Below are 56,518 nucleotides of genomic sequence, written 5' to 3'. Positions count from 1 at the left end.
CTTGCCGACCGTCTCGGTGGAGGCGGCGATGAAGGCGAGGATCTGCTCCCGGGAGGGAAGGCCGGCGGCGCCGGGATTGGGATGGATGCGTTTTGCCAAGGGATCCGGCTCGCTGCGTGGGCGCGAAGCCATACGCGAAGAGGACGTGTCTCGCCGGGGGGCGGGAGCGCACCCCGACGTCTGCTCCGTAACATGGGCGCTGGACCCCGCCCCGGCAACGGCGCGGGCCCGGCCCTCAACATGGTTCAGCCGGTGGCAGCCGACTTGCGCAGGCGCTCGACCGCCGCATCGACGTCGAAGCCGGGCGCAACGAGTTCGGCCAGGGTGAACGGGCACAGGGCCGGGAAGCCGAATTCCACCTGTCCCTCGGCCTCGCGATATTCCGGGGCCTCGGCCTCGCGCACGCCCTGGGTCCAGAAGCCCTCGATGGTCAGGCCCTCGGTTCGGGCGGGGGCCGCGGCCAGCTTCGCCTGACCCTGCCGGGCGGCCTCGCGCCAGAGGGCGCTGGCCCGGTCGTCCGACATGAGGGCGGCCCGCACGAGGTTGGCGAGGAGCGTGCGAAGTTCCGTGGTGGTCTCGGACATGAAGGGCGCTCGGCGCGAGGGATCGGTCCCAACCCGAGGGCAAGCCTCGCGCCAGCCCGGATCACGATGCCTCTCAGTAGGGCGTTCCCTTCGCCCGCTGCGCCCGCAAGGCCTCGGCGTACCAGACCAACTCGTCGAGGAAGCGCTTGGCGGCCTTCGGCAGCCACTCGTCCTGGGCTGCCCCGGCTTCGTCCAGGGCCTTGCCGATGCGGGGGATCGGTAGGAGCGAGGGGATGCTCGAGGCGCCGAGCTCGGCCATCATCGCTCGGAGCTGCATCGCCGCCCGCACGCCGCCGTACTGTCCGGCCGAGTAGCAGACGATGCCGGAGGGCCGCCAGGAATACTCCTCCAGGAAGTGGTCGAGGGTGTTCGAGAGGGCGGGCGGGATCGCATGGTTGTACTCGGCCGAGACGACCAGGAAGGCGTCCGCGCGCCGGTAGAGCGTCGCCAGGTCTTCGAGGACGGCCGGGGCCTCTCCCTTCGGGTATTCCTTGTACATCCGGTCGAGGAGGGGGAGCTTCAGCTCGGCCGGGTCCACCAGGGGCGCCTCGATGCCGCGGCGCTCCAGTTCACCGATGGCGAAGCGGGCAGCGCGCAGGCCCTGCCGGTCGGAGCGGACGGAGCCGAGAATGACGGGGACGACGAGGGACATGGGAGGACCTCCGGGGATGCCGTTCCTGGATACGCCGGGGTGCCGGCGCGCTCCAAGCCCACCGCCCGGCGGGCTCCGCCGTCAGAACCGCGTCGTCAGCCGCGTGAGCCAGTCGGGCGAGGCGTCGACGAGGCGCGTTTCCAGCGCCTTGTCGACGCCGAGCACGATCGCGAGTCCCGTCACCACGAGGATGAGGCCGAGGGCGATCTTGAGGCCCTTGCCGAGGCCCATCATCCGCTCGCGCCAGCCCACCAGGGTGGCGCGGGACAGGGTGCCGAGGATGCAGAGGGGCAGGGCGGCGCCAAGGCCGAACAGAACCATGGTGAGGGCGACGGCGCCGAGGTCGCGCCCCTGGGAGGCGAGGAGCGAGGCCGCCCCGAGGGTCGGTCCGACGCAGGGGCTCCAGACCGCGCCGAGGAGGAGGCCGACACCGAACTGCCCCGAGAGGCCGGCGGTGGCGAGCCCGCCGAAGCGTGCCTCGGTCCAGTTGCTCAGCGGACCGGCGGCGACGGCGAGGCGGGTCTGCGCCGCCGGCAGCATCAGCACGAGGCCGAGCAGGATCATCAGGATGGCGGCGCCCGTCCGGAAGATCCCGGTGTCGAGCCCCAGGCCGAAGCCGATCGTGGCCACGAACAGGCCGATCGCCACGAAGGAGAGGGCAAGACCCCCGGCGAGCGCCAGGGGCCCGAACCGGTGCTCGGAGGCGGCGGCGCCGAGGACCAGCGGCAGCAGCGGCAGCACGCAGGGTGAGAGCACCGACAGCAGGCCGGCGAGGAAGGCCAGTCCCAGGCTCGCGCCCATCGGAGCGTCCTAAAGCGTCTTCTCGACGAGGCCCTCGATCCACTCGGGCTGGGTCTCGCCCACCGAGCGGCCGGTCTCGGTCTCGCCCTTGAAGGCGATCAGGGTGCTTTGCATGCGGGCGTTGAACTGTCGCAGCACGTCCTTGCGGGTGTCGAAGTCGACGTCGAAGATGACGAGGTCCTTGAACCGGGGCTGCTCGGCGAGCTTGGCCAGGATCGGCTTCTGGGTCTTGCAGATCGGGCACCAGGGCGCGCTGACCTCGATGAGGATTGGCTTGCCCGCCTTCTGCGCGGCCGCGAAGGCCTCGGGCGTGAAGGGCACCGTTTCGGCGGCGGCCGGCCCAGACAGGGCGAGGGGCGCGAGCGCCAGGACGGCGAGGAGCGAGCGGCGGTACAGCATGGAAGGGCTTGCCTCGGCTTGGATGTGAATCGGGCCTCAGGGCCCGGCGCCGTCCTGGGCGCGTCGCGTCCAGGTTTCGTCGGGGTGGATCGCCGCCGTGTCGTGGCGCTCCTGCCAGCCCTCGATTCCCTCGGGATACCAGTGGACGTTCCGGTAGCCGAGCCCGATCAGGCGCTTGCCGAGGTTCCAGCTGCCCCAGCAATCCGGGTGGCAGTAGGTGACGATCGCCCGGCCGCGGTCCCCCTGCGTCAGGGCCGCAATCCGGTCGGCGAGCGCGGTCTGTTCCGGAGGGGTGAGGGTCCCGGACCCGGCCCCCGGCAGCCAGGTACTGTCCGGGATGGCCCGGTGGATCGGCCGCCACAGGCGTCCGGCCGGCTGGTTCGGCGGCGTCGGGCCGGCCTCGGACACGTCGATCAGCACGACCGACCCGCCCGCGATCAGGGCGTCGAGTTGAGGCCCGTCCAAGACCGTGGCGCCCGCCAGGGTCTTGGGGGTGTAACCCTGGAGCGCGCCCTCCCACAGGCCGGCGGGCTCGGGCACGTCGACCGGCGAGTCCGCCGGGGACGCGGCGGTCAGAACCGTGGCGGCCAGGCAAGCCACCAGGAAGGCGGCCGCGGCGCGGCGGAGGCGCTCAGTTGCTGGCGACCGGTGCATCGAAGCTGTGCTCCCAGCGTCCGCCCTGGTTGTCCTGCGTCACCACCGTGACCGGGCCCTTGCCCTCGGGCAGCATGGCGAAGTTGATGACCGGGTTGGCCGAGATCGAGATGTCGCCCTCCATGACGAAGACGTTCTTGCCGCCGTAGGTGACGCTGATCCGGTTGATGTAGCGCGCGGGCGTGTACTCGCGGCTGACCTGATTCATCTGCAGGCCGGTGAAGTTCGGATGGCGGATCATCAGGGTCGCGGCGATGGGCTTGCCCGGGGCTGAATCGGCGAATTTCAGGCGCATGTCGCCCATGCCCTTCATCGCCTCCTCGTCGGTCATCCCCATGGGCGCCGAGCAGCCGCCGGAGGCCTTCACGAACTGGGTGGTCTGCACGAGCGCGCCGTCCTTGGTCTCCGCGACCGCGTGGACGTTGGTGTAGGTGTTGACCCGGACGCGCAGCTTCAGCTCCTCCGGATCGGCGGCGGGGCCGAAGGTGAAGTGCGCGGCCAGCGGCGCCGGATTGTCGTCGATGACGAGGTAGAGGCCCTTGATCCGGTCCTTGTCGGCGATCGTCAGGGTCAGGGGCACCAGGGAGGCGTCGTTGGCACGGTCCGGCAGGTCCATCCGCACCAGCGGCTTGGCGGTCTCCACCGGGCGGTTTCCGAAGATCGATTGCTGCAGATCCTTCCAGCGCGCGTCGCGCTCGGCCGCATCGTCGCCCGCGGCGGCCCAGGCGGTCACGGGCGCGGCCAGGGCCGCGAGGAACAGGCCGGCGCTCAGGGCGGCGGCGCGGTGGGACATCCGCATGGCGTTTCACTCCTCGCACGATCGTGCAGGCCGTCTCGCGATTGCGGAGGCCTTTGCAGCCTGCTTACGCCAAGGCGCGGGGAAAGTCCGATTTCGGGTGGTGGTGCGCGGAAATATCGTGCGCAAGATTGCGTGACGAGGCGTCGGGCACGTCAGGGCGTTCGATTCGTCGAGGCATCCGTCTTCGTCGCTGAATCGATGTCGCCGTGTCGCGTGCCCTTACCAGAGCGAGAATTCCGTGCCGAAATCCGTGGTCTTGAGCCGATCGCAGGTCCGCGGGTCCGCCCGGCAATCCGCGTCGGGTTTCAACGCAAGGGTCCCGTTCGGGGCGGTCTCGAAGGTCAGGAGCACCGGGGGCTCGTCGCCCTTGGTGTAGGCGAGGCTGACCTCGAAGCGGACGAAGTCGAAGCGGTCGCGGTCGGCATAGACGATGAGGTCGCGCGAGACCGACTCGCCGGGATTCAGATCGGAGGGCTCGCCCCCTGCCGCGGTGGCGCCGGCGAACAGCCGGCCCTCGCGCAGGATCGCCTCGCCGGAACCCGCGAAGTCGTAGGCGCGCGCCGTCCGTGTGCGATCCGCCGACGCCTGCCCGTCCTCGGGCTTGCCGCTGGAGGACGCATCGAAGCGCACCCGTACCCCCGTGACGTTGTAGACGAGGCCGAGTACGCGCACGCCGGTCTGGCCGACGTTCTTGCGCGTCACCGTGGAGCGGATGGCGACGTGCCGGTCGCGCTCGCCGGCCCGCACGAGGCTCGTGGTCACCGAGACGGCGGGCGGCTCCAGGGCCGGCTTGATCCGGGCCTCGTAGATGAAGGTGTAGACCGCCCATGCGCCGGCCGCGAGGATCGCGAGGGTCTGCACCAGGGCGTTGGTACGCTCCAAGCGGTCGCCCCGCCGGGATCGCTGAAGCTGGTCGTCCGTTTGCATCCCGGTCCCGGCCCTCACGTCGGGGCGGCAAGCCCGCTGGCGGGGTCATGGTTCCGCCTTCGGGGCCTGCCGCGACCCACAGTCGGGATTCCGCAGGTCGTCGGAAACGCACAACGCCGGAGCCCCGCGCGAGGCCCCGGCGTTGCGCCGTCATCCGGTGAGCCGGGCGCGCGGCCCGGCTCGGTCGCTCTCAGAGCGAGTAGTACATCGTGAACTCGACCGGGTGCGGGGTCATCTCGTAGCGCATGACCTCCGTCATCTTCAGCTCGATGAAGGAGTCGATCTGGTCGTCGGTGAAGACGTTGCCGGCCTTGAGGAAGGCGCGGTCGCGGTCGAGGTTCTGCAGGGCCTCACGGAGCGAGCCGCAGACGGTGGGGATCTTCTTCAGCTCGCGCGGAGGCAGGTCGTAGAGATCCTTGTCCATGGCCGCGCCCGGATCGATCTTGTTGATGATGCCGTCGAGGCCGGCCATCAGCAGGGCCGAGAAGGCGAGGTAGGGGTTCGCCATCGGGTCGGGGAAGCGGACCTCGACGCGCTTGGCCTTCGGGTTCGTCGTCCACGGAATGCGGCAGGAGGCCGAGCGGTTGCGCGCCGAGTAGGCGAGCAGCACGGGGGCCTCGTAGCCGGGCACCAGGCGCTTGTAGGAATTGGTCGACGGGTTGGTGAAGGCGTTCAGCGCCTTGGCGTGCTTGATGATGCCGCCGATGTACCAGAGGCACTCCTGCGAGAGGTCGGCGTACTTGTCGCCGGCGAAGAGCGGCTTGCCGTCCTTCCAGATCGACTGGTGCACGTGCATGCCCGAGCCGTTGTCGCCGTAGACGGGCTTCGGCATGAACGTCGCGGTCTTGCCGTAGCTCTGGGCGACCTGGTGGATGCAGTACTTGTAGATCTGCATGTGGTCGGCGAGGAGCGTCAGGGTGTCGAACTTCATGCCCAGTTCGTGCTGGGCGGACGCCACCTCGTGGTGGTGCTTCTCGACCTTCACGCCCATGGACTGCATGGCGGCCAGCATCTCGCCGCGCATGTCCTGCGCCGAATCCTGCGGCGGCACCGGGAAGTAGCCGCCCTTGGTGGCGACGCGGTGGCCGAGGTTGCCGCCCTCGTAGTCGGTGAAGCCGTTGGTCGGCAGCTCGGTCGAATCGAGCTGGAAGCCGGTGTGGTACGGGTCGGAGCCGAACTTCACGTCGTCGAACACGAAGAACTCGGCCTCGGGACCGACATAGATGGTGTCGCCGATGCCGGTGGACTTCAGGAAGGCCTCAGCCAGCTTGGCGGTGCCGCGCGGGTCGCGGCTGTAGGGCGCGCCGGTGGAGGGCTCGAGCACGTCGCAGACGATCGACATGGTCGAGGCCGAGAAGAACGGATCCATGCAGGCGGTGGCCGGGTCCGGCATCAGCAGCATGTCGGATTCGTTGATGGCCTTCCAGCCGGCGATCGACGAGCCGTCGAACATCGTGCCTTCGGAGAACATCTCGTCGTCGATCAGCGAGACGTCGAACGTGACGTGCTGCCACTTACCGCGCGGATCGGTGAACCGAAGGTCGACGTACTTGACGTCGTTGTCCTTGATTTCCTTCAGGACGTCGGCTGCTGTCTTGGCCATCCTTGGGGGTCTCCTTCATGTCTCGGCCCGTTGCGGCCGTGGTTTTGCCGCAGCGTGCGCCGGCGCGCCGCAGAGCGGAAGGGTCTTAGCCGTCGAGCGTCGCGGGCGTGTAGCGTCTTGGGCGTCGAGCGTTTAGCGCAGGTGGAGCGTCCGGGCCAGCGCAATTTCTCGGCGCTCGGCACCGGGCCGCCGCGAGAACAGACGCAAAAACAGAAACTTAGATCCGCCTTTCGGCCGTCTTGGCAGGTCGGAGAGCCCTGATGGGATCGGATGTCCGTGACGCCGCGCGCGTCTGTCCGCATGGCGGGGGAGAATCGGAGCGCGCCGAGCGGTGCGGCGGGACCTCCGGGGCGCCTCTCCGGGAACGAGGCCGGATCCAGGCCGAGGGGGTGTCCGCGCGAGGCCTTCCCGTCGATCGTCCACGGGGCGGAGTCTTTCGCCGGGCGTCCGGGTCGGGGACCCGAGGCCTCAGATCGCGTCGGTTCCGGTCTCGCCGGTGCGGATGCGGATGGCTTCCTCGATGGTCGAAACGAAGATCTTGCCGTCGCCGATGCGCCCGGTCTGGGCCGACTTGCGGATCGCCTCGACGGCGCCCTCCACGAGGGCATCCGACAGGACGATCTCGAGCTTCACCTTGGGCAGGAAGTCGACCACGTACTCGGCCCCGCGATAGAGTTCGGTGTGGCCCTTCTGGCGTCCGAAACCCTTCGCCTCGATCACGGTGATGCCCTGGAGGCCGACCTCCTGCAGAGCTTCCTTCACCTCGTCCAGTTTGAAAGGCTTGATGATCGCTTCGATCTTCTTCATGCCGGGCGGGCCTGACCTCGATGCTTCTTGATCCATCGTTGGTATCATCGCCGTCCCGCCTTCGCCACGCCGATTTGTTCGGTGAGGGCGGAAAACTGCACAACAAACATGCAGGTGCCGCAAATCGTTTGAGCGGATGGCGGGCCTTAGGCCGTTTCATGAGCCCCAGACGAGCAGCCGGCAGACATCCCGGCACGCATTCCAGAAGGAATCCCCCATGACCACCCTGCATCTGCTCAACGTCGAGGCGATGCGCCGGGTCGATGCAGCCGCGATAACGGCCGGAACCCCCGGCCTCGACCTGATGGAGCGGGCCGGGGCCGCCGTGGCGGAGCGGGCCCGCGTGCTGGCCGGGGCGGGTGCGCGCATCCTCGTCCTGTGCGGACCGGGCAACAACGGCGGCGACGGCTACGTGGCGGCCCGCCGCCTCGTCGAGGCCGGCCATCCGGTCGACCTTGCCGGGCTGGTGCCGCCCGCAGCGTTGCCCGGCGATGCGGCCGAGGCGGCGAAGGCCTGGATTGGACCCGTGCTCGCGCTTTCGGCGGTCGGCGATCTCTCGGCCTACGGCCTCGTCGTCGACGCCCTGTTCGGCGCAGGTCTCGCACGCGATCTCGAGGGGGACGTCGCCGCCCTGGTGAACCGGCTCGGGCAGGCCGTTTGCCCCGTCCTCGCCGTCGACGTGCCCAGCGGGATCGACGGCGACACCGGCGCCGTGCGCGGCGTCGCGGTGCTGGCGACCGAGACCGTCACCTTCGTGGCCCTGAAGCCCGGACACCTGCTCCAGCCCGGACGGAGCCATTGCGGCACCCTGCGGGTGGCCGAGATCGGGACCGGCGCGGACGCGCTGGAGGCGGGCCTGGCCGGAGACGCGCCGTCCTGGCGCAACGGCCCGGGCCTCTGGGAGGCGGCCTTCCCGCGGCTGAGTGCCGCGAGCCACAAGTACACGCGCGGGCACGCCCTCGTCCTCTCCGGCCCCGCCTATCGCACGGGGGCGGCCCGGATGGCGGCCCGCGCCGCGCTGCGCGTGGGCGCCGGCCTCGTCACCCTGGTCTCGCCGAGCGCGGCCCTGGCGGAGAACGCCGCCCACTGCACCGCCATCATGCTGCGCGCCTGCGACAGCGCCGACGACCTCGACGACCTCCTCGTGGACGAGCGCCTCAACGTGGTCCTGGCCGGCCCGGGCCTCGGAATCGGCGCGGCCACCCGCGATCTCGTGGCGGTGGCGGCCGCGGCGGGGCGCACCCTCGTCCTCGACGCCGACGCCCTGACGAGCTTCACGGGGCAGGCCGCCCTCCTGGGGGCCCACCTCTCCGATGGCGGGTCCGCCGCGGTGCTGACGCCGCACGAGGGCGAGTTCGCCCGCTTGTTCGAGGGTACGGACGCGGTCGATCCGGAGGCGGACAAGCTGACGCGCGCCCGCCGCGCCGCTGCCCTGGCCGGCGCCGTCGTGGTCCTCAAGGGCGCCGACACGGTCGTCGCCGCCCCCGATGGACGGGCCGCCATCAACGATCACGGCACGCCCTATCTCGGCACCGCCGGCGCCGGCGACGTCCTGGCCGGCCTCGTCGCCGGGCTCCTGGCCCAGGGGATGGACCCGTTCGAGGCGGCGGCCGCGGCGGTCTGGCTCCACGGCGATGCGGGTCTGCGCCAAGGGCCGGGCCTGATCGCCGAGGACCTGCCGGAGAGGATGCCCGAGGTTCTCCGCGCGCTGCTCGGGGCCTAGCTGACCTCGAACAGGGTCCACAGCCCGGTGTCGAACCGCTCCAGCACCGTGGCGCTGATGAGCCAGCGCCCCGGATTGTCCGCCTTGAAGGCGATCCGCGCCGTGCGGCCTTCGAGAAGCTGGAAGGTGTCGAGCCAGTAGGGCTCCCAGCCGTCGTCGAGGGGGTGGAGCAGCCGGAAGACGTGGCCGTGCAGGTGCAGCGACTGCGGGAAGGCGGTCTCGTTCCGGATCGCCAGCACCACCACCTGGCCGCGCTTGACCGAGAAGAGCGGCGCCATCCCGGCCGTGCCGGGGGCGCCGTTCACCGACCAGACCCGGGACGGGTCGCCGGTATAGACCGGCTCGGCGGCGGGCTTGTCCTTGTCGAGGCGGGCGCCCCCCGTGAGGGTGATGTCGCGCCGGACCGCGTTCTGCAGCTTCACCTCGGCCGGCAGCAGGGGATTGTCGCCGATCTTGGCGATCGGCGGTCGCGGCGGTGCGGCGGCTTCCGCCGTGGTCGAGAGGGTCGCGAGCGCGATGCCGTTGCCGATCAGCGCCGTGATCGCGCCCTTGGCGCCGGCCTCGGTGGGCATGTCGAGCATGAGGTCGTAACGGGTGCCGGGCGGGAAGGGCAGGGTGGCGCGCAGGGGCTCGAAGGTGTCGGTGGGCTGGCCGTCGACCGCCAGCACGTAGACCTTCACGCCGTCGAAGCGGATGCGGGTGCCGCGGGCGTTGCAGACGTTGCCGAGGCGCAGGCGCAGGCGGCTGCCCGGGCGGGCCGTGATCGGGGCCGGCACCGGCACGCCGTTCAGCGTGACGAGGCTGCCGAGGCGCCCCGAGCTCGCCGCGACGAGCGGCTGGCCGAAGGGCAGCAGGGTCGTCGCGTCGTCGAGCCGCCAGTCCTGCATCAGCAGGGTCAGGTCCTGGTCCACGGCCAGGGGCGTGGCCTCCTCGACCACCAGGGCGCCGGCGAGGCCCCGGCCCGAGGGCTCGCTCGAGCCGCCGACCACCAGCGGACGAATCAGGAAGGTGCCGGCATCCGGCGGCACGAACGCGTAGGTGAAGTCGGCGCCCGGGGCGATCGGCGCCTGGGTGACGCCGCCGACGCCGTCCATGGGATTCTGGTTGCGCACCCCGTGCCAGTGCAGGCTGAGCGGCTTGTCCGTCCTGTTCTCGACCTTCAGCCGCGCCGTCTCGCCGAGCCGGATCCGCACCACGGGCGGCGCGGCCTGGCCGTCGAACGACCAGACCGGCGTCGCGGCGGCCGGCTCGGGTTTCAGGCGCAGGGTGCCGGGGGCCGCCGTCAGGGTGCGGGCGGGGCCCGCAGCGGCCGGGGCGGGCACGGAAGCAGCCGGGGCGGACGGCGCCTTCGTCCCCTGCGCACGGGCGCCGCGGGGCAGCAGGGCCAGGGCCGCGACGCCGCCCAGCAGGGCGCGGCGCGAGGCCGAGACGGGATCGTTCGGCACGAGCGATCGGGTGTTCGGCATGAAACCTCGGCATCGGGGGAGGGCAGGGCGCGGCGCGCGTCCAGGCGGTGATCGCGGTCCGGGCAGCGCTTGTAGAATGGGGATTCGGCGGACGCCAAATCGCCCCCCGGCGGCGGTCGCCGATGCCGGGAGCGATCGGCGGCAGGCCCCGATTTTTTTGCTGCGGCCCGTGGCGCGCGTGCTATAGGACCCCGCTCTGGCGGCGGAAAGCGCGCCGGGCGTTGGCGCTTGCGGGCGTGGCGGAACTGGTAGACGCGCTGGATTTAGGTTCCAGTGTCGCAAGACGTGGGGGTTCGAGCCCCTCCGCCCGCACCAGTCCATCGCCATCGGGAACGGATTGGCTCAGTGCGATGGCCGGCCGGCCCGCTGCACGAAGCCGGCCCCCGGCGGCGCATCGTTCCGGCGCCGACCTCGTGGGGCCCGCAGGAGCGGGCCGCGAGGGACCAACCGAATTTGCGCGATCACACGGACGACAGCGGAAAGACGACCATGCAGGTGACCGAGACACTCTCCCAGGGACTGAAGCGCGAGTTTCAGGTCCTGCTCGCTGCGAACGAGCTCGAGGAGCGCCTGACCAGCGAGCTGTCGACCCTCAAGGACAAGGCCCAGATCAAGGGCTTCCGTCCCGGCAAGGTGCCGGTCGCGCATCTGCGCAAGCTCTACGGCCGCTCGGTCATGGCCGACGTGCTGCAGAACGCCGTCAACGAGGCGAACCAGAAGATCGTCACGGAGAACAACCTCAAGCTTGCCCTCGAGCCCAAGATTGAGTTCCCCGGCGAGCAGTCGATCGTCGAGCGCGCCCTCGACGCCAAGGACGACGTCTCGTTCAACGTCGCCCTCGAGGTGCTGCCCACCTTCGAGCTCGTCGACCTGTCCGACGTCAGCCTGACGAAGCAGGTGGCCAAGCCCTCCGACGCGGAGGTCGACGAGGCCATCACCCGCATGGCCTCCTCCAACCGCGCCTTCGCCCCCCGCGAGGAGGGGGCCGCCGCCGAGACCGGCGACCGCGTCACCATCGACTTCGTCGGCCGCATCGACGGCACCGAGTTCGAGGGCGGCACGGGCGGGGGCATCGACCTGGAGCTCGGCTCCGGCTCGTTCATCCCCGGCTTCGAGGAGCAGCTCGTCGGCGCCAAGGTCGGTGACAAGCGCGTCGTGAAGTCGACCTTCCCGGAGGCCTACGGCGCCGCCCACCTCGCCGGCAAGGATGCCGAGTTCGACGTGACCGTCACGGCGATCCAGGCCCCGGGCGAGACCAAGATCGACGACGAGCTCGCCAAGACCTTCGGCATGGAGTCCCTCGAGAAGCTCAAGGAGGCGGTCTCCACCGCCATCGGCAGCGACTTCGAGGCGCAGTCCCGCCGCAAGCTCAAGAAGGACCTGCTCGACGCCCTCGACACGAAGTACGCCTTCGAGCTGCCCCCGAGCCTCGTCCACCAGGAATTCGCCGCCGTCTGGGCCCAGGTCGAGCAGGACCTGAAGTCCCGCGAGAAGACCTTCGAGGACGAGGGCACCACCGAGGAGAAGGCGACCGCCGAGTACCGCAAAATCGCCGAGCGTCGCGTCCGCCTCGGCTTGGTGCTTGCACAGGTCGGTGAGACGGCCGATATCAAGGTCTCGGACGACGAGGTGAACCAGGCGCTGATCGCCCGGGTGCGGCAGTATCCCGGACAGGAGCAGCAGGTCTGGGACTTCTACCGCAAGAACGCCCAGGCGCTCGCCGAGCTCCGTGCGCCGATCTTCGAGGAGAAGGTCGTCGACCACGTGCTCGCGCAGGTGACGCTCACCGAGGAGCCGGTCTCGAAAGAGGCGCTGTTCGCCGACGAGGACGACGCCGAGGCGGGTGCCGAGGGCCAGTCCGAGACGAAGAGCGCGACCGACGCGTCCGCCTCGACCGGAACCGACGAGGGCCTGCCCGCCGTCGCCAAGGCCGATTGAGCCCGGCTGCTCCCACGAGGGCGGCGGGCTCGAGAGTAAGGCGATGTTCACCATCGCCGTAGTTCGCTGAAACGTCCGGTGCGCGCCCGATTCGCGGCGCGGCCGGACCCCTTGTAGCTGGGGCACGTGATGATGAGAGATCCGGTCGACTATTATAACAGCGCGCTCGTGCCCATGGTGGTCGAGCAGTCGAGCCGCGGTGAGCGTGCCTTCGACATCTACTCGCGCCTGCTTCGCGAGCGCATCATCTTCCTGACCGGCCCGGTCGAGGATTACGGCGCATCGCTGATCGTCGCGCAGCTGCTGTTCCTCGAGGCCGAGAACCCCAAGAAGGAAATCTCCTTCTACATCAACTCGCCGGGCGGCGTCGTGACCTCCGGCCTGTCGATCTACGACACCATGCAGTTCATCCGCTGCCCCGTGACCACGCTCTGCGTCGGCCAGGCCGCGTCGATGGGCTCGCTGCTGCTCACCGCCGGCGAGCCCGGCCACCGCTTTGCCCTGCCGAATGCCCGGATCATGGTCCACCAGCCCTCCGGTGGCTTCCAGGGCCAGGCCACCGACATCCTGATCCATGCCCGCGAGATCGAGGCCCTCAAGAAGCGCCTCAACGAGATCTACGTGAAGCACACCGGCCGCGACTACGACACCATCGTCCAGGCACTGGAGCGCGACAACTTCATGACGGCCGATGCCGCCAAGGAGTTCGGGCTCATCGACGAGGTGATCCAGAAGCGGCCGGAGCCCGTCGCCGCGTAAGCTCGACCGGGACCGCCGGGCCGTCCGACCCGGCGCGTCGTTTCGAGGCGGGGCGCTTTTTGGGCGCCTGCCTTGATCCCGTCGCGGTCGCGTGCTTGCATCGCCAGTCTGATCGAAGTCGGCAGATGCGCGCAGGTGACTGTTTCTTTAGGCGGACGCCATTAAATTCGAAGGATGCGTGTGCGCCCCGGACCGGCGCCATGCCCGCGAACGGAGACCGATATGAGCAAGACTGGCGGCAACGACTCGAAGAGCACGCTGTACTGCTCGTTTTGCGGCAAGAGCCAGCACGAGGTCCGCAAGCTGATCGCGGGCCCGACGGTGTTCATCTGCGACGAGTGTGTCGAACTGTGCATGGACATCATCCGCGAGGAGTCGAAATCCTCCCTGGTGAAGTCGCGCGATGGGGTGCCGACCCCGAAGGAAATCCGCCGCGTCCTCGATGACTACGTCATCGGTCAGGATTTCGCGAAGAAGGTCCTCTCGGTCGCGGTCCACAACCACTACAAGCGCCTCGCCCACGCCTCGAAGCACAACGACGTCGAGCTGGCGAAGTCGAACATCATGCTGATCGGGCCGACCGGCTCGGGCAAGACGCTGCTGGCCCAGACCCTGGCCCGCATCCTCGACGTGCCGTTCACCATGGCGGACGCCACGACCCTGACGGAGGCCGGCTACGTCGGCGAGGACGTCGAGAACATCATCCTGAAGCTGCTCCAGGCCTCCGACTACAACGTCGAGCGGGCGCAGCGCGGCATCGTCTACATCGACGAGATCGACAAGATCTCGCGCAAGTCGGACAACCCGTCGATCACCCGCGACGTCTCGGGCGAGGGCGTGCAGCAGGCGCTGCTGAAGATCATGGAAGGCACCGTCGCCTCCGTGCCTCCGCAGGGCGGCCGCAAGCACCCGCAGCAGGAATTCCTGCAGGTCGACACCACCAACATCCTGTTCATCTGCGGCGGCGCCTTCGCGGGCCTCGAGCGGATCATCTCGGCCCGCGGCAAGGGGACCTCGATCGGCTTCGGCGCGACCGTTCAGGCCCCGGACGACCGCCGCACCGGCGAGATCTTCCGCAACGTGGAGCCCGAGGACCTGCTGAAGTTCGGCCTCATCCCCGAGTTCGTCGGCCGCCTGCCCGTGCTGGCGACCCTGGAGGACCTCGACGAGACCGCCCTGAAGCGCATCCTGCAGGAGCCGAAGAACGCCCTGGTCAAGCAGTACCAGCGCCTGTTCGAGATGGAGAATGTCGACCTGACCTTCCAGGAGGAGGCCCTCTCCATGGTCGCCCGCAAGGCGATCGAGCGGAAGACCGGCGCCCGCGGCCTGCGCTCCATCCTGGAGACCATCCTCCTGGAGACGATGTACGACCTGCCGGGCCTCGAGTCCGTCGAGCAGGTCGTGATCGGCCCCGAGGTGGTCGAGGGCAAGGCCCGGCCGCTCTACATCCATGGCGACCGCAACAAGGAAGCCCCGGCCAGCGTCAGCGCCTGAGGCCCCGCGCGGGTCTCGTCAGGTCTGGGTCGAGCCTCGGGGCGGATGCTTGAAACCATCCGCCCCGATTTCCATCTGAAGCCTCAGCGCGACGGCCGTACGCTCACCCCCTGAGGTGCGGTGTCCCGCCACAAGCCGCACCGTCCAAGACCGTTTTCCAGACTGTCTTCTAAGACCGTCCCTTAAGACACTTCCGACCCCCTCGCGGCCCGGTCGGCCCCTGGCAGGATGCTTGCTCCCTGGGAGGAGTGACTGCCCGGCGTCCATCATGAGGAAGTCCGATATGACTCAATCGAAATCGCGCCAGCCGGTCGTTCCGGGCTCGACGGGCTCTTATGCCGTCCTCCCCTTGCGCGACATCGTCGTGTTCCCCCACATCATCGTGCCGCTCTTCGTCGGCCGCGAGAAGTCGATCCGCGCCCTCGAGGAGGCGGTCCGCACCGACCGGCACATCCTGCTGGCGACGCAGATCAACGCCAGCGAGGACGATCCCTCGACGGACGCCATCTACAAGATCGGCACGCTCGCCAGCGTGCTGCAGCTCTTGAAGCTGCCCGACGGCACCGTGAAGGTGCTGGTCGAAGGCGCCGGCCGCGCCAAGATCGCCCGCTTCACCAAGTCCGACACCTACTATGAGGCCGAGGCCGAGACCCTCACCGACGAGCTCGGCGACAGCGTCGAGGCGGAGGCCCTTGCGCGCTCGGTCATCGCCGAGTTCGAGAATTATGTGAAGCTCAACAAGAAGATCTCGCCCGAGGTCGTCTCCGCGGTGACCCAGATCGACGAGCCCTCGAAGCTCGCCGACACCGTGGGCTCGCACCTCGCCATCAAGATCGCCGACAAGCAGGCGATCCTGGAGATCCCCACGGTGGCGCAGCGCCTCGAGCGCGTGCTGTCGCTGATGGAGAGCGAGATCTCCGTGCTCCAGGTGGAGAAGCGCATCCGGACCCGCGTCAAGCGGCAGATGGAGAAGACCCAGCGCGAGTACTATCTGAACGAGCAGATGAAGGCGATCCAGAAGGAGCTGGGCGACTCCGAGGACGGTAAGGACGAGCTGGCCGAGCTCGAGGAGAAGATCGAGAAGACCAAGTTCACCAAGGAAGCCCGCGACAAGGCGGTGGCGGAGCTCAAGAAGCTGCGCCAGATGTCGCCGATGTCGGCCGAGGCGACCGTGGTGCGCAACTACCTCGACTGGATGCTCGGCATCCCGTGGGGCAAGCGCTCGAAGATCAAGAAGGATCTCCTCGGCGCCCAGGTCATGCTCGACGAGGACCATTTCGGCCTCGACAAGGTGAAGGAGCGGATCGTCGAGTACCTCGCCGTGCAGCAGCGGGCGAACAAGCTCACGGGTCCGATCCTGTGCCTCGTCGGTCCTCCCGGCGTCGGTAAGACCTCGCTGGGCAAGTCCATCGCCAAGGCGACGGGCCGTGAGTTCGTGCGCATGTCGCTGGGCGGCGTGCGCGACGAGGCCGAGATCCGCGGTCACCGCCGGACCTATATCGGGTCGATGCCCGGCAAGATCGTCCAGTCGATGCGCAAGGCGAAGACCTCCAACCCGCTCATCCTGCTCGACGAGATCGACAAGATGGGTATGGACTTCCGGGGCGACCCGTCGGCCGCCCTGCTGGAGGTCCTCGACCCGGAGCAGAACGCCACGTTCAACGACCACTATCTGGAGGTGGATTACGACCTCTCGAACGTGATGTTCGTCACCACCGCCAACACGCTGAACATCCCGGCGCCCCTGATGGACCGCATGGAGGTGATCCGCATCGCCGGCTACACCGAGGAAGAGAAGCTCGAGATCGCGCGCAAGCATCTGATCCCGGGCGCCGTGAAGAAGCACGGTCTCGACGCCAAGGAGTGGCAGGTCGACGATTCCGGCCTGTTGATGCTCATCCGTCGCTATACGCGGGAGGCGGGCGTCCGCAACCTGGAGCGTGAGATCTCCAACCTGATCCGTAAGGCGGTGAAGGAGATCCTCATCACCAAGGTGAAGGCTGTCGCCGTCACCGAGGAGAACCTGCCGGTCTTCCTCGGCCCGCCGAAGTTCCGCTACGGCGAAATCGACGAGGAGGATCAGGTCGGCGTGGTCACGGGTCTGGCCTGGACCGAGGTCGGCGGCGAATTGCTGACGATCGAGGGCGTCATGATGCCCGGCAAGGGCAAGATGACGGTGACGGGCAACCTGCGCGACGTGATGAAGGAGTCGATCTCCGCCGCGGCGAGCTACGTCCGCTCGCGGGCCGTCGACTTCGGCATCGAGCCGCCGCTGTTCGACCGCCGGGACATCCACGTCCACGTTCCCGAGGGGGCGACCCCGAAGGACGGTCCGTCCGCCGGCATCGGCATGGCGACCGCGATCATCTCGACGCTGACGGGCATCCCGGTGCGCCGCGACGTGGCGATGACGGGCGAGGTCACCCTGCGGGGCCGCGTGCTCCCCATCGGCGGCCTGAAGGAGAAGCTGCTCGCGGCGCTCCGCGGCGGCATCAAGACGGTCCTCATCCCCGAGGAGAACGCCAAGGACATCGCCGAGGTGCCCGACAGCGTGAAGAACGGGATGGAGATCATTCCGGTCTCGCGGATGGACCAGGTGCTCCAGCACGCCCTGGTGCGGGTCCCCGAGGCGATCGAATGGGAAGAGCCGGCCCCGAAGGTCCGCCCGGTCATCGCCGACGACGACTCCGCGACGGTCATCGCCCACTGAGGTCGATGCAACTCTGACCCGAAACGAGGCCCCGGCAGGCATGCCGGGGCCTTTTTCATGCCCGGACCCAAAGGCCCGCCGGGGGAGGGGGTTGCGCGCCCGCCCGCGCGTCCGCTACGAAGCCGTCGCGCCGCGCGACGAAGGCCGGCGCTCCGGGCGGTTAGCTCAGTTGGTAGAGCGTCTCCTTTACACGGAGAGGGTCGGGGGTTCGAGTCCCTCACCGCCCACCATATCTGTCAGTGTGTTAGCTCGAATCTTTCATCTGGTCGCTTCCCAGAAATGCTGTTTGGGAAGCACATGGGAAGCATGCCTTCTCCCATTTCTCATTATTAAGGCCCCGGGGGTATGCTGAGTCATTAGCGCCTCCATAAGCGGTGCCGCAGCAAGGAGAATGAGAGCCATGAGCGGCATGTTCGATCCAGTTCATGCAGCGCATGCTATCGAACGAGTAAGTGCGGCCATCGAGTTCACCGCACCGACAAGCGGAAACGATTGGCTTGGCATATTCGACAGCCTCTGTGAGTGTTCTCGAATACTCGAGCTTCCAAAATTCGAAGACATCACGGCCTTTTTGCCTCAGGCCAGCGCGGTGCCGGGGTTGGTACCAAGTTTCACTATGAACGTTATGCCCGGCGCGCGATTTGTTCGGCAGTCATCCGAAGGAAAAGATTTGCAGGCGTTGTATGCTAATAGGTCCGCGGTCCAATTAGAGAGCACGCAATATATTCGGTGGGAAGGTTTTGAAGAGGTTTTAAAGGAAGTCGTTGATCGAGTGGTTTCGTCCTTCCCAGAGAGTGCCCAGATCGCTCAGGTCAGGTTGGATTATCTGGATAGGTTTATCGAGAGAGACGCGAGCGAGCCGCGTGCTAGCTGGCGAGAAGTTTTGCGTGAAGGCGACCACATCTCTCCCGATCATTTGGACCGCGAAACCGCATGGCATACCCACGTGGGCTGGTTTGAAGACGATGGTGAAATTGGTCGCCTGTTGCTCAACCTAAATGCTGATGCTTTTGCTGAGCCGGTGGACGCCGCACCCACTCCTCGTTCAATCGCAGTTTACTCCTTAGTTAGCTCGATCACGCCGGGCTCACTCACTCGGGAAACAGAAGCGATTATGAAGCGTTTTAATGTGCTCCATAACCGCTCGAAAATCGCTGTGCGTTCTATCTTGACGACGGGCATGCAAAGCCGCATTTCCATAGATATGGACGAGAGAACCGCATGAGCCCTCCGGCCCTTCCCATTCTCAACCAATCCGTCGATATGAGCGAGTTAGCTCGCGACGCGGCAGTGCATTACCGGTCCGCTATTTCTGGTCTGTCGCACCAGGTTGGGACAGAACAATCCAGCGGCGATTTTTCGGGTTACCCTAAATTCGATCGGTTTCGCCGTGAGACCCGTTCAGCGGAAAATGCCATTGTTTCGGTACGTGGACTGAAGCGTTACGGTGCAGGGTGGAATGGTTTCGGCGCCGAGGCACCACGCGAGGCCGCAATTCGAGATAGCCTTGAGTTTCTGAGTCGCACGAGCTCGGATGCAGTTTTCCAGGTCGACCTGGACGAGGATGGAGCTGTTAATCTCGCGGTTGACGTTGCTGACGTACGCATTTTGCTGACCTTCGAGGGTGATGGGCGAATCGCGTTATCGAGGCGGACTGCGTCAGCTTGGCTAGACATGGGCACTTATCCGATTCGTGGCAGCGTAGGTCGTGCGGCCCCCGATGTTGAACGTCTAATAAGCGGCGTATAGCGAAACGTCTTATGGCGAGTAGCCCGACGCCCTGCATGGCGTTCGCTCATCTCTTCGACGCTCAACAGCGGCCTACTTCGTTCGCTGCTACGATCGATGACCCGCCCGGCTCTTTCCGCTGCGAAATGCACGCGGTTAGCTCACGGTCTCAGGGAAATCCCGTCAGCAATCATGAAATTCTTGCTCGTGTTGTTATTGGCCCAAAAGGTTTAAAGGGGGATGGTCCCCTCGGTCTCGCAGACTCAGTCGCAAGCGAGATGTATAGGGCGGGGCTTTCTACTCTTCGTATTCCTGCAGATGGCAGTGCCGAAGATATTGCGAAGCTAGCTCGTTATCTAGTCCACCAGGCAGCCGCTTCTATTTCGGTTGGCGACGAAGCTTTCTGCGCGGGAGTGCTGGAATTTACCTGCGAAACCGTTCGGACTTTCTACGTTCCGCCTTGGACAATGCAGATGGTCGGAGCTTATGAATCTCCGGAGGTTGAGTATCCAAGCCACAGTGACGTTCTACAAGCTGTAAATCTTTTTCCATCGAAAAATCAGTCTAAGAACTGGGCTCGCAATTTCTTGTTTGACCAGGGCGTAAAATTTATACCCGCTGATAAATACGAGCGGGCAGATATTCGCGGTATCAGCTCACCCGGACGCTATGAGCCGCCGGTTTAAGTTCGGTCGAAGTGAGACCCCTCGAAGAAGCGTATGACTCGATGGGGTAATTCGGCATTCTCAATTCGAGGGTGAAATTCACTCTGGGATTTTTCGGCGGTGTGCCCTTTTAGGAAATACCCCCTGGGTGGGGGCGAACCGAGTTTTTTGTCTGGACAAGGTTTGTACGGCCCGTTCGCAGGACGGTCGCGCGTGACGCCCATTATTTTGACGGCGGCCGAGCCTCTTGCCCGGGGTGGGGGGCTAAAACCCGATTTTCTCTTAGAAATTGGCGGGGACGGCCTGAGTTTCAGCCTGCCCGGCTCAACAGGCGGCCAACCTGCACGGCTGACCAATCGCCTCCGCGAGCCGTTGGTACACGCCGGGCATTCAACTCCGCAGCAATCCTCCGGTGCGAGATGGTTCCGCTTGCCTGGATAGAGGACACCACGGGCAGGACGTTGGCCGCGAATGCGTCGGCCCCCGCCCGGTTCGCGCTGGCGCCCTTCGCCTGTGCCTCTAATAGGTTGGTGTGGTTGCCAAGGCGCACACCCTGCAACTTTTTAGCCGCGAGCGCTGCCTTTGTCCGGCTGGCGATCATGGCCCGCTCCTTCTCGGCCAACGCGGCGTAGACGTGCAGCATGAAGGGATCAGCGTCGGCCCCTAACTCGGCCACGATGAAGAGCACCCGCTGCGCCATCAGGCCGGCGATGAAGGCTACGTCGCGGGACAGGCGGTCCAGCTTGGCAACCACAACGGCGCACTTCGCCTTGCGGGCCGCAGCCAGGGCTGCCGCGAGTCTAGGCCGGCGCTCCAGCGCGTCGGCACCTTTTCCGGTCTCGACTTCCTCAAACTCCACGACCACCATGTAGCCGTTGGCCTGCGCAAACGCCTGGACGGCCGCGCGCTGCGCCTCGAGGCCGAGCCCACTCTTTCCTTGCCGGTCGGTGGAGACCCGGAGGTAGGCGACCAGGGGGCGAATGGCGTCGGGCATCGGTGTGTCTCGGGCTCCTGTGACAACACCATACGTCCGTATAGAGTTGTGCAATAGACGCGTAGCGAGGGTAATCGTGTCTGAGCGTCTAACTAGACTGAGTCTCGTGAGGGCGTGGCGTCGTCCTTCACCGTCCGCCCACGACCCTTTGCAGGTCCTCCGAAGGTCCGCTTTCCGGCAACCTGATGAACGAAGATGAACGACCACAATGGGTGGTTATGCGAAGGTCTGCTTTCGGGCCGAATTTTTGAAAAGCGGACGCTGCATAGCACCGAGGCAAACCTTCGTAAGTGCTGACCTGTAACCTTCCAGGCACACATCGTCGGAAAGCCTTTGCGTGCCATTGACGGCGGACGCTTTGATCGCGCTCCTTGTCCCCGACGGTTCCTCCCCGGAGGATCAAAAGGGAACGCGGTGAGGATGAGGTCCGAAAGGGCCTCCCCGAAGCCGCGGCTGCCCCCGCAACTGTAAGCGGCGAGCCCATCATCAACACGTCACTGGGTCTTCGGGCCTGGGAAGACGATGAGAGGGCGGTGACCCGCGAGCCAGGAGACCTGCCGTCAGTCGTGGTCACACGCGAAACGCATCGGGCGGGGTGTCCTGATGGGTGTCGAGGCGTTCGGCTGTCCTCACGACAGGCAAGCGCCCAGGCCTCGTTCGCGGTGACGTGCCACAGACGTCGCCCGAGGCTTGTCCCGTGTCCTCCCCCTCCCGAACCGCGTGCCTGCGCACGCTCGCGCTCGCCTGCGCCGCCCTGCCGGCTCCCGTCCTCGCGCAACAGGCCGCCGCGCCATTTGCGAACGTGCCCCGGGGAGGCGAGGCCGCGGTCTCGCTATCCGAACTATCGGTTTCCGCCACGGGCGTGCCGACCCCAATCGACCAGGTCGGTTCCAGCGTCACCGTACTTACCGCCGGCACGCTGGAAGCCCAGCAGCGCCGCACCGTCCCGGATGCCCTCCAGCAGGTCCCCGGCCTCAACGTCGTGCAGACCGGCGGCCCGGGCGGTCAGACCTCGGTATTCATTCGCGGCTCGAACTCGAACCACGTGAAGGTCCTTATCGACGGCATCGACGCCACCGATCCGTCGAACCCCAACGGATCGTTCGACTTCGGACAGCTTCTAACCGACGACCTCTCGCGTATCGAGGTGCTGCGGGGTCCACAGAGCGGCCTCTACGGCAGCGACGCCATCGGAGGCGCGATCTCCTTCACGACGAAACGTGGCGAGGGACCGGCCAGGGCGAGCCTGCGCATCGAGGGCGGGTCGTTCGGGACCTTCAACCAAAGCGGCAGGATCAGCGGGTCGGAGGACGGCTTCGACTATTCGGTCTCGATCCAACACTTCCGTGCGGCGGCGACCCCGGTGACGCCGCCGAACCTCGTCCCGCTCGGACGCCCGATCCATCCAAACTTCTACGACAACGAGACCGTTTCGGCGAAGTTCGGCTACCAGTTCACCGACACGTTCCGGGTCAACTCGGTCACGCGATTCATCAATTCGCGACTTCTGTTCACCGGCACCGACTTCAGCACCTTCCCGGCCTTCCCGGCAGCGTTCCGGAGCGCTGCCGACGTGCAGCAGGTCTTCACCCGCAACGAGGCCGAGTGGACGCCGTTCGCCGGCTTCCACAACCTCTTCGCCATCAACTACTCGAACCTCTACAACCGGCAGCAGGGCCCTCTCGACCCGCTGGCCACCCCCGACGCGACCACGGGATTGGGCGAGCGCACCCGCTACGAGTACCGCGGCGACTACCTGCTCTCGCCGGGCAATTTCGTCCTGTTCGGGGCGCAGCGTGACGAGGAGACCCTGTTGACCACCGACCCGAGCCCGTTCGGGGCCGGCAACCTGCGGGCACGCAACGGCAACACGGCCGGCTACGGGGAGGTGCAGCTGACGCCCTTCGAGCGAGCGTCGTTCGTGGCCAACATCCGCCACGACGAGAACGACGCCTTCGGGCCGGCCACCACCTTCCGCGTCGCGCCGAGCTACGTCATGTCCGTCACCGAGACCCGGATCAAAGGCAGCGTCGGCACCGGCTTCAAGGCGCCGACCCTGAGCCAACTGTTCCAGAGTTTCCCCGCCTCGAACTTCTTCGCCAACCCGAACCTCCGGCCGGAAGAAAGCCTCGGCTACGATGCGGGCATCGAGCAGCCGCTGGGGGACCGTATCCTCGTCGGCGCGACCTACTACGCCAACGACTTCAAGAACCTCATCACCGCGAATGCGACGTTCACCTCGAACGAGAACGTCGGCCGGGCCGTATCCTACGGGGCGGAAGCCTTCGTCGCTGTCCGGTTCTCAGATACCCTCACCGGCCGGATCGACTACACCAACACGGTGACCAAGAACGAGATCACCCACCAGGAGCTCCTGCGCCGGCCCCGTCACAAGGGCAGCGCGACGGCCTTCTGGACACCCCTCCCGGGGCTGACCGTCAGCGGCACCGTGCTCGTGCTGGGCCACTTCGTCGACGGCAACCGGGACTTCTCGGTGGCGCGGCTCAAGAACCCGGGCTTCACCCTGGTCAACCTGGCGGTGAACTACGACGTGAGCGAGACGGTGAGCGTGTTCGGTCGGGTCGATAACCTGTTCGACCGTCGCTACGAGAACCCCACCGGCTTCCTCGGCGCCGGCCTCGCCGTGTACGGCGGCGTCCGCCTGACCACGTTTTGAGGCCGCACATGGCACGACGGTCGGGGTTCCCGGTGCTGACGGTGATGCTGGCCGTCGGCCAGACGTGGTCGATTACCGGGGGAATGGCCGCCCCGGCGCCTGACCGACCACGGCACGTCGTCTCGATGAACCTCTGCGCCGACGAGCTCGTCCTTCGGCTTGCCGACCGCGAGCAGGTCGCCGCCGTGACCTATCTCGCCCACGACCCGCGCGGCTCGACCGTGGCGCGGGAGGCCACGGGTATCGCGGTGACCCGCGGCCTGTCGGAGGAGATCGTCGCCCTCCGGCCCGACCTCGTCGTGGCCGGCGCCTTCACGACGCGAACGACGGTCGGCTTGCTGAAGCGCGTCGGGTTCCCGCTGCTCGAACTCGGTGTGCCGAACGACTTCGACGGGGTGCGGGCGCAGATCCGGACCGTCGCCGCGGCGCTCGGATACGCGACGCGCGGCGAGGCCATGGTGGCGGCCCTCGATGCGCGTCTTGCCGAGGTGGTGCCGGCGGCCAAGCCTTTGCGGGCTCTCGTCATGCGTCCGAACGCCTTCACGGTGGCTCCCGGCAGCCTCGGAGACGCGGTGATCCGCGCCGCCGGCCTCGTCAACGTCGCCGCCGAACTCGGCCGCGACCGCTTCGGGCAGGTCCCGCTGGAGGCCGCGGCCTTCGCCGACGCCGACCTCATCGTCCTCGACGAGGGCGAGCCCGGGAGACCATCGCTCGCCGACGCCCTGCTGCATCACCCCGTCCTAGACGTGCTGCGCCGGCAGGGCCGTACCGTCTCGATCCCGAACCGCCTCTGGACCTGCCCCGGTCCGCAGGTCGCCGAGGTCGTGGCCCGGCTCGCCGCGGCCGCACGCGAGCGGATCGCTCCATGAACGCCCCACTTCCGCCTCGCCTCCGGACGAGGCAGCCGGCGTCCGGACCGCGGACAGTCGTCGGCATCCTCGGCCTGCTGGTGCTCATCCTGACGCTGACCTCCGTCGCGGTCGGCTATGCCCCGTTCGACATCCCGGCAGCGGCCGGCGACCTTCTCACCGGACGCGCGACCCTGCCGGCCCTCGTCCTCTGGGAGTTGCGCCTGCCGCGCGCCCTGCTCGGAGGACTCGTCGGCTTCAGCCTCGGGGTGACCGGGGCGGCGATGCAGGGCTACCTGCGCAATCCGCTCGCCGACCCCGGCATCCTCGGCATCTCCTCGGCCGCGGCCCTTGGGGCCGTGATTGTGTTCTACAGCGGGTTCGCGGCCTCGCTCAGTCTGGCCCTCCCGCTCGGCGGGATTGCCGGCGCCGCGCTGGCGGCGCTCGCCCTCAACCTTCTGGCCGCACGCGGCAGCTCGACGCTCGGGCTGATCCTGGCGGGTGTCGCCCTGTCGAGCCTCGCGGGTGCCATGACGGCCCTGGCCCTCAACCTATCGCCGAACCCCTACGCGGCCCTGGAGATCGTGTTCTGGCTGATGGGGTCGCTCGCTGACCGCAGCATGGACCACGTCTGGCTCTGCCTTCCGCTGATGGCAGTTGGCTGGAGCCTGATGCTGTCCACGGCGCGCGCCCTGGATGCTCTGACGCTCGGTGAGGAAACGGCTGCCAGCCTTGGCTTCAACCTCGTCTCGGTTCGATTGCGGCTCGTAACGGGCGCGGCGCTGGCGGTCGGCAGTGGCGTGGCCGTGAGCGGCGCCATCGGCTTCGTCGGCCTCGTGGTGCCGCACCTCGTCCGTCCCCTGGTCGGGGCACGCCCTGGTGCGAGCCTGTGGCCCAGTGGGCTCGCGGGTGCGGCCCTGGTTCTCGCAGCGGACCTGGGCGTACGACTCCTGGCGACGCGACCCGAACTCAAGCTCGGGGTTGTCACCGCGCTTGTCGGGGCGCCGTTCCTGATCGTCCTGCTGCTGCGCGAGAAGGGTCGTGGCGCATGAGTCTCGCGACCGAAGCCCTTGACGTTCGCCTCGGCGCTCGCGCCGTCCTTTCGAACGTCACCCTGTCCCTGGAGCCGGGCAAGCTCGTCGGCCTCGTCGGCCCGAACGGCACAGGCAAGACCACGCTCCTGCGTGCCCTTTCCGGCCTCCTCGTCCCGAGCCAGGGCCGGGTGGCCCTCGACGGGACGCCGCTCCTCGACATCGCCCGCGATGCGCGTGCCAGGCGTATCGCGGTCCTATTCCAGGGTGCGGGCGCCGGTTGGCCGATGCGGGTGCGGGACCTCGTCGCCCTCGGCCGGCTGCCGCACCGGCGCGCCTTCGGCCGCCTCGACGCGTCCGACCATGCCGCGGTCGCGCGGGCCATGGCCCGGACCGACACGGCGCAATTCGCCGACCGCATCGAACCGACCCTGTCGACGGGCGAGCGGATGCGCGTGCTGCTCGCCCGGGCGCTCGCCGTCGAGGCCGAGTGGCTCTTGGCCGACGAACCCATCACCGCCCTGGACCCGGCCCACCAGCTTGACGCCATGGTGCTGCTGAGAAGCGTGGCTTCCGCCGGGACCGGGGTCGTTGCCGTGCTGCATGATCTCTCGCTGGCCGCCCGGTTCTGCGACCGGATCGTGGTTCTCGGCGCGGGACGTCTCGCCGCCGATGGGCCTCCGGGTGCCGCCCTGACGGACCGTGTGCTCGCCGACGTGTTCGGCGTCACGGTCCGGCGCGGGGCCGCGCCCGATGGAACGCCCTACATCCTGCCCTGGAGCCGTTCAGGGCCTCAACCGGAGGATACCGATGCAGCCTTCTCCCAACGGTCCTGATGCCGTCGTGACCCTCCTGCGCGAGGCGCTGTCCGATCCGGGCACGGCCTGGAGCCTCGGAAGCTTCGGCGCCATCGCCGAGTTCATGCGCGATCCGGAGGAGGCCGTCCTGCCCCTTCCGGACGAGCGCCTGGGAATGGCGACCGCGCGCGGGGCCATCGCCCTGACCCCGAGCTCCGACCTACGGCCCGTCGCATACGAGACCGCGGTGGCCTCGGGCTGGAACCACGCGCTCGCCCTCTGCCTGCCGGAGGCGACCTGCGGGATGAACCGCAGGACCGTGGTGACGGAGCTCGGGCCGGACAGGGAGGCCGCCCGGGTCGAGGACCGGGACGGTATCCTGTTCGATCTCGGCCTCGGGCTTTCGGCCGTCGATGCCTGCGTGCGTGCGCGCGACCCGGAGGCAATCGCACGGCTGCGGGCCGGAACCGGCATGCCGCTGTTCGACCACGCCAATCCCATCGGGCCACATCTCGTGGCCATGAGCCCGCACCGGGTGTTCCTGGCGCGGATCGGACGAGTGGAAGTCTACGCTCCCATACCCGGTCCCGGCGGTACCAGCCCGGAAGGGCCGCACACGCACGTGCTGCCCAAGCTTCTGCGCAGCGGCCGGACGCATGCGGCCACGACGCCGATCCCGGCCGGCTGGGTCCCATGCGCCGGCCTTCATCCAGCCCACCCCTACAAGGACATGATGGGCGAGCGCATCGCCTTCGATGCCGAACGCTACGAAGCGTTCCAGGCGTTGCTCGACCGTTGGGGTGACCCGGAACTCGTGGCGATTAAGCGCAGCGAGCCCGAGACGCCAGGGGGCACCGTGTCGAGCCGTCATGCCCAGGGCGCGCGACGCGTCGCCGAGGCTCAGGGGCGCTACCTACGCGGGGAGATCATCGAGGCATCGGTCGGCGACGACGAGGATGCCGAGGCGACGGCCTGATCGTGACGTCGTCCGTACCCGGCATGGATCGTGAGGGCCGATCCCGGCGGGTGGTCGGCCTGATCGGCTGCCCGGGCTCGGGCAAGACGACCTACGCCCGCCGCTTCGATCCCCTCGACGGCTGGGTCCACCTGACACTTGACGACTTCCGGCAGGCCCTCTGGCCACCGGACCGGCAGGTCTACTGGCAACTCCGGCAGGGCTCCCATGACGATGCGGCCCGGGACGTCCTGCACCGGGTCAAGGAGGCGGCCCTGGAGGCCGCCCTGGCGCACGGCTTCAGCGTCGTGCTGGCGGACACCCATCTCACCAGGCCCGTGTTCGAGCGCGAACTCGGGATTGTGGCCCGTCACGGGCTCGTCGTGGCGTGGAAGGTGTTCGACGTGCCGTGGGAGGTCCTGACGGCCCGCAACGAGGAGCGCGGTCGCATCGATCCCTCGCACCGCCAGCCCGAGGCCGTTCTTCGGTTCACCTACGAGGCCTTCAGGGCGCCCGATGCCTGGTGGCGCACCCTGCCGCCCGAGCAGGTCGAGATCCTGGCCTGGCCGGGCGAATGACAGGTTCCTGCGGACAAGTGTCGCCGGCAGGGCACAACGTCCGATCCATCGCTCGCGGTCCGTTGACGGGCCAGGGGCTGCGCATGCTACCCCGACCGTGACGGTTCCTCCCCGGAGGATCAAAAGGGAACGCGGTGAGGGTCTTGGCCCGATGCCGCGGCTGCCCCCGCAACTGTGAGCGGCGAGCCCTTCACCACCGACGTCACTGAGCCACCTCGCTCGGGAAGACGGTGAAGGGCGACGACCCGCGAGCCAGGAGACCTGCCGTCAGTCGTGGTCACACGCGAAACGCGCTGGGCGGGGTGCCCCGGCGGGTGCGGGAGCCTGCGCGTCGCGTGTGCTTCGGCTTCGTTCGCGGTGACGTGCCACTGCCGAGGCCGTCCGCTTTGTCCCGTCGTCCATCGAATCCGTTTTGGCTCACACTGGCCCTGTCCTGCGCGATCCCCACCGCCGTCGCGGCCCAGGGAGCGCGCTCTGGAGAGACCGCCGTCGTGCTTGATGCGCTCTCCGTCGAGGGGACCTACACGGCCGCGCCGACCTATCGTGTGCCCGAGCTCTACAGCGGTACCAAGACGGTGACGCCGCGACGGGACGTCCCGCAGCAGGTCGACGTGGTGCCCCGGGAGGTCCTGGTCGACACCGCCGCTACCAGGGTCGAGCGCGCCCTCGACTACGTGCCCGGCGTCGGCAAGCAGAACGACTTCGGCGCCCAGAACCTCGCCCTGTACTCGGTGCGGGGCTTCGCCACGCAGGACATCTTCTTCAACGGCTTCAATGTTGCCCGCGGCTACAACGGCGCGCCCGACACCCAGAACGTCCAGTCCATCGAGGTGCTGAAGGGCCCAGCCGGTGCCCTCTATGGTCGTAGCGACCCGGGCGGGACCGTCAACATCCTGACCAAGCAGCCGGTGGCGCGTCCCTTCGTCGAGATGGGCACGCTGTTCGGCAGCTTCGGAACCGCGCGAACCACGGTCGATGCCGGCGGCGCGCTGAGCGGGGACGGCAGCGTGCTCTACCGTTTCAACGGCGCTCTTGCCCGCCAGGACAGCTTTCGCGACTTCGTCGACGGCGACCGGGTGCTCCTGGCGCCGGTGGTGAGCTGGCAGGTCACCCCCGACACCAAGATCACGTTCGAGGCGCAGTACCTGCGCAACCGCCAGACCTTCGACCGGGGCACCGTCGCGGTGAACAATCGTCTCGGCCTCGTTCCGCGCTCGCGGTTCTTCGGCGAGCCAGGCGACGATTCCGTATCGGAGGCCGGCATCCTGCAGGTCCGGTTGGAGCACGCCTTCAACGCCGACTGGCAGCTGCGGGTCGCTACCCATCTCAACACCGGCAGCCTCACCGGCCTGCAGACCGGCGCGACCGGGATCCTAGACGACGGGCGTACGCTCCTGCGGGAGTTCCGCCAGCACGACTTCACCTGGGGCGTCGCCATCGGCCAGGCCGAACTCGTCGGCCGCTTCGAGACCGGGCCCTTCGCCCACACCCTGCTGCTCGGCCTGGAGCACGAACGCTACAACAGCACCGAGAACCTGCAGCGCTCGACTCCGCGCCTCGACCCGTTCGCCATCGACTTGTTCAACCCGGTCTACGGCCAGCCCAAGCCCCCCTTCACGCGCCGCTACAGCGCCAGCGAGAATGTCGGGAACACTGCGGTCTACCTTCAGGACCAGATCGCGCTGAGCCCCGAGTGGAAGCTGCTGATCGGCAACCGGACTGACTTCTACAACCAGACCTTCCGCGACAAGGTCGCGAACGAGCGGACCGAGCAGGACCGCACCGGGTTCTCGCCCCGCGCCGGGCTCGTCTACCAGCCGCTGTCGTTCCTGGCGCTCTACGGCAACGTCGCCGCCTCGTTCCGCCCCAACACTGGCTTCGACAGCGCGTCCCGGCCCTTCGCGCCCGAGACCGGGTTCGCCTACGAGGTCGGGGCCAAGCTCGACCTGTTCGATGGCCTCAGCGTCACGGCGGCCGCCTTCCACATCGAGAAGCAGAACGTGCTGACCACCGACCCAGCGGACTTCTTCTTCCAGATCGCCGCCGGCGCCGTGCGCAGCGAGGGCTTCGACGTCAGCCTCGTCGGGCAGGTCACGCCGGAGTTCCGGGTGATCGGGGGCTACGCCTTCATCGACGCGGCGGTCACCCGTGACGAGGTCCTAAGAGTCGGCTCGCCGCTCCTCAACATCCCGCGCCACTCTGGCAGCCTACTCGGCATCTACGAGGTCCAGGCGGGCAATTGGAAGGGCTTTGGCTTTGGAGGAGGCTTTCGAGCGGTCGGATCGCGCCTCGGCGACAGCGGCAACGAGCGCTTCCGCCTGCCGGGCTACGTCCTGACGGACGCGCTGGCCTACTACCGCTACGAGAACCTGCGCTTCGGGATCAACATCGACAACATTTTCGACGAGGCCTACTACGAGCGTTCCTACAACAGCTTTTGGGTCGGCGTCGGCGAGCCGAGGCGGGTCACCGTCAGCATGACGGCGCGGTTCTGATGGGCGTGCATCCGGGAATGCCGGGGGCGTCGACGGAGGGATCGGCCACGACCGCACGCATCGCCTCCGTCGACGCCCTGCGCGGGCTGGTGATGGTGCTGATGCTCCTCGACCACCTGCGGGAGACCTGGTTCCTGCACGTGCCCGTGGCTGACCCGGTCGATGCCCGGACCACCCTGCCGGCCGTGGCCCTGGCCCGGCTCGTCGTCAGCCTATGCGCGCCTACCTTCATCGCGTTGACCGGCGTGGCTGCGTACTTGTTCGGTACCCGGCACACGCTGGCGGAGACACGGGCCTACCTGCTGAAGCGTGGGCTCGTGCTGATGGCGCTGGAGGTCCTCTACCTGTCGGAGCTGTACTGGGGCGTGGCCAGTCCGACGCTCTGGCTGCAGGTCATCTGGTGCATCGGCGTCTGCATGATCGTCCTGGCGGCACTGGTCGACCTTCCATGCCCTGTCCTCCTCGCGGTCGGACTGCTGATCGTCTGCGGCCACAACCTCCTCGACCCGATCCACATCCAGCCTGCCCAACCGTTTTTTGCGGTCTGGGCGATGCTGCACCAGCGCGACGTCATCGCGCTGCCGTTCGGGCTGGTCGCCAAGACGACCTATCCGGTGCTCCCATGGATCGGCGTGATCGTGCTCGGCTACGCGGTCGGCCCGTGGTTCCTACCCGGCATAAAGACACGCATCCGCGAGCGCCGGTTCCTGGTCCTCGGCTGCGGGATGCTCGTCGCCTTCTTGGTCCTGCGTCTGGCGTACGGCTACGGCGACAAGCCCTGGTTCGTCGTTGAGGGCGACGCGCTTCGAACCACGATAAGCTTCGTCTCGCTCACGAAGTATCCCCCCTCGCTGCTATTCCTGCTGCTGACGCTTGGGATCGGGGCGCTGCTCCTCGTCGCGCTTGAACGAATGCGCGACGCCCCAGTCGTCGCGGCTTTGGCGGTGTTTGGCGGTGCGCCGATGTTCTTCTACCTGCTCCACCTGACGATCCTGCGGCTCCTGTATCACGGTGCCGCCGCCATCTGGGGGCCGACGCAGGGCAGCGTGTTCGGCGTGGGGAACTATGGCTGGGTGCTGGCCTGGTACGTTGGGCTGGTCGTACCCTTGTACTGGCCGACAGCATGGTTCTCGCGCTTCAAGGCGGCACGTCGCGATATCGCCTGGCTCAAGTATCTCTAGCGGAGGAAATCTGACGGATGGACCCCGTTCCCTGGGCCCACTCCCGGCCCTCGGAAGGTCCGCTCCCGGGCTGTCGAGGCAGAGGCCAACGACCGGGTTGGGTGGACAGTCGCCGGTCTGCTTTCGGGCGACGAAACAATGGGCGTCGCCGCTGCACCTGCTCTAGACCCCGAGCATACCTTTGGAAGGTTAGCCCAAGGCGTAGCTTCGCTTACCACCGGTAGATCAGGCTGCCGAGAACTGTGGCTGGCTCGTTCCGGTTGCAGAAGCCGAACGAGCAGGTCTGATATCGCCGATCGAAGATGTTGTAGGCGTTCACCTGGGCGCGGAACCCTCTGTAGCGCGGATCCAGGGCGGCGAAGTCGTAGGCCACGAGCGCGTCGTAGAGGGTCACCGCGGTGTTGCGTGCCGTGTTCAGGTCGTCCGCGAAGCTCGTCCCGATATAGCGGATACCGCCTCCGACTTGGAGACCGCGCAGGGCCGACGAGGGCGGGAAGGCATAGGTCACGAACGAAGCGTAGGTGTCGCCAGGGATGCCCGAGACCCGGTTACCATCGGTAGATACGGCTTCGCCGTTCCCATTGAGGGCGGTACCGCTCTGGAACCGGATGTCGACGTGGGTGTAGGCGATCGTCAGGTTGGTACCCGGCGCAATATTGGCCGTTGCCTCGGCCTCGAAGCCGGTGGAGCGCACAGCCCCCGTGGCCGACGAGAAGGCGATAGCATTTGGGTCGGTGCGTAGGATGCTCGACTGGACGATGTCGAAGCCGGCAAAAGCGGCTTGGATGTTGGTGCCGGGGATCAGGTACTTTACGCCGGCCTCGATCTGGTCGCCGGTGGCAGGCTTGAAGGCCTGGCCATTCCGATCGAGGCCGACCTGTGGAGTGAAGGTGGTGGCGTAGCTGGCATAAGGCACGAGCCCGGGTGCCAGGACGTAGCCCAACCCAACTCGGCCGGTGAAGGCACTGTTGTCCTGGCGTGAGACCGTCGCGTCGGGTGTGGCCCGATTGTCCTGGAAGACCTGATCGAAGCGCCCGTTCACGGTCAGGATGAAATCGCCGAACTTGGCCTGGTCCTGGAGGTAGACGCCGACCTGATCCTGGGTCTGACGCGCGGCGGCTCCAAGGGCCGGTGTCGCGATGAATTGCTGGCCGTAGTTGCGGGTGATCAGGTTGAGGTCCGGGACCGCGACATTGTCGCCGAAGTAGCTTCCGAAGCGGCTGGTCAGACTGTAGCGCGCGTAGTCGATGCCTCCGACGAGCGTGTGGGCGACGGGGCCGGTCGCGAAATGCGCCTCCAACTGATTATCCAAGGTCTGCTGGACGATGCCGGAGCGAATGTAGCCGTTGTCCCGGGCGCCGATCGTCCGCTCGGCATTGATGGAGGTGATGTCGACGTACTTACCGGAGAGGAAGACGCCGTAGTTGCGGAAGTTCTGACGGAAGATCAGGTCCGGCGTGAACTTGTGCTCGAAGGCGTAGCCGACCCGGTACTGGGTCTGGTCAAGGCCAGCGAAGCGCGGATCGCCCATGTAGAAGTTCGTCGCCCGGAAGCCGGGGTCGTTGTAGAAGAACGTCGTCGCCGGAACGTTCCGGACTTGGTACTCGCTGAGGAACGTGAAGGTGGTGTCGGCCGAGGGCTTCCAGGTGAAGGCCGGTGCGATGTTGAGCATGTCATCGTTGGTGCCGAGCCCAATGAAGCTGCCGGCCTCACGTCGTATGCCAGTGAGGCGGTAGGCCATCGTGCCGCCCGACCCCTCGATCGGACCACCGACATCGAAGTTGCCCTGGAAACGGTCGAAGCTGCCGGCCTGGAACTGCACCTCACCAAAGGGGGTAAAGACAGGGCGCTTCGAGGTCACATCGAGGATGCCGCCAGGCGAGCCCAGGCCGTAGAGACCCGAGGCTGGTCCGCGCAGGATCGTCACCGCCTCCAAGCCGTAGGGCTCGGTCTTCGGATAGGCGAAGCCACTGCCGATGATGCGCAGCCCGTCGCGGTACAGGCCCTGGTTGGTGAGCACGTCGAAGCCGCGGATGAAGATCTGGTCGAAGCGCGGGTCGTAGCCAGACCGCGCCGAGACCGCACCTGGGACGTAGGCTACCGCCTCGGCAAAGGTCTGGACGTTGCGGTCGTTCAACTCCTCGCGTGTGACGACCGAGATCGATTGCGGGGTCTCGACCAGCGGGGTGTTGGTCTTCGTCGCGGCCGTGGCGACCCGCGCGGTGTAGCCTGTGATCCCCGAGGGACCGCCTCCGCCGCCGCTGGTGGCGGCCGTGCCGCCATCACCGCCGCTGAGGTTGGCGCCACTGCCACCGAGCGGGGGCCCAGACACTGTTCCTTCGACCGAGAGTTGGTCCAGCTGCACGCTTTGCTGAGCCGTCGCCGTTCCGGTGAGGGCAGTGCTGGCAAGAAGCAGGACAAGGAGGGGGGATCGGCTAGGCATGGGACACGCATAGAGGCGCGCCTCAAGCGGCGCAGTACGCATTTCATTGCCGCTCGCGGATTACGATGCAAGCCAAAAACGTGTTCTAAAACACACACTTAGAGCACTTCAAATCTGAAGCAATTCTAATATAGGCCGTGTCTGAGACCACGCAGATCCCGCTACATTCTCATCTGGCAGCGCCCACTTTGGTCCGCATCGCTAAAAGCTTAGAGCGGCTGCCTCGGGATGGTGGGATGACCGCCTACAACGTCCGGGTTGGGTCGACCTCGGACGTTCGGCCCTGCGGTATAAAATGTCCGCTACCTGGCGTCGAAGCAACTTCCGCTCACGGCGCAGGGCGCCTGTCGGACCGTCGAAAGTCCCGTAGATCCAGCCTGCATCTGCCTTCGGTGGTAGAAACTCTCCCCCGGGCGGCTGGACGCGAGGCACCTAGGCCGTGAAGGAAGACCGACTGCCATGCGACCAAACCGCCAAGCCGGAGTTGTCGTCGGAACGCATTTCCCAAGGTACCCCTAAGCCCACGACGCGGGCATCGGTTGCCGCCAATCGGATACCGCCCGATGACCGACTCCGCTACGACGCTTGCCCCCAAGGCTCGTGACATACTGTCGACGGGCATCGGTGGCCTGGACGAGATCCTCGACGGTGGCCTGACACGCGGTCGCCTCTACCTCCTCGAAGGAACGCCAGGGACCGGCAAGACGACGGTCGGCCTTCAGTTCCTCCTCGATGGCGTCGCTCGGGGAGAGAAGGGTCTCTACGTGACCCTGTCGGAGAGCGCTGACGAGCTTTCGTTCGCAGCCGGGACGCACGGGTGGTCTCTCGACGGCATTGAGGTCTACGAGCTCGTCAACGAGCTTGGCCTCGATCCGGACAGCGAGCAATCCGTACTGCATCCGTCCGAGGTCGAGCTCGGGGAAACCGTGCGCGAGGTCATCGACCGGGTCGACAGCCTCAGGCCGCAGCGGGTGGTGTTTGATAGCCTGTCCGAACTTCGCCTGCTCGCCCAGAACCCTCTCCGGTACCGCCGCCAGATCCTAGCCCTGAAGCAGATGTTCGCGTCCAGGGAGTGCACCGTCATCCTGCTGGACGATGGAACCGCCGACGTTCAGCTCCATAGCATCGCCCACGGAGTGATCATGTTGGAGCAGATCCGGCGCGGTTTCGGCGCCGCGCGCAGACGCCTCAACGTCCTGAAAATGCGGGGGGTCAAGTTTCACGGCGGGCTGCACGACTTTGTCCTGAATACCGGCGGCGTCGAGGTGTTCCCCAGCCTCGTCGCCAACGACCATGCCGCGAAGTACGACATGACACCGGCTTCGACCGGCTCAGAGGAACTCGACCTGCTCCTGGGGGGAGGTTTGGCTCCCGCAACCAACACCCTGCTGCTTGGTCCATCGGGGGTCGGCAAAACTACCACGGCGGTCCGTTGCATGCTTGAAGCGTTGGATAGCGGCGCGAAGGCGACCTACTTCCTGTTCGACGAGGGCCGCCAGACCTTGCTGAAGCGCGCTAGGGCGCTCGGCATGGATCTCGACGCCCATCTCTCAAGCGGCAGCCTCGTCATTGACGAGATCGAGCCGGCCGAGTTCTCGCCTGGTGAGTTCGCCTGCAGGGTGCGCAAGACGGTGGAGTCGCGGGGCGCGAGCTTCGTCGTCTTTGATAGCTTGAATGCGTACATCCACGCCATGCCTGGCGAGGATTTCCTCATCCTGCAGATGCACGAGCTTCTGAACTACCTGAACCAAAAGGGCGCCACGACCCTCCTGGTCCTAGGCCAGCACGGCGTGATTGGCGACGTCCGGTCGGACATCGACCTGAGCTACCTCAGCGACGGTATCCTGCTGTTCCGGTACTTCGAGGCCAACGGCGCGGTCCGGACTGCCCTTTCGGTGGTGAAGAGCCGGGTCAATACCCACGAACGCACCATCCGAGAACTCAAGCTCTCCCCCGTCGGCCTTCAGGTCGGCGCCGCCCTTACCGACTTTCAGGGCATCCTTTCCGGGTTGCCGACCTACGACGGCAAGGTCGCCCTGATCCCAAGTGCCGCCGAGCCGGCGGCGGCAGTATGACATCAGCATCCGTTCACGATGGCGAAGGCGTCCTGATACTCGCGCCGCGCGGACGCGACGCGGTTGTCATCGCGCAACTTCTGGACAAGGCCGGCATCAGCGTCACCGTATGCGCCGATGGTGCCGAGTGGCTTGACGGCCTTCGTACGTCAGCCGCCACATCCATCGTCACCGAGGAGGCGCTCCTCGACGTCGATGCGGCTTCGCTTAATGCTTGGGTCTCGTCCCAGCCGCCGTGGTCGGACTTCCCGTTCATCATGTTGGCGACGCGGCAGGCCGGACGACGAACCGCCCAGGCCGCCGCCATGATCGAACGCCTCGGCAATGTCGTCCTGCTGGAACGACCCATCAACGCGGAGACGCTTCTCAGCGCGGTCGCCTCGGCCCTGCGGGTCCGTCGGCGCCAGTACCAGGCCCGGCACCATATCCAAGAGCGCGAGGACAGCCAGGAGCGGCTCCGGATCGCGAACGAGACTTTGGAGCGTCGCGTAGAGGAGCGCACCCGCGAGGTCGAGGCAGCGCGCGAGACCCTGGCCTTCGCGCTCGATTCCGCTGGCATGGGATCCTGGGACCTCGACCTCGTCAGCGATACGGCCCGGCGCTCCCGTCGGCACGACGCGATCTTCGGCTACGACGCGCCGATCTCGTCGTGGGGTAGGGCCGAGTTCCTGGCCCACGCCGTGCCGGAAGATCGACCTATGGTTGAGGCCGCCTTCGCCAAGGCGGTCGAGACCGGAACGTTGGACCTGGAATGCCGGATGTCGCGGACCGACGGTGCGATCCGCTGGATCGCGGCCAAGGGCAAAGCCGAGTACGGCGATGATGGGAGCCCCGTTCGCATGGCCGGCATCGTCGTCGACAGAACCGACCAGCGGAACACCGAGGAGGCGTTGCGCCAGGCCCAGAAGATGGAGGCCATTGGGCAGCTGACCGGCGGCGTTGCGCACGATTTCAACAATCTGCTGACAGTCATCGTCGGCGGCCTCGACATGATGCTCCGTAAGCCGGCGAACACCGAGCGCGTCGTCCGCTTGGCTGAAGCGGCGATGAACGCGGCGCGGCGTGGCGAGCAGCTCACCCAGCAACTCCTGGCCTTCTCACGCCGGCAAATGTTGCGGCCACAGACCATCAACCCGAACCGACTGCTCTCCGAGTTCAAGCCGCTGGCAGAGCGGGCGGCGGGTGGCGCAGTGGAACTCTCGCTGGATCTCGATCCCATCATCGATCCGATCCGGATCGACCCGGCGCAGTTCGAGGCGGCCGTGCTGAACCTCGTCGTCAATGCCCGAGACGCGATGGAGGGGGGCGGCTCGCGAATTGTCGTTCGGAGCCGGAACGTGCACCTCGATACCGCAGCTGTGGCTGATAGGGGCGTTCCGCCCGGGGCCTATGTAGAGGTTGCCGTAATCGACCAGGGCAGCGGGATCACCCCTGAGACCATGGCCCGGGTGTTCGAGCCGTTCTTCACGACCAAGGAAGTGGGCAAAGGAACGGGCCTGGGACTGTCGCAGGTCTACGGCTTCACGCGTAGTGCCGGTGGCTTCGTCGGCATCAAGACGGAACTCGGTGTCGGCACCACATTCCGCCTCCTATTCCCCCGCTCCGCCGAGCCGGCTGGTGAGGAGGCAGGCGCTGGCAGCGGCAGCCTTCCGCTGCGTCGCGCCACGGAAGGCGACACCGTGCTCCTGGTCGAGGACGACGAGCAGGTGCTGGGCATGGCCGTCGAAAGCCTAGAGGAACTTCATTACCGCGTGGTTGTGGCCCGCAACGCCGCCGAGGCCCTCGTCCATCTCCAGGGCGTCGAGCGGATCGACATCCTTTTCTCAGATGTAATGATGCCCGGGGGGATGAACGGGTCGCAGCTCGCCATTGAGGCGCAACGCCTTCGGCCGGGCCTTAAGGTCCTCCTGACCTCGGGGTACGTCGCCAACCTCGAAGAGGGTCAGGTGATCGGGCGCGGAGATCTTCCCGTCCTCAACAAGCCCTATCGACGTGACGAACTCGCCAAATCGCTTCGCCTCGTTCTCGGAGGGAAGCGCACCTAGGCGAATGCGATAGACCGTCGGCTAGCACCGACGAGCGAACAGGCGCCGCCAAGCGTTTTGGTCGCGATCGAGAAAAGCGCCATCGATCGGGTTACCGGCCGCTGAGGTCAACAGTCCCTTAGACTGGTGCAGACCTACGTCAAAAATGGGTCAGCCCTCGGCCGATGATCTCAACCTGAGCCTACGTCCGCTTTTGATAGGCGTTCGTAGCAACCTGTACGACTAGGTTGGGTCGGTAGCCGAATGGCGGCTAGGGGTGGTTTGCGGACCGTCAGCTTCCGGACACGTGAGCGTCAAAGCCGGCGTTCTCCACACCGGAGTCACCGCGTGCCGCGCGTCGCAGCGCCTGCGGCGGCGAAAGGCGCTCTTGCGAACGGCGGGACGGTACCCACGGTTTGACATCGCTCTCTTGACCGAAGGTCGTGAGCACCACGCTTCGTACGGCCTCGCCGGGAAACCCGACGAAGCCGACTTCGTTTCGCGGTCTGCGGACAGGCGTTGGTCTATCGGCCCACGGCGATCAGGCCGTTCGACGTCGCGGAGTTGATGCGGATCGCACGGATCGGTTGATACTCGGGTGCGTCGTAGAATGCGCGCACCGCTGCCCGCGTCTCGAATTCCAGAACGACAACCAGGCTTGGCGCCCAGTCACCTTCGTAGAGCTCCGGCTCCGGATCCGTCGCGACGACTTTGCCCCCATACTGGATGATCAGGGGCCCGACCTTGGCCACGTACTCGGCAAAGACTTCCGGATCGTGAACGTCCAGATCGATGAGAACATAAACAGACATATGACTACCTTGCGCCGTGCGCCCCTAGAGGGATTAGGCGGGCTCGCACGTCTCTGATGATGGTTGAAAGGGCGACGGTCGCGGCTCAGGCGAGGGCGATCTTATCCCGCGGTGAAATCGATGATCACCTTGCCGCCACGCTCGGCATGGACGGCGGCATCGACGACGGCGGACGGCGGGTAGACACCGCTGATCGGTGTATGCAGGGCACCGCTGATGACGAGCGGCAGGACGTCTTGGACGGCGGCGGGGGCGGCGGCGGCTGAGTCTGGGTTGCCGAGGAAGAAGCCGTGGACGGTCACCTGCTTGAAGATCGGCGACCAGGCCGGGACCGACATCGTTGCGCTGCCGAGAATAGAATAGGCGACGACGGCCGCTCGGAGCGAGACGATGTCGGCGAGCATGCCAATCGCCTCGCCGCCGATGGCGTCGATACCTAGACCAATCCGGCCGCCCTCGACCGCCTTCTCGGCTTCGGCCTTGGTGTCGTCGCCCGCAACCAGGACCACGTCGGCCCCCGCGGCCTTGAGTTCACTGACAAGTTCGGGCCGGCGGACGATGTTGAGTGTCTTGAAGCCCCGAGCCTTGGCGATGCCGATCACGGCCCGACCGACGCCCGAATTAGCGGCGTTCTGGACGACCCAGTCACCCGGTTCCAATGCCGTATATTCGCTGAGCAGGAGAGCCGCGGTTGGGGGATTGATGCCGAGCATCGAAAGCTGATGCAGATCGGCGTCCGGCAGGGCGAATAGACCCGCCGCGGGGATGGTCATCCGCTCGCGCCAGAGCCAGGTGAAGGTTGGAAGAAGCACCCGGTCACCGATGGCAAGATGATCTACGTCCGCGCCCAGGCCGATTACGCGGCCGACCCCCTCGTTGCCGACGGGCCCCGGCGCCGTCGGCAGAACGGGAAATCCGCCCTTGATCACATAGAGGTCGTGAGGGTTGAACGGAGACGCTTCGAGCTGAACGAGCACCTCGTTCAAACCAGGAGCGGCTGGTTCAGGAAATTCGCCAAATCGCAGTACGTCACGGGGCTCGCCGAAGGCTGAAATCTGGATCGCTTTCATCAGGATGGTCCTTTGGTCGAGCAGCAAGGCCGCAGCAGGTTGTCTCTATTGGAGCGAAAGCTCCATAAATATGCTTTGGTCTGCCCGCCGTTGGCAGTCAATGTAAAAGTGGAGCCGTCGCTATGAATATGTTAGCTTATGGCTTGGAGGCGTGGGCGATGACCGTTCACGTCGCAGGCCGGTAAGGAAGCGCAATGACCATCAAGGGCGAAAGCCCAACCTCTCGCGGGCGTGGCCGACCACGCCTGTTCGACCGGACAGCGGCGCTCGACCGGGCGATGCGCGTCTTTTGGGACAGGGGCTACGAGGGCGCGACCTTCGACGAACTGATTGCCGTGATGGGGGTCAGCCCCTCAAGCTTCTATAACGCCTTCGGCAACAAGGAGGCCCTCTATCGAGAGGCGGTCGGTGCATATCTCACTGGGCCGGGCGGCTTCTTCCCCAAGGCCCTGACCGGCGGGGGCTCGGCGCGAGATGCGTTCGCGCGGCTGATGATGGCTACTGCGGCCGCTTACACTGACGACACGGGCCCTGCAGGCTGCATGATTTCCCTGGCCGGGCTACACGACGCCCCCGAACGCGCCGATCTCCGCGACTTCATGCGTGATGTCAGAGGGCGGTCGCTCGCCTTGATGGTAGATCGCCTCGACGAGGGCGTCCGGAACGGCGACCTACCTGAAGGCACCGACCTCGCCCAGATCGCCGAGTTCTTCGAGACAGTGTTCAGGGGCATGGCGGTCCGTGCGCGTGACGGCGCCGATCGCGGCATGCTCGAAAAGACCGGCGTTATGGCGCTCGATGCATGGCCCGGCCGGCGGCCCTAGTCGTCGCCCTTATCAAACGGACTGAAACCTCGCCCGAACGAGAAGTTCGCCGACGGCAATGGAATGAGGGTCACGAACACATCATCCGGCCTGATGCCGACCTTGTCGTGAAGGCACTGGACGATCTCCTTCAGCAACTTGCGCTTTTCCGACATCGGACGCGATGCCGGAATATGGACAGAGATGACGATCGCACCTGCCGTACGCTCCATATCCTTATACGTGGGATGCAGGAACATAAAACCTTCGGCATGCTCGTTAATCACGACGAACTTGTCCTCCGGGGGCAGGCCAAAGCTCTCCTGAAGGGAGTGCGCGAGGGCGTCCGCAATCGCCTTGCGCTGATCCAGAGAAAACAGGTCCCTGGGTACGTGGACGTTGGAAAAACGGCATGACGTGTTCCTCATTGCGTCGTACCCACACAACGTGGCGTGAATTGGAGGGGCGCCTCCAAAAAGCCGTTCTGCTTTCGAATTGCGGGATCGTCAACCAAATTTTGGAGGCACACCTCCAGAGCCTCGCGACGGGCGACCTTGTACGGGGCATCGATACGGGCACGTACCGGCATCAGTCAGAGCGCGGTGGGACACCGGGAGCAGAGAGCGGCTCAGGCAACATGGCCGATAAAATGGAGCTATGACTCCATATTATGTTGACGCTCTATCGAACATCTCCTAATGGTTTTTTGGAGCAAACGCTCCTTAAAGCGATGCGCCTGGAGATATCTGATGACCCGAGTAGTCCGAATTCACGAATACGGTGACGCCAGCGTTCTCCGGATCGATGACGTGGACGTCCCGGCCCCCGCTGCCAACGAGGTTCAAATCAAGGTAAAGGCGATCGGTATAAACCGCGCCGAGGTGATGTTCCGCAGTCATGCCTATCTGCAGGACGCACGCTTTCCGAGCCGCCTCGGCTACGAGGCTTCGGGCGTTGTCGAAGCGGTCGGGTCGTCCGTTAGGGGTTTCGTCGTCGGTGATGCCGTCAGCGTCATTCCCTCGCTCGACATCTCCGACGGCGGCACCTACGGCGAACTCGTCAATGTACAGGCTCGCCTGGTCGTCAAGCATCCGCAGAACCTGTCCTACGAGGACGCCGCGGCGGTCTGGATGCCATATGTCACGGCGTGGGGCGCCCTCATCGAACAGGCGAAGCTGTCCCGCGGCGAGGCCGTGATCATCTCCGCAGCGTCCAGCAGTGTCGGCATAGCGGCCTTCCAAATCGCGAAAAGGGTCGGCGCGACCGTCATCGCAACGACGCGCACCGACGCCAAGCGACAAGCTCTTCTGGATGCCGGCGCCGACCATGTCGTAGCAACGGAGGAAGAGGACCTTGTTGCGAAGGTTATGGAAATCACCGACGGGAACGGCGCTCGTGTCGTGTTCGATCCGGTCGGCGGCCCTTCGTTCGGGCCTTTGACGGCCAGCATGGCACGGGGTGGGATCCTGCTTGAATATGGCGTGCTCAGCGCTGAACCCACGCCGTTCCCGTTGTTTACAGTCCTGAGCAAGAGCCTGACGTTGAAGGGCTACCTCTACATCGAAGTCGTGTCCGACGATGCGATCCTCGAACGCGCCAAGACCTTCATCATGGACGGTTTGGTGTCGGGCGCCCTCAAGCCCCTGATCGCCCGTGTCTTCGCCTTCGCCGACATTCAGGATGCTCACCGCTTCCTGGAATCCAACGAGCAAATCGGCAAGGTCGTCGTCACCCTCTAACTCCGCCTCTTGCATATCGCTTCACAAGACGCTTGCGCGCGGAAGGCTCCGAAAGCCTGACGGCTACATGCCGGCAAGAGAGGGGTTATGACATGACCGGATATACGGCACGCAGCCTGTTCTCGCCAACGACATGGCGACGCTTTTGGACGAGGCTCGGCGAACTCGAAGAGGCGTTGGCCACGACCGAAGGCGACATTATCGACCGACGTTTATCCCGGATCGAAGCCGAGATCGCCGAGTTGCGCGCCCATGCCGGCCTTCCGCGGCACATCGCGTCCGAACCGATGTCGACGGTGTCGTCATCCCGGTCATGATCGGTTGTCCAGGGCATCCGATGCGCCTTGCGAACGCTCATCGCCGCAACCGGCTACGGCGAGACCGGCGGCCGTGGCTGGGTACGGGAGCCCAACTCCCTGACGCCGTGGTGCCCGCCGGCCTCGCCATCGCAGCAGCGAACGACGGCCGATATTGGCCCTCTGGTCCGAGAACTGCTGTTGGCGAACGACCACTTTCGGACCCAGCGCAAGTTGCCTTGAGCGGCGAGGTTGGGTCGAGACCTGCCGGTCAGGTCTGCGACTGTGACGGTCGAGTTTCTGCCGGCCCATTTTGGGGTGGCGATGCATGGAAGCGAAGATCGCCTCTAAATTCTATTTTCCATCGCTCATGTCACATCTGCCAACCCAATCTCGTCCCTGTGGCATGACGCGCGTTTTGCGACCGCCGAAACAGATGCACGCGCGTCCCACAGAAGGGATGACGATGACTATTGTGACACCTGCCAACGCTGGGCGGACCGATCCGGAACCGAGTGGCCTTTCGCGTACGGGGAGCGAGGAGCTGGTGCCCTCGCGCTACGCGGTCCGGATCGGCGAGATCGACGTGCTGGTCGTCAGCGATGGGGTGCTGCCGCTCCCGACCAAGATGCTGGGGCACAACGTCGAACCGGCCGTAAGGGCTGTCTGGCTGAAGGACATGTTCCTGCCGCAGGACGCGTTCGACTGGTCGTTGAACGTGGTCCTGGTTCGCAGTGGAGACCAGACTATTCTCATAGACGCTGGGTTGGGGCTGGATCCGAACCTGAACCTGCCGCGGGCTGGACAACTGGTCAGGCGATTGGACGCCGTTGGCATTGACCTAGGGTCCGTGACCGACGTGGTGCTTACCCACATGCACATGGACCATGTCGGCGGGCTCCTCGTCGATGGCGTGAAAGAGCGACTGCGCTCGGACCTGCGGATCCACGTGGCGGCTGCCGAGGTCAGGTTCTGGGAGGCGCCGGATTTCACTCACGTCAACATGCCAGAGGGTTTCCCTGAGGCACTTCGAGCGGCAGCCCAGCGGTTTGCGCGAGAGTACCGTAGTCAAATTCGTCTCTTCGAAGAGGAACACGAGGTCGCGCCAGGGGTCGTCGTGCTTCGTACCGGCGGCCACACCCCGGGACACAGCGTGGTCCGCCTGGCATCCGGCGGCGACAGGCTGACGTTCGCCGGTGACGCCGTGTTCTCGGTCGGGTTCGAGCATCCCGACTGGCACAACGGCTTCGAACACGATCCCGAGGAGGCAGAGCGTGTTCGCGTTCGGCTCCTGCGAGAATTGGCGGCGACCGGCGAGCAGTTGATCGCCACGCACCTGCCGTTCCCGTCGGTTGGTCGGGTCGCGGTCGATGGCGACGCTTTTCGCTGGATTCCCGTTTTCTGGGACTACTGACTGCAAGGGGTCCGTGCTGGCCCGGCGCTCCATTCGACGAGCACCGGCACACGGATGACCCATCGCCACTCGTTCATCCCCGAAATTTCTTCCGAGGACGCGCTTCCGTGAGGTCGCGTGCCGTTCCGGAAGGCTCATCCCGGAACGGCTATTTTAGTCTGGGCCGTCGACTGCCGGAATATCCCGGAAGGTCAAGCCCTCGCCGGGTCGAAGTCGATAGCATCGAATCCGCGCGTCTATGTCACACGACAAGTGCGCTCCTCGTCATCGCTGCAACCGGCCCGCTGGGGTCGGACTTGAAAGGAGCGTCACATGAAGATCGTCGTCATCGGCGGCACCGGGCTGATTGGCTCGCAGGTCGTCACCACCCTAGGGAGCGTTGGACACGAGGTGCTCGCGGCCTCGCCCAATACGGGGGTGAACGCTGTGACGGGCGAGGGCTTGGCGGAAGCCCTGCAGGGCGCGAATGTCGTAATCGACGTCGCCAACTCACCCTCCTTCGCCGACGACGCAGCAATGGACTTCTTCGTCCGCGCTGGACAGAATTTGGCTGAGGCCGAGAAGGCCGCGGGCGTTTCGCACCACGTCGCGCTCTCGGTGGTCGGAACCGAGCGCCTGCTCGACAGCGGCTACTTCCGCGCCAAGCTCGCTCAGGAGGAGTTGATCGCCTCGGCGGGTGTGCCCTGGACGTTGGTCCGCGCCACGCAGTTCTTCGAGTTCGTCGCGGCGATTGCCGGAGCTTCGATCATCGACGGCACCGCGCGCGTGACCTCCGCGTCGATCCAGCCCATCGCGTCGGCCGACGTTGCGGCGAAGGTCGCGGAGGCCGCTTTGGCGCTACCCCGAAACGGCATGATCGAAGTCGCCGGCCCTGAGCGTTTGCCGATGGCCGAGCTGGTGAGGCGCCACTTCGACGGCATCGGCGAGCCCCGGGACGTCATCACGGACGATACGGCCGCGTATTTCGGGGTGGTTCTCGGAGGCCCCTGGCTTACGCCCACGGGTGACGCGTGGCTCTCGCAGCGGCGCTACGGCGAATGGCTGGCGGGACAGCCGAAGCGAGCGGGCTGAGACCTGCCGCCAATGGATGCGGCCTACATCTCGGCGCTCTCCGCGCTTGCGGGGTCGGCCATCGGCGCGATGGCCTCCTTCGCGACCACGTGGCTGACCCAACACAGCCAGGAGCGCGCAACCCTCCTGGTGCAGGACCGCGCGCGACGGGAAGCTCTCTATGGCGAGTTCATCCGGGAGGCGTCGACCTTGTTCGGCGATGCCTTCCGGCACGAACTCGACGGCCCGGCCAAGCTGGTGGCGCTCTATGCCATCGTGAACAAGATCCGGCTCTTCGGAGAGCCGGACACGCTCCAGGAAGCCGAGCGGGTCATGCAGCGCATCGGCGAGACCTACTTCGCCCCGAACAAGGATCTCGCCGCCTTCGCAGACATCCGCCACGGTAGCGGCCTCGACCCGCTCTGCGCGTTCTCAACCGTTTGCCGCAGGGAACTGGCAATCGCCCGCCGTTGAGGCTCAGTGAGGCGTCGGCACTGTCTCAGATCCTCCGAACAACTTCGCCATTCGCTGGAGCTTGTCTGGATTCCGGGTGAAGTAGATGCCGACGATCAATCCACCTTGGATGTCCAGAGCGACGGTCTGGAGCATTCCACCGGGCTCCAGGCTGAAATAGCCCGGCAGGCCGTCGATCCAGAGGTCCTGCAGCTTCCGGGCATGCTGGATCCACGCCTTGCGCGCAGCCCCCTCGAACATGCGCGTGACCTTGTCGATGCCGATGATCGGCCGGGGGAAGGCGAGAACCTTTCCGCCTCCGTCGGAGTGTACGACGACGGCATCGGCGAGCATGCTGCCTAGCGCCGCAATGTCGCCGGTCGCCGATGCCTCGAAGAAGGCCTTCGCGATGCGCGCGCCCTCTTCCCGCTCGACAGGAAAGCGCGGGCGTGCGGCCTGCACGTGTTTCCTGGCCCTTGCGGCGAGCTGACGGACCGCCGGTGGTTCACGCTGGAGGGTGGCCGCGATCTCGGCGAGTGGGACCGCGAAGACGTCGTGCAGGATGAACGCCGCCCGCTCAAGCGGTGAAAGCCGCTCAAGGGCCAGCATCAGCGTGAGAGTGAGATCGTCGCCAGGGGCTTCGTCTGGGACGAGGGCGACAGGCTCGGGTAGCCATGTGCCGACATAGGTCTCACGCCGGACCCGCGCGGACTTCATCACGTCCAGGCAGAGACGCGTCACCGTCCGCGACAGGAAAGAGCCGGCTGAGGTAACCTCGGAATGGTCGACGTGGCGCCAGCGCAGCCAAGCGTCCTGTACGACGTCCTCGGCTTCGCCGAGGGACCCAAGCATGCGGTAGGCAAGTCGGACGAGCCGCGCCCGTTCCTGCTCGAAGACGCGGGTCGGATCATCAACGGTCGGCACGGCGGAACGACCAGACGCTGAAGGCGACCGCGATAAGCGCAGGAAGCGTCACCGCGGGGAAGTCTCGGGACAGAACCTCCGGCCCGCAGATGCCCACCGCAACCTCCCAGAAATGGAACAGCGCATGGCCCGAGAGCCAGATCGCACCCATGCACCAGAGTAGGACACGCAATCCGGGTCTCACGGCCCCGTACACGAAACCCAACCCGATCAACACGAAGATCAGACCGATATCGCGCAGGAAGTGCTGATTGAAGGGGCCAGTCGTCGTCACGCCCGGCACCGCGAAGTACCATGCCTCGGGCGAGGAGAGCATGAAGATGCCGTTTCCGGCCAGGCCTGCGCCGAGGATGGCGGCGAGTACCGGAATCGTCCTGATCATCGAGCTCTCCCACGTGATTGGTTCACGTGAGTGACGATGCACTGCCGTCTGATGTGACATGGGGTGCAAGTTTCCGAGTAGCACATTTCGGAACCTCGGCCTTGCGCCACTCCTGTCCCTGAACACCGTCTGCCAGACCCGATTTTCGAGCGTGGCTACGAAGCACTCGCTCAAGCTATGTCACAGAGCCCGGGGAAGCCCCGACCGCGACGATGTCCACCGACGAACGACCGCTTTCGAGATGCCCGGACGTGGCCATCAATGGCGACATTGGGTCGGCTTCGGTCAGTCCGCACTACGACTGGGTTGGTGGTTTCCTGCCAGTTCGCTTTTGTGGAGCAGCCCCGTGGAAGCGGCAATCAGCTGCGGCGCTCGCTAGTTGCGTGCCGGGTTGAAACCATGGATACCCGAAGACAGCGCTCTTCAGTTCGAAGCCTGCCAGCTGGGCAGCAAGACTCGGTAACGGATGCTGTCACCTCGTTACGCGCTCGCGCCTCATGTTCGAGACAGTCCTTCAAGGGGTACGTGAAAGGCGGGATTGGCCGAGGCTGTTCGCGCTGACGGGCCCATCACGCGGGAGAACCCGCGATATCGGCGCAAAGACCTGGGCAACCAAGTCCAGTTTCAAATCCGGTGAGATGCGCTATCCTGCCGTCCTCATGCTGGGCAGAACGGCTCGTCCAGCATCCCTGGAGAGGGTCCACCCATGTTGGACGAATACGGCTTTCTCCGTGGCGCTGAGTTGGACGAAGGCGCTCTGCCCGCTCTGTATCACTTCGTCTACTGCAGCCGTGCCGCCGATGGCGTCGATGACGCGGAGGTCGACCGGATCGTCGAGGCGGCCCAGCGGAACAATCTCGCTCGCGGCATCACCGGAGTTTTGGTCTTCGGCAGTGGCATTTTCTTTCAATGGATCGAGGGGCCGGCGGCCCAGATGCAAGATCTTGTCGCGAGCCTCCAGGGTGATCCCCGCCATCACGATCTCGTCACGCTCAGCCAGAGTGAGGAAGAGCGGGAGCGGCTCTATCCGAACTGGGACATGGAGAAGGTCGAAGCCGAGGACATCCGCGTCGTCTTGCAGGACGCCCTCGAAAGCACCGACGACAAGGACAATATCGCGGCCCTGACGCGCATCCTGCAGCAACTCGACACGGGTCCACTCCATACGCTCGGGCGCCTGTAGTCGCGGCAGCGCTCGGAAACTTTCCAGCCATATCCCTGCAGCGTCGATGTCCTGATCGATGAGCGCGCGCGGGGCGGATACAAGAATACCCCCTCTGGATTGTCGAGCGGACCAAAGTACACGTCGAGCCGGGAACTTTTCGCGAGCGCCTTTACATTCCGTCGGCGCGGCGCTCTGATGGGTCCAAGAGGCGCACGGCCATCGACCGACAATCGCCCCGGCACAGGAAGAGCGTTCGGGGGAGCGGACCATGTCAAACCTCGCTTTGTCCACCACTGCGTGGACTGATCCGTCGGCGCGACCCGCCGGCTGGGTCTCGGAGGTTCGGCTTGCCTATGCGCGCAAACGCACGGCCGAGGACAGCCGCCAGCGCGCCCTAGCTCTCAGCCGCATCGTCGAAACAGACATCATCCCGCGTTTGAAGCTGCTTCACCCGCAGCTTGCGCCCGCGGCGAGCGCTCCGCTCGCCAAACCTGACGCGCAACAGATCGAAGCCTTCACGCAGCTCCTCCTCGGTTCGGATCTCTCGGCCGCTTCGGACGCCGTCAGGGATCACCTGGCCAAAGGCCATTCGACCGAGAGCATGTTCCTCGAACTCCTTGCACCGGCCGCCTCCTTGCTCGGACGCCTATGGGACGAGGACCTCTGCGACTTCATCGAGGTGACCGTGGGCGTTGCCCGCCTCCAGCTGCTCCTCTCGCAATACCGATCCGAAACGAAGCTCTCCGCTCACGACGAGGCCCGGGCGGCCCTCCTGATGGGGGCACCGGGCGAGCTGCATACGTTTGGCGTGGCCGTCGTGGAGCAGTTCCTGCAGGTCGCAGGATGGCAGGTCACGAGTGGCTTGGCGTCCAGCCCGGGGCAGATCGCAAGCCTCGTGAGATCGAGGTCGTTCGATGTCGTCGGACTCACGCTGAGCTGCGAGACCCGCATCGAAGGGCTTACGGCCTCGATCCAGTCGATCCGCGACGTCTCCCGGAACCGTTCGATCGGCATCATGGTGGGGGGGCCTGTCTTCCTCGACAAGCCCGAACTTGTCGAGCGGGTCGGCGCGGATGCCTCCGCCGTCGACGCGCCTACGGCTGTCCTGCTGGCGCAGCGGCTTCTCGAGATCGGCCTCGAAGAAAGGCGGCGGGCTGACACCCAAACCGCCTCCTGCGGGTGACACCAAGGTTTCGAAGGTAACGCGATCGGAGGCTAGCCAAATGAAGCTCGTGCAGCTCGTCTATGCGTCCCGTCCGTTCGGATTCGATCAATCCACCCTGGATGGCATCCTCACCCAATCGCGGCGCTGCAACACGCGGGACGGTCTGACCGGCGCTCTGGTTTGTCGTGGCGACATCTATCTCCAGCTCTTGGAGGGCAACGCAGACGCTCTCGATGCGACCTATGCGCGGATCGTCCAGGACGATCGGCACCTGGAGATCACGCGTCTCGTCTATGCGGATGCGACCGAGCGTCTGTTTCCCGCCTGGTCCATGCGGAGCGACCCTGCACGCACCTGGATGTGGTCCCAGGATGACGTAGCCAAGGGGGTGGCAACGCAGGCGTCACCCGAGTCCGTACTTGGAATTTTTCGACGGCTTGCGGCCGAGCCCGTCCAGCCACCTAAGCTCACCCTCGTATAATCTGCAATCGAAGGGCGCGCCTGAGGTGTGCGTAGATGAAATTGAGGCCGGGCGTACTGCCTCAATGGCCAAGTAGGTGCGGCTTAACTGGTCCCAGGGACAGGGGCTCCCGCAGCAGTGAGTTGTCGAGCAGGTAGATCTGGCCGACCGAGAGGTCGTTTTCTACCCGCTGGTAGGCATCGATGGCAGCGAGACCTGTCGGTCCCAGCGGTCCGGGCACGAAGCCGGGGAGGAACGGCTTTCCTCCGTGATCCTGGATGACGGCAGGCTGCGGGTCGCTCGCAACGGGCATTTCGGCTTCCCGGGCATTACGGGACAATCCTGCGCCCCATGAGATATTACATAGGAAAGCGGATCAACTGCCGAAGCATCCAGAGACGGTCACTCGGCCCACGACTTTGGAAACCAGTTCCCATGAAAGCCTGGCGGGATCCGATGCCCCAGGTGCACCGCGGCGACGGGCGGCGCCTCGAATGCGCGCGCGTTGAGGATGACGAAGTCGGTCGTATCACTCACCGTGTCGACGACGAGCCCAACGAGCCAGCCCTCGTCTTCTTCAGCCTCGGGCCTCGCCGGCACGAACACGAACTCGCCCGGGACTCTGTCGGGGCCGAACTCGTGAACGCGCCGCTCCCGTGTCTCCAGATCGTGCTTGTAAAGTTGCGTCGCGCCCACGAGCTGCGTGTTGCCGTCGGCGGGGACCGAGCCCGTATAGACGTATCGGTGGTGTTGCCCAAAGCGACGCTCGTCGATCCGGGGGAACTCCTGCGCCGCGGAATCGATCACCCGGCGGTCGACCCGCCCCGTCGTGGGGTCGGCTGTCCAGCGCTCCAGCCGGCCCGGTGCATCGAGGCCACCACCGGCCGAGGCGAACACCCTCTCGTAGGTCACGACGTCGAGGATCACCCGCCCATCAGCGTCGTCGTAGGCATTGGCGACGTGGAAGACGAAGCACGGCTCGACCGCGCACCAGATGATGTCGGCGGCCGTGCCATGCCGCGGGAGCAGGCCGACGCGGGCGCGGTGGGCCGGGTTCCAGCGGAACGGGAAGCGGTGTCCTGCCAACACCGCGCGCATCGAGAAGGTGACGGGCAGGTCTAGCACGACGACGAAGCGGGTCGTGATCGCGCAATCGTGGATGCAGAGGCCGTGCTCGACCGGAATTGAGACGTCCCGCACAACGCGACCGGCGGGCGAGATAACGACGTGGCGCACGCTGTCCCAGACGCGGCCGTCATAGGCGATGGCATGTGTTTCACCGGTCGCCGGATCGCGATGCGGGTGCCCCGTGAAGGAACCGGCGAGGGTGCCGTCGAACGTATCGTAGCGCTGCGTCTCCAAGTCCTCGGATAAAAAGACGGGAAAGCTGCCAGCTTCGACCACGGCAAAAGCGCGGCCGCCGATCGCGACGACGTTGGTGTTAACGGTGTCGTCGCCGCGGCGCGGCCCCGGGGCAGCGGGGCGGCCGAGCGCTGCCGAAACTGCATGCGAGCCGATCCAACGGTTACGGTACCACAGGGCCTTTCCGTCCTCGATGCAGAGACCGTGCACCATGCCGTCGCCCAGGAACCAATCGTGGCCGCGCGTCGTCGGGCGGGCGGGGTTGGCGCCCATCTTGAGGTAGCGGCCCTCGAGCCCCACCGGGATCGTCCCGGTCACGGGCAAATCCCGCAGGGTCAACTCCTCTCGCATCGGCGCGTGGACACCGACTACAAAGGGGTGCTGCGTCCTCGGAAGGCGCAATCGATTGCAGGCCGCCACTAGCGCGACAAGGCCTTCGGCGGCGGCACGCAGGCTGGACCCCATCAAGTTCGGCATCGGGCGCTGGCTCGGGGTGGTCGGAGGAAAAGCGAAGGCCCTCGTGATGGAGGTGTTCCCGTTGCCGAACAAGAACGACAGCTCTGTTCGCCTGGAACAACTGAGCAACCTTCTCGATGAGCATCTAACCACGTCTGGCCACGCGACGAGAGTGGATCGCTGCGTCTATGGCGCAGTCAGCCAAGCGCTCGGACGCCTCCAGCCGCCGGATGGATGGCTGCTTTTGGGTTTGCTATCGACCAACTTCTACGGCGTGGTTGGGTCGGAAGCAGCCGGTGTCAAGCGTCAGCTTTTGACCACTAGAATGCCCATCGCATGTCGCTAGTTCGAATAGCTAAGCGTGCCCCCATCCGGCACTACCACCAAGCTAGTACCCCCTTATTTTTAAGCGGATGGGTCTTTTCGGGTTTGATGGGTGGGAGGGGGTCTGTCGGGTGCGCAGGCTTCGCTTGGGCGACCGTGACGTGAGACCACCGTTATAATCGAACGGCCGAGCCTCTTGGGGCAGTGGGGGGCCTAAACGCGGGTTTTGCCCTGGCGTTCCGCCTGTCCCATCCGCGTGCGTGCTGGTGCGTGTGTTAGGTACTGGTCAAATGGAGGCACCTTCTCTGCCACGCCGATGCTGTAGCAGCCTCAGGGGCGCTCGAGTGCCCGCTTCACTTGGACAGCCGACCACTCGCTACCCCGTGCGGTAGGGATGCCCCGGGCATTCAGGCCGGCTGCAATCTCCCGGAGGGATACGGCCCCGGCCGCACGTACCTCCTCGATAACGGGAGCCACGTCCGATGCTCGGGAAACGGCCTTGGCCTTGGTCGCTGCACCGCCGCGTGCGCTAGCGCCAGCAGGCGGTGTGACGCCACGGTCGCCACCAAGCTTCACGCCGCGTGCCTTGGCAGCCTGAAGTGCGGCCTTGGTGCGTGCGCTGATCATTTTGCGTTCGGCCTGTGCGACCACCGCCATGATGCCAACCACCATTTCATTGGCCTCTGGCATATCAGCGGCCACGAAGCGCACGTTGCTCGCCTGGAGGTTTAAAAGAAACGCGGCATCGCGGGACAGTCGATCCAGCTTGGCGATCACCAGCGTGGCGTTGTGAAGGCGGCACAGGCGCAAGGCTTCGATGAGCTTGGGGCGGTCGTTCCGCTTGCCGCTCTCGACCTCCACCACTTCGGTGACAAGGGTCCACCGGCCGCCATTGAGATAATCGGCCACGGCCGCACGCTGCGCCTCTAGGCCAAGACCACTAGCGCCTTGCTTGGCGGTGCTGACACGCAGGTAGCTGATGAACCGACCCTCTGGCATAACCACCCGCCTGTGACGCTGCCATCGACGTTCGTTGATTGCTTTGTAACAGGCGAGTACGATAAGTCGCAAGCGTCAAAAGCGGGTGGATGCCGATTTGACTTTCCGAAACCACCAGCACCGGCGAACTCGCCGAGCGCTCCCGTACCTCCTCCATGTTGGTATGCAGTTCCTCCATGAGCCCGATGATCCGCAGCTGGCGGGTCTCCACCATCTTGGGCGTTGCGCCTGGGTGGTAGTCCAGGCTCAAGCCACCCCGGAGGTGCGCTAAGGAATCCATCCCGGGTTCCACGGCCCACCGGAGTAGGACCTTGTCGCCGGGCCGTCCGGGCCATTCCACGGTCCTGGTGGCGTGCACGAGCCCGAGGAGGCCCTATCCGGCCATGTCGCGTACCTGATCCCCCTGGGGCCCTACGGTCATGCATGTGGCCTTCACGAAGCCGAGCACCGTGTGCGCACTAGCCGGCGTGATGGACCGGTCGCTGGCCATTACCGCACCCTGCATCCCGGCCGATGCGTTCACGCTAGTCGCGCGGCAGATTGCCATGCACACCGCAGTGACGGCGGTTTGGGACTGTGCGATAAATTTCGAGCGTGGGACAAGGTTGGGGTATTTGGGACAAGGGTGACAAGGGTCCCCCATTCCCCCAGCGAGCACGCGCGCGGATGCGCGGGTGCGGGCGCACGCGTGATTTTGCACCACCATATCGCTGAGGCCGAAAAGCCGTTTCGAAGCAGTATGTTATCGAAAGATACCCTTGTCCCAACCCTTGTCCCAAACCACGTCTCAGCCTCGTCCCTACCTTGTCCAGAATGGCCAGTAATTCCTACTATTGCCGTTGCTATGTTTTGACAGGAACGTAGTAATCCTCCCCGGCCCGAATTAATTCGGTTGATCCTCTGGGGTTGGAATTAACTGGCCGCGTCGAGTTAGTTATCGTCCGAGCGTCCGGAGGCCCATTATCTGCCGAATTGGCAGCACAACGCCGATGGCGCTTTGAGGCTGAGCAGTGATTACGGATTGCAAGCCTGGACCCACCCGGCTCTGGTATGCCTGATCCGGCCATCGTTGCCGCTCGGCGCCACTCGTTCATACAGGGTGGCGCCGTTCGTAGCCGGGAACAGCCGCGCGAGCTCAGCGCCTTGTTTTAGGTTCGAGACGAGGCGGACCAGAGAACAGGTCCCATGCGTGGTCCTGGACGAGGGGGTTCGCCCGTTGGTCGCGTGCGATCTCCTGCAAAAGCTCGTCTCGGCTAGCGCTGGCGAGGCGCCGAATTTTACGCTCGCCCGTCTTGAATCCGTAAATGGAGGGGAGCCGTGTTGAACCGGATTTGAGGTCCGCAATTTTTTCGGCCTTTGATTTCAGCCGCCGCAAAGCGGCCTGTGCAGAACGACCAGGGGCCTTGAATTCATAGTCGCGCCGTTCGTCCACGGCACCGTTAGTGTTGCGGTGCTCGTTTTCACCCATCGCCGACATAACCTCGGCTATTTCCTTCAGGTCGAATATCCAACGGCCAGCGTGACGGAGGCTCTCCAAGGTGGCCTCCATATGCCGCTCCCATGCATCGGCGATGCCAGCAATTTCCGCCTCTTGCTTCGCCACGGAAACCGGCGGTGCCTTCGCCACCTGATAGTGCGAGATATCGCGCTCCAGCAGGTAGCGCCAAAATATGGCTAGCCGCTCATGATTCTTCGTGATGGAGGTTAGGTCCGAATAATATTGGTCGTCCGGGCGGTTCTCGCTCGTGATACCACACGCGATATAGAAAATCCGCCGGTCCCCTTGCTCCACCGAAATGGCATTTGCATAATTCGACGTAGAAACGATGCGGGCAAAATTCCGGATGGAGGCTCCATTCTTAAATTTAGCCTCGATTTGGATATAATCGCCGTCTGGGCCAGGGTCCACCATTTGCTTGAGCACAGACGTAACGGCAGCCATGTTCGCCGGGGTTGTCCCGTCAGGCAATTCCTTGACTGAAATAATGCGGCACCCCTCGATATTTGCCATGACGAACCGGCGAGACGCCTCGGCCATGAGCTTGGTTCCGTCGATAGAACCACCCATGTCCTCTCCAATCCCGTCGAACATGGAGACAAGCATATTTGAATAGATAGATTTGCCCATGCCCTTTTCGCCGACTAGGAATAGCATGTGCCCAGGGCGCTTGGTCGTCTGCACCATGTAGGCGAGCGTATCCAATTCGTAGTCCGCGTGTTCGCCAAAAACCCGCCCAATGAAATTGAGCAACAGCACCAAGTCCTTGTTGGCCTGTTTCTGGTTTTTCGGCGGTGAGCCGGCCGCGAGGATGACGGGGGACAGATAGCGCAAATTCAATTTGCGGATAATCTCACCGTCCGGCTTAGGATCATCGATAATCTCTCCACGCTCAAACCCGGGGTGCCGCGTGTATCCAGTGTAGAAACCATATGGGAATAGGGCTCGCATATCACGAACGAGGTTCCACAAACCGGCCTCGGACGGGGGGTAGCGTCCGCTTGTGTGTAGTTCTTGAATAAGCGAGACATCCGGATCGTCAGACTTAAATTGCCACCAGTCCGAGGCTTTCCATTCCGTAGAGGCGCGTTTTTTACGTCGCATCCGCAGTGTGTTGTCATCGGTGGCGGTGTTGACGCGGCCAAATACGAACAGCTTGAAAACCTTCGCGAGCAATTCGTCCTTTGCTTCACGCCGGGCCTTTTTATCCGCCTTGATTTCAGCCGTCATCGCAGCGACGTCGCCCGTAAATTCCGAGCGGGCCGACACGAACACGCGGTGGCGCTTAAACAGCCGGTCCAGGGCGTTCCGGTCCACGCGAACCGCGCGCTCTAGGCTGTCCCATACCTTGTCGAAATAGTCCCGATCCGCGAACCCCTCGGCGGTGGCCCAAGCCTCCACATGGTGGCGGTTGGGCTCGGCCTCGGCGCCGAGGGCGGCACGGATGGCGGACAGGGCGAAAACGAAATCGTCGCGGGTGGGAAAATTGGCCTCGTCGTTCGGCACCCGCTGGAGACCGCCAAATATGTCCTTCACGGGCATAACGGCGTCCTGGTCTGAATAGTCGCGCTCGGACCCTGCGGCGTGCCCACCCGAGGAGTGGACGATATAGCCGCCTTGCTCCTCTAGCGTCTCCTCAAATGCCGCGAGGAACCGGCCAATGTCGGCGTTGTCGATTTCCTCGATAAGGTTTTCCCGGAACAGGTCCGCTAAATCATAATCCGGGTCCCACCGATAAGGTGTCCCGGTCTTATGCATTCCAGCGATGACGTATTGGTTTCCCGAACCAATAATATCCATTTTGTGGAGCGGGTCCGTATCATCCTCGCCCTTGAGCCGGTAGGCGATGTGGCGGGTCCGAACCACCCGCGCTTCATCGTTGAGGCTTGCGGCCTTGAACGCGTAGAGCCGGCGGGGGCTGTCGCCGCGTAGGCGCTCGGCGAACCCGGCCTCACGGCCGAACACGTCTAGAACCACGCTTTCCACCAGCCGGCGGGCATCGTCGTTCTCGGCGTCGCTGTCGATACCTGGGGCGAACCGGCCGAGAATCCCGACGCTGGAGGTTGGCCACGTGGCCATTTCCTCCAGGTCCTCGGGGTCCTGAATTCCGTTCGTGACATAATCGCCCGTGAGGCCACCCCACGCACTATCGCGGCGGAACCACCGAGCCGGGGCTTTTCCGAGATTGTCGGGGAGGGATTTGGCCTTGGTGGAAATCTTGCCGCCCACGGGGGCAATCGGCAGGGTAATTACCCAGGCCCGTAATGGCGGGGTTTAAGCGCCGACGGTCTTGAGGATGGTGCCGAAGGGCGTGGCACCGGTCAGGCGTGCGGTATCGA

Annotated in this window: 49 protein-coding genes, 2 tRNA genes, 1 pseudogene and 2 riboswitches (1 of these 54 cut by a window edge); of the genes and pseudogenes, 30 read left to right on the top strand and 22 right to left on the bottom strand. The window is 65.7% G+C overall.

Translation table 11 applies throughout. The features are described from left to right. The 10 genes from rnr to ASF41_RS11345 form a co-directional block, all read right to left on the bottom strand. Positions 1–99, bottom strand: partial view of a ribonuclease R gene (rnr, locus tag ASF41_RS11390; protein ID WP_056493303.1) — the beginning only. The gene continues 2,211 nt to the left of window position 1, outside the view; 99 of the gene's 2,310 nt are visible here — the first part of the coding sequence; its start codon is at positions 97–99; its stop codon lies beyond the left edge, outside the window. A gap of 146 nt (positions 100–245) precedes the next feature. After that, complete coding sequence (locus ASF41_RS11385) at positions 246–584, bottom strand: hypothetical protein (RefSeq protein WP_056350564.1); 339 nt, start codon at positions 582–584, stop codon at positions 246–248. A 73-nt stretch (positions 585–657) separates the two neighbouring features. After that, the gene (locus ASF41_RS11380) at positions 658–1,236 is read right to left on the bottom strand and encodes an NADPH-dependent FMN reductase (RefSeq protein ID WP_056493300.1); all 579 of its coding nucleotides are present in this window, start codon (positions 1,234–1,236) and stop codon (positions 658–660) included. 81 nt (positions 1,237–1,317) lie between these two features. Further along, positions 1,318–2,037: a cytochrome c biogenesis CcdA family protein gene (locus ASF41_RS11375; protein ID WP_056382563.1), complete on the bottom strand. Its 720-nt coding sequence runs from the start codon at positions 2,035–2,037 to the stop codon at positions 1,318–1,320. Between the two features lie 9 nt (positions 2,038–2,046). Next, positions 2,047–2,436: a thioredoxin family protein gene (locus ASF41_RS11370; RefSeq protein WP_056382561.1), complete on the bottom strand. Its 390-nt coding sequence runs from the start codon at positions 2,434–2,436 to the stop codon at positions 2,047–2,049. A gap of 36 nt (positions 2,437–2,472) precedes the next feature. Next, entirely contained in the window at positions 2,473–3,090 is a 618-nt protein-coding gene (locus ASF41_RS11365) for a rhodanese-like domain-containing protein (protein WP_082504294.1), read from the bottom strand. Continuing rightward, complete coding sequence (locus ASF41_RS11360) at positions 3,068–3,883, bottom strand: quinoprotein dehydrogenase-associated SoxYZ-like carrier (RefSeq protein ID WP_056493315.1); 816 nt, start codon at positions 3,881–3,883, stop codon at positions 3,068–3,070. Before ASF41_RS11360 ends, ASF41_RS11365 begins: the two co-directional genes overlap by 23 nt. A 225-nt stretch (positions 3,884–4,108) precedes the next feature. After that, positions 4,109–4,771, bottom strand: coding sequence for a hypothetical protein (locus ASF41_RS11355; protein WP_244479627.1), 663 nt, complete (start codon positions 4,769–4,771; stop codon positions 4,109–4,111). Between the two features lie 235 nt (positions 4,772–5,006). Then, entirely contained in the window at positions 5,007–6,419 is a 1,413-nt protein-coding gene (gene glnA, locus ASF41_RS11350; protein WP_056216753.1) for a type I glutamate--ammonia ligase, read from the bottom strand. A gap of 468 nt (positions 6,420–6,887) precedes the next feature. Further along, positions 6,888–7,226 (bottom strand): P-II family nitrogen regulator, encoded by a 339-nt coding sequence (locus ASF41_RS11345; protein ID WP_003600526.1) that lies wholly within the window; start codon positions 7,224–7,226, stop codon positions 6,888–6,890. Positions 7,227–7,443: 217 nt separating this feature from the next. Here ASF41_RS11345 and ASF41_RS11340 point away from each other — a divergent pair, with 217 nt between their 5' ends. Beyond that, entirely contained in the window at positions 7,444–8,949 is a 1,506-nt protein-coding gene (locus ASF41_RS11340) for a bifunctional ADP-dependent NAD(P)H-hydrate dehydratase/NAD(P)H-hydrate epimerase (RefSeq protein WP_056493294.1), read from the top strand. Here ASF41_RS11340 and ASF41_RS11335 read toward each other — a convergent pair. Further along, on the bottom strand, positions 8,946–10,415 hold the full coding sequence (locus ASF41_RS11335) for a multicopper oxidase family protein (RefSeq protein ID WP_056493291.1): 1,470 nt from the start codon (positions 10,413–10,415) through the stop codon (positions 8,946–8,948). The two genes, ASF41_RS11340 and ASF41_RS11335, sit on opposite strands and share 4 nt — an antisense overlap. A 230-nt stretch (positions 10,416–10,645) precedes the next feature. Here ASF41_RS11335 and ASF41_RS11330 point away from each other — a divergent pair. From ASF41_RS11330 to ASF41_RS24775, 9 genes are all read left to right on the top strand, one after another. Further along, positions 10,646–10,730: transfer RNA gene (locus ASF41_RS11330), tRNA-Leu, on the top strand. Between the two features lie 174 nt (positions 10,731–10,904). Beyond that, positions 10,905–12,353, top strand: a complete 1,449-nt coding sequence (gene tig / locus ASF41_RS11325) for a trigger factor (protein ID WP_056493312.1) — start codon at positions 10,905–10,907, stop codon at positions 12,351–12,353. 132 nt (positions 12,354–12,485) lie between these two features. Then, on the top strand, positions 12,486–13,112 hold the full coding sequence (locus ASF41_RS11320; RefSeq protein ID WP_055955505.1) for an ATP-dependent Clp protease proteolytic subunit: 627 nt from the start codon (positions 12,486–12,488) through the stop codon (positions 13,110–13,112). Positions 13,113–13,334: 222 nt separating this feature from the next. After that, positions 13,335–14,606, top strand: coding sequence for an ATP-dependent Clp protease ATP-binding subunit ClpX (clpX, locus tag ASF41_RS11315; protein ID WP_055955375.1), 1,272 nt, complete (start codon positions 13,335–13,337; stop codon positions 14,604–14,606). 283 nt (positions 14,607–14,889) lie between these two features. Next, complete coding sequence (gene lon / locus ASF41_RS11310; RefSeq protein ID WP_056493288.1) at positions 14,890–17,316, top strand: endopeptidase La; 2,427 nt, start codon at positions 14,890–14,892, stop codon at positions 17,314–17,316. 154 nt (positions 17,317–17,470) lie between these two features. Then, positions 17,471–17,546: transfer RNA gene (locus ASF41_RS11305), tRNA-Val, on the top strand. Between the two features lie 170 nt (positions 17,547–17,716). After that, positions 17,717–18,541 (top strand): TIGR04255 family protein, encoded by an 825-nt coding sequence (locus tag ASF41_RS23700; RefSeq protein ID WP_162242112.1) that lies wholly within the window; start codon positions 17,717–17,719, stop codon positions 18,539–18,541. Next, positions 18,538–19,065, top strand: coding sequence for a hypothetical protein (locus ASF41_RS24780; protein WP_156653269.1), 528 nt, complete (start codon positions 18,538–18,540; stop codon positions 19,063–19,065). The genes ASF41_RS23700 and ASF41_RS24780 overlap by 4 nt, the downstream gene beginning before the upstream one ends. 35 nt (positions 19,066–19,100) lie before the next feature. Next, positions 19,101–19,730, top strand: a complete 630-nt coding sequence (locus tag ASF41_RS24775; RefSeq protein ID WP_156653268.1) for a hypothetical protein — start codon at positions 19,101–19,103, stop codon at positions 19,728–19,730. Positions 19,731–20,019: 289 nt separating this feature from the next. Here the strand turns inward: ASF41_RS24775 and ASF41_RS11300 are convergent, their stop codons facing one another. Further along, complete coding sequence (locus ASF41_RS11300; RefSeq protein WP_056493285.1) at positions 20,020–20,703, bottom strand: recombinase family protein; 684 nt, start codon at positions 20,701–20,703, stop codon at positions 20,020–20,022. A gap of 364 nt (positions 20,704–21,067) precedes the next feature. After that, a riboswitch (cobalamin riboswitch) is annotated at positions 21,068–21,280 on the top strand. A 120-nt stretch (positions 21,281–21,400) separates the two neighbouring features. Here ASF41_RS11300 and ASF41_RS11295 point away from each other — a divergent pair. The 8 genes from ASF41_RS11295 to ASF41_RS11260 all read left to right on the top strand — a co-directional run bounded on the left by ASF41_RS11295 (position 21,401) and on the right by ASF41_RS11260 (position 31,265). Then, entirely contained in the window at positions 21,401–23,380 is a 1,980-nt protein-coding gene (locus ASF41_RS11295) for a TonB-dependent siderophore receptor (RefSeq protein WP_056493282.1), read from the top strand. Between the two features lie 83 nt (positions 23,381–23,463). Beyond that, on the top strand, positions 23,464–24,249 hold the full coding sequence (locus ASF41_RS11290; protein ID WP_244479629.1) for an ABC transporter substrate-binding protein: 786 nt from the start codon (positions 23,464–23,466) through the stop codon (positions 24,247–24,249). Next, positions 24,246–25,280 (top strand): iron ABC transporter permease, encoded by a 1,035-nt coding sequence (locus ASF41_RS11285; protein ID WP_056493279.1) that lies wholly within the window; start codon positions 24,246–24,248, stop codon positions 25,278–25,280. Before ASF41_RS11290 ends, ASF41_RS11285 begins: the two co-directional genes overlap by 4 nt. Next, positions 25,277–26,095, top strand: coding sequence for an ABC transporter ATP-binding protein (locus tag ASF41_RS11280; protein ID WP_056493276.1), 819 nt, complete (start codon positions 25,277–25,279; stop codon positions 26,093–26,095). Before ASF41_RS11285 ends, ASF41_RS11280 begins: the two co-directional genes overlap by 4 nt. Continuing rightward, positions 26,070–27,032 carry a DUF6925 family protein gene (locus ASF41_RS11275; protein ID WP_056493273.1) on the top strand — a complete coding sequence of 321 codons (963 nt, stop codon included), beginning with the start codon at positions 26,070–26,072 and terminating at the stop codon, positions 27,030–27,032. Before ASF41_RS11280 ends, ASF41_RS11275 begins: the two co-directional genes overlap by 26 nt. A gap of 23 nt (positions 27,033–27,055) precedes the next feature. Next, on the top strand, positions 27,056–27,589 hold the full coding sequence (locus ASF41_RS11270; protein ID WP_056493270.1) for an AAA family ATPase: 534 nt from the start codon (positions 27,056–27,058) through the stop codon (positions 27,587–27,589). An 84-nt stretch (positions 27,590–27,673) separates the two neighbouring features. Then, positions 27,674–27,873: riboswitch (cobalamin riboswitch) on the top strand. A 291-nt stretch (positions 27,874–28,164) separates the two neighbouring features. After that, a complete protein-coding gene (locus ASF41_RS11265) occupies positions 28,165–30,084 on the top strand; it encodes a TonB-dependent siderophore receptor (protein ID WP_082504299.1) in 1,920 nt (639 codons plus the stop codon). Continuing rightward, entirely contained in the window at positions 30,084–31,265 is a 1,182-nt protein-coding gene (locus ASF41_RS11260; protein ID WP_056493267.1) for a DUF1624 domain-containing protein, read from the top strand. Before ASF41_RS11265 ends, ASF41_RS11260 begins: the two co-directional genes overlap by 1 nt. Positions 31,266–31,476: 211 nt before the next feature. Here the strand turns inward: ASF41_RS11260 and ASF41_RS11255 are convergent, their stop codons facing one another. Beyond that, a complete protein-coding gene (locus ASF41_RS11255) occupies positions 31,477–33,708 on the bottom strand; it encodes a TonB-dependent siderophore receptor (protein WP_056493264.1) in 2,232 nt (743 codons plus the stop codon). A 563-nt stretch (positions 33,709–34,271) separates the two neighbouring features. Here ASF41_RS11255 and ASF41_RS11250 point away from each other — a divergent pair. Then, positions 34,272–35,783, top strand: a complete 1,512-nt coding sequence (locus ASF41_RS11250; RefSeq protein ID WP_056493261.1) for an ATPase domain-containing protein — start codon at positions 34,272–34,274, stop codon at positions 35,781–35,783. After that, positions 35,780–37,828, top strand: coding sequence for a response regulator (locus ASF41_RS11245; RefSeq protein ID WP_056493258.1), 2,049 nt, complete (start codon positions 35,780–35,782; stop codon positions 37,826–37,828). Before ASF41_RS11250 ends, ASF41_RS11245 begins: the two co-directional genes overlap by 4 nt. 503 nt (positions 37,829–38,331) lie before the next feature. On the opposite strand, the gene ASF41_RS11240 is transcribed toward ASF41_RS11245, so the two are convergent. Beyond that, positions 38,332–38,619, bottom strand: coding sequence for a DUF1330 domain-containing protein (locus ASF41_RS11240; protein ID WP_056453539.1), 288 nt, complete (start codon positions 38,617–38,619; stop codon positions 38,332–38,334). A 101-nt stretch (positions 38,620–38,720) separates the two neighbouring features. Further along, positions 38,721–39,689, bottom strand: a complete 969-nt coding sequence (locus tag ASF41_RS11235) for a zinc-dependent alcohol dehydrogenase family protein (protein WP_082470290.1) — start codon at positions 39,687–39,689, stop codon at positions 38,721–38,723. Between the two features lie 194 nt (positions 39,690–39,883). On the opposite strand from ASF41_RS11235, the gene ASF41_RS11230 reads away from it, so the two are divergent. After that, positions 39,884–40,513: a TetR/AcrR family transcriptional regulator gene (locus tag ASF41_RS11230; RefSeq protein ID WP_056453533.1), complete on the top strand. Its 630-nt coding sequence runs from the start codon at positions 39,884–39,886 to the stop codon at positions 40,511–40,513. Here the strand turns inward: ASF41_RS11230 and ASF41_RS11225 are convergent. After that, entirely contained in the window at positions 40,510–40,920 is a 411-nt protein-coding gene (locus tag ASF41_RS11225) for a tautomerase family protein (protein ID WP_056493252.1), read from the bottom strand. The genes ASF41_RS11230 and ASF41_RS11225 overlap by 4 nt on opposite strands. 321 nt (positions 40,921–41,241) lie before the next feature. Here ASF41_RS11225 and ASF41_RS11220 point away from each other — a divergent pair, with 321 nt between their 5' ends. The 5 genes from ASF41_RS11220 to ASF41_RS11205 all read left to right on the top strand — a co-directional run bounded on the left by ASF41_RS11220 (position 41,242) and on the right by ASF41_RS11205 (position 45,465). Further along, complete coding sequence (locus ASF41_RS11220) at positions 41,242–42,231, top strand: zinc-dependent alcohol dehydrogenase family protein (RefSeq protein WP_056453527.1); 990 nt, start codon at positions 41,242–41,244, stop codon at positions 42,229–42,231. Positions 42,232–42,323: 92 nt separating this feature from the next. Beyond that, positions 42,324–42,548 (top strand): hypothetical protein, encoded by a 225-nt coding sequence (locus tag ASF41_RS24770; RefSeq protein WP_056453524.1) that lies wholly within the window; start codon positions 42,324–42,326, stop codon positions 42,546–42,548. 445 nt (positions 42,549–42,993) lie between these two features. Continuing rightward, positions 42,994–43,941: an MBL fold metallo-hydrolase gene (locus ASF41_RS11215; protein ID WP_056351015.1), complete on the top strand. Its 948-nt coding sequence runs from the start codon at positions 42,994–42,996 to the stop codon at positions 43,939–43,941. Positions 43,942–44,253: 312 nt separating this feature from the next. Then, entirely contained in the window at positions 44,254–45,012 is a 759-nt protein-coding gene (locus ASF41_RS11210) for an SDR family oxidoreductase (protein WP_056453521.1), read from the top strand. A 12-nt stretch (positions 45,013–45,024) separates the two neighbouring features. Then, complete coding sequence (locus ASF41_RS11205) at positions 45,025–45,465, top strand: hypothetical protein (protein WP_056493249.1); 441 nt, start codon at positions 45,025–45,027, stop codon at positions 45,463–45,465. Between the two features lie 3 nt (positions 45,466–45,468). Here the strand turns inward: ASF41_RS11205 and ASF41_RS11200 are convergent, their stop codons facing one another. After that, on the bottom strand, positions 45,469–46,368 hold the full coding sequence (locus ASF41_RS11200) for a sigma-70 family RNA polymerase sigma factor (protein WP_056453518.1): 900 nt from the start codon (positions 46,366–46,368) through the stop codon (positions 45,469–45,471). Then, the gene (locus tag ASF41_RS11195) at positions 46,355–46,750 is read right to left on the bottom strand and encodes a hypothetical protein (RefSeq protein ID WP_056493246.1); all 396 of its coding nucleotides are present in this window, start codon (positions 46,748–46,750) and stop codon (positions 46,355–46,357) included. Before ASF41_RS11195 ends, ASF41_RS11200 begins: the two co-directional genes overlap by 14 nt. 706 nt (positions 46,751–47,456) lie before the next feature. On the opposite strand from ASF41_RS11195, the gene ASF41_RS11190 reads away from it, so the two are divergent. From ASF41_RS11190 to ASF41_RS11180, 3 genes are all read left to right on the top strand, one after another. Next, positions 47,457–47,933 (top strand): BLUF domain-containing protein, encoded by a 477-nt coding sequence (locus ASF41_RS11190; protein WP_055955782.1) that lies wholly within the window; start codon positions 47,457–47,459, stop codon positions 47,931–47,933. Positions 47,934–48,183: 250 nt separating this feature from the next. Beyond that, complete coding sequence (locus tag ASF41_RS11185) at positions 48,184–49,098, top strand: B12-binding domain-containing protein (RefSeq protein ID WP_056493243.1); 915 nt, start codon at positions 48,184–48,186, stop codon at positions 49,096–49,098. Between the two features lie 40 nt (positions 49,099–49,138). After that, on the top strand, positions 49,139–49,561 hold the full coding sequence (locus tag ASF41_RS11180) for a BLUF domain-containing protein (RefSeq protein ID WP_056493240.1): 423 nt from the start codon (positions 49,139–49,141) through the stop codon (positions 49,559–49,561). Between the two features lie 64 nt (positions 49,562–49,625). On the opposite strand, the pseudogene ASF41_RS11175 reads toward ASF41_RS11180, so the two are convergent. Together ASF41_RS11175 and ASF41_RS11170 are read right to left on the bottom strand one after the other, a co-directional pair. After that, positions 49,626–49,853: pseudogene (locus tag ASF41_RS11175) on the bottom strand (hypothetical protein); the annotation flags it as partial. 89 nt (positions 49,854–49,942) lie between these two features. Continuing rightward, on the bottom strand, positions 49,943–51,220 hold the full coding sequence (locus ASF41_RS11170) for a carotenoid oxygenase family protein (protein WP_407067274.1): 1,278 nt from the start codon (positions 51,218–51,220) through the stop codon (positions 49,943–49,945). 88 nt (positions 51,221–51,308) lie between these two features. Between ASF41_RS11170 and ASF41_RS25405 the strand changes: the two genes are divergently transcribed. After that, positions 51,309–51,704, top strand: coding sequence for a hypothetical protein (locus tag ASF41_RS25405; protein WP_162242111.1), 396 nt, complete (start codon positions 51,309–51,311; stop codon positions 51,702–51,704). 308 nt (positions 51,705–52,012) lie between these two features. On the opposite strand, the gene ASF41_RS11165 is transcribed toward ASF41_RS25405, so the two are convergent. Continuing rightward, entirely contained in the window at positions 52,013–52,681 is a 669-nt protein-coding gene (locus ASF41_RS11165; RefSeq protein ID WP_056493231.1) for a recombinase family protein, read from the bottom strand. A 1,135-nt stretch (positions 52,682–53,816) separates the two neighbouring features. After that, on the bottom strand, positions 53,817–56,408 hold the full coding sequence (locus ASF41_RS11160) for a DUF5906 domain-containing protein (RefSeq protein ID WP_056493227.1): 2,592 nt from the start codon (positions 56,406–56,408) through the stop codon (positions 53,817–53,819). Positions 56,409–56,518: the final 110 nt, after the last annotated feature.

The sequence above is a fragment of the Methylobacterium sp. Leaf111 genome (assembly GCF_001423285.1).
In the GTDB taxonomy this organism is placed as follows: domain Bacteria; phylum Pseudomonadota; class Alphaproteobacteria; order Rhizobiales; family Beijerinckiaceae; genus Methylobacterium.
Note: the sequence above shows the minus strand (reverse complement) of the source record. Positions and strands in the feature narration are given on the sequence as shown.

Excerpts from the sequence above, each read along its gene's own strand:
- ASF41_RS11385 (WP_056350564.1), bottom strand. The coding sequence starts at position 584 with ATGTCCGAGACCACCACGGAACTTCGCACGCTCCTCGCCAACCTCGTG.
- ASF41_RS11380 (WP_056493300.1), bottom strand. The coding sequence starts at position 1,236 with ATGTCCCTCGTCGTCCCCGTCATTCTCGGCTCCGTCCGCTCCGACCGG.
- ASF41_RS11375 (WP_056382563.1), bottom strand. The coding sequence starts at position 2,037 with ATGGGCGCGAGCCTGGGACTGGCCTTCCTCGCCGGCCTGCTGTCGGTG.
- ASF41_RS11370 (WP_056382561.1), bottom strand. The coding sequence starts at position 2,436 with ATGCTGTACCGCCGCTCGCTCCTCGCCGTCCTGGCGCTCGCGCCCCTC.
- ASF41_RS11365 (WP_082504294.1), bottom strand. The coding sequence starts at position 3,090 with ATGCACCGGTCGCCAGCAACTGAGCGCCTCCGCCGCGCCGCGGCCGCC.
- ASF41_RS11360 (WP_056493315.1), bottom strand. The coding sequence starts at position 3,883 with ATGTCCCACCGCGCCGCCGCCCTGAGCGCCGGCCTGTTCCTCGCGGCC.
- glnA (WP_056216753.1), bottom strand. The coding sequence starts at position 6,419 with ATGGCCAAGACAGCAGCCGACGTCCTGAAGGAAATCAAGGACAACGAC.
- ASF41_RS11345 (WP_003600526.1), bottom strand. The coding sequence starts at position 7,226 with ATGAAGAAGATCGAAGCGATCATCAAGCCTTTCAAACTGGACGAGGTG.
- ASF41_RS11340 (WP_056493294.1), top strand. The coding sequence starts at position 7,444 with ATGACCACCCTGCATCTGCTCAACGTCGAGGCGATGCGCCGGGTCGAT.
- ASF41_RS11335 (WP_056493291.1), bottom strand. The coding sequence starts at position 10,415 with ATGCCGAACACCCGATCGCTCGTGCCGAACGATCCCGTCTCGGCCTCG.
- tig (WP_056493312.1), top strand. The coding sequence starts at position 10,905 with ATGCAGGTGACCGAGACACTCTCCCAGGGACTGAAGCGCGAGTTTCAG.
- ASF41_RS11320 (WP_055955505.1), top strand. The coding sequence starts at position 12,486 with ATGAGAGATCCGGTCGACTATTATAACAGCGCGCTCGTGCCCATGGTG.
- clpX (WP_055955375.1), top strand. The coding sequence starts at position 13,335 with ATGAGCAAGACTGGCGGCAACGACTCGAAGAGCACGCTGTACTGCTCG.
- lon (WP_056493288.1), top strand. The coding sequence starts at position 14,890 with ATGACTCAATCGAAATCGCGCCAGCCGGTCGTTCCGGGCTCGACGGGC.
- ASF41_RS23700 (WP_162242112.1), top strand. The coding sequence starts at position 17,717 with ATGAGCGGCATGTTCGATCCAGTTCATGCAGCGCATGCTATCGAACGA.
- ASF41_RS24780 (WP_156653269.1), top strand. The coding sequence starts at position 18,538 with ATGAGCCCTCCGGCCCTTCCCATTCTCAACCAATCCGTCGATATGAGC.
- ASF41_RS24775 (WP_156653268.1), top strand. The coding sequence starts at position 19,101 with ATGGCGTTCGCTCATCTCTTCGACGCTCAACAGCGGCCTACTTCGTTC.
- ASF41_RS11300 (WP_056493285.1), bottom strand. The coding sequence starts at position 20,703 with ATGCCCGACGCCATTCGCCCCCTGGTCGCCTACCTCCGGGTCTCCACC.
- ASF41_RS11290 (WP_244479629.1), top strand. The coding sequence starts at position 23,464 with ATGGCCGCCCCGGCGCCTGACCGACCACGGCACGTCGTCTCGATGAAC.
- ASF41_RS11285 (WP_056493279.1), top strand. The coding sequence starts at position 24,246 with ATGAACGCCCCACTTCCGCCTCGCCTCCGGACGAGGCAGCCGGCGTCC.
- ASF41_RS11280 (WP_056493276.1), top strand. The coding sequence starts at position 25,277 with ATGAGTCTCGCGACCGAAGCCCTTGACGTTCGCCTCGGCGCTCGCGCC.
- ASF41_RS11275 (WP_056493273.1), top strand. The coding sequence starts at position 26,070 with ATGCAGCCTTCTCCCAACGGTCCTGATGCCGTCGTGACCCTCCTGCGC.
- ASF41_RS11270 (WP_056493270.1), top strand. The coding sequence starts at position 27,056 with ATGGATCGTGAGGGCCGATCCCGGCGGGTGGTCGGCCTGATCGGCTGC.
- ASF41_RS11260 (WP_056493267.1), top strand. The coding sequence starts at position 30,084 with ATGGGCGTGCATCCGGGAATGCCGGGGGCGTCGACGGAGGGATCGGCC.
- ASF41_RS11255 (WP_056493264.1), bottom strand. The coding sequence starts at position 33,708 with ATGCCTAGCCGATCCCCCCTCCTTGTCCTGCTTCTTGCCAGCACTGCC.
- ASF41_RS11250 (WP_056493261.1), top strand. The coding sequence starts at position 34,272 with ATGACCGACTCCGCTACGACGCTTGCCCCCAAGGCTCGTGACATACTG.
- ASF41_RS11245 (WP_056493258.1), top strand. The coding sequence starts at position 35,780 with ATGACATCAGCATCCGTTCACGATGGCGAAGGCGTCCTGATACTCGCG.
- ASF41_RS11240 (WP_056453539.1), bottom strand. The coding sequence starts at position 38,619 with ATGTCTGTTTATGTTCTCATCGATCTGGACGTTCACGATCCGGAAGTC.
- ASF41_RS11235 (WP_082470290.1), bottom strand. The coding sequence starts at position 39,689 with ATGAAAGCGATCCAGATTTCAGCCTTCGGCGAGCCCCGTGACGTACTG.
- ASF41_RS11230 (WP_056453533.1), top strand. The coding sequence starts at position 39,884 with ATGACCATCAAGGGCGAAAGCCCAACCTCTCGCGGGCGTGGCCGACCA.
- ASF41_RS11225 (WP_056493252.1), bottom strand. The coding sequence starts at position 40,920 with ATGAGGAACACGTCATGCCGTTTTTCCAACGTCCACGTACCCAGGGAC.
- ASF41_RS11220 (WP_056453527.1), top strand. The coding sequence starts at position 41,242 with ATGACCCGAGTAGTCCGAATTCACGAATACGGTGACGCCAGCGTTCTC.
- ASF41_RS24770 (WP_056453524.1), top strand. The coding sequence starts at position 42,324 with ATGACCGGATATACGGCACGCAGCCTGTTCTCGCCAACGACATGGCGA.
- ASF41_RS11215 (WP_056351015.1), top strand. The coding sequence starts at position 42,994 with ATGACTATTGTGACACCTGCCAACGCTGGGCGGACCGATCCGGAACCG.
- ASF41_RS11210 (WP_056453521.1), top strand. The coding sequence starts at position 44,254 with ATGAAGATCGTCGTCATCGGCGGCACCGGGCTGATTGGCTCGCAGGTC.
- ASF41_RS11205 (WP_056493249.1), top strand. The coding sequence starts at position 45,025 with ATGGATGCGGCCTACATCTCGGCGCTCTCCGCGCTTGCGGGGTCGGCC.
- ASF41_RS11195 (WP_056493246.1), bottom strand. The coding sequence starts at position 46,750 with ATGATCAGGACGATTCCGGTACTCGCCGCCATCCTCGGCGCAGGCCTG.
- ASF41_RS11190 (WP_055955782.1), top strand. The coding sequence starts at position 47,457 with ATGTTGGACGAATACGGCTTTCTCCGTGGCGCTGAGTTGGACGAAGGC.
- ASF41_RS11185 (WP_056493243.1), top strand. The coding sequence starts at position 48,184 with ATGTCAAACCTCGCTTTGTCCACCACTGCGTGGACTGATCCGTCGGCG.
- ASF41_RS11180 (WP_056493240.1), top strand. The coding sequence starts at position 49,139 with ATGAAGCTCGTGCAGCTCGTCTATGCGTCCCGTCCGTTCGGATTCGAT.
- ASF41_RS11165 (WP_056493231.1), bottom strand. The coding sequence starts at position 52,681 with ATGCCAGAGGGTCGGTTCATCAGCTACCTGCGTGTCAGCACCGCCAAG.